Raw genomic sequence first — 56,475 nt, 5'->3', positions numbered from 1 at the left:
CTGGCCAGATGCTCAGCCTGACCGTCCTGGTTTCACAGCGCGCAATCCAAACACGCCACTACGTGATTTCGCATGGACCGTGCGAAACCGGCTTCATGCTCGGTGCAGAACCGCTCGGAGCAACGATATCGATTCCGACGGAAAAACGCGGTTACCTTCTGATTGACCGTATCCGTATTGCAACCCTGCACCCACTCGGCCTTGCACGCGCCTGGTGCACGCTGAACCTACAGGAAGATGTCATGGTTTATCCGATTCCGCAGGGTCGGGACTTGAACGCCTATTTCGCTACCGCTGATATGGGTAGCGGGCGGCAAAGCCGGCAGCAGACCGAGCAGCCGCATCACCTGCGTGAATACCGCAGCGGTGATTCCCGTAAACAGATTGCCTGGAAAGCCAGTGCGCGCGCCGGAAATCTGCAAGTCCGCGAATACGAGCACGGCAATGCCGACGAATTGCTCTTGGACTGGCATCGGCTTGGCCATCTGGACTACGAAGCCCGCATCTCACAACTCTGCCTGTGGGTGTTGCAGGCCGAACAAAGACAGCGCCGTTACGCCCTCAGCATTCCGGGAGTGCGTTTGGCATCGGGCTCCGGGGCCGAACACCAGCATCGCTGCCTGGAAGCCTTAGCCCTGCTCCCTCATGTCTAAGGTTCTCCGCAAATCAGGCGCACTCTGCACGCTCTTGGCCGTGCTGCCACTGATGCCCCAGCTGCCTGCAATCCTCATCGTGCTGCTTGTGGCGGTTTTAGCCGCCGCCTATTTCCTGCCTAAACCGCATCTGCTTCTGATCCTCGGGGTCTTGGGCGCGACACTCCTGCTTTTGCTGTTTGCATACCATGGAAGTTTCGGACGTGATACCGCTGCTGCCATGCTGGCCTTGATGATGGCCCTGAAGTGTCTTGAAACAACAAGCATGCGGGACCTGCGCGCCCTGCTCGGCTTTGCTTTGTTCCTGCCGTTCGCGGCATTATTGAGCGTACAAACTCCCATGACGCTGGCATTTTCACTGATCAGCGTGCTGTTCTGGTTATTCTTGCTTAAGATCAGCAGTACAGGAGCGTTGCTCCTGCCGGAGAAGTGGCATTGGTCCTCGTTTAAAGCACTGTTACGTGCATTGGTCATGGCCGTGCCGATGGCGGTTGCACTGTTCTGGCTGTTTCCACGCATCGGAACCCCCTTATGGGGACTGCCGGGACTGTCCGAGCAGGGCACGGGCCTGGGAGACAGCATGAAGCCCGGTCAATGGTTGGATATCCTCGCCGATGACCGCATAGCCTTCCGTGTCGACTTTACCGGACCCGTTCCGGCCCCGGAGCAGCGCTATTGGCGCGGACCGGTGCTTTGGGATTTCGATGGCATGGAGTGGCGGCGCAATCCACAGGACAGCCAGCCCGTTCCCGGTCGAGCGCCCCCGATACGGGATGGAGGTGCTGACGCGAACATCAGTTATCGGGTCAGTCTTGAACCGACGGAAAAGAAGTATCTACCGGTCCTGGATTGGCCGCGTCAGGCACCGGAACCCTACTCGCTCAGTGCCGACTCAAGTCTGTATTCCAGTACACCCATCCAGAAGATGACCCAATACTCGGCGACCGCATGGACGCAAGCGGATGCCACATGGCAATTGGGCGATGCCGAACGGCGGCGGGCTTTGGGCTTTCCGACGGCATTCAACAAACGCACACAGGCACTGGCGCTGCAGTGGCGGACGCAGACCGGAAGCGATCGCGATTACATTGCCCGAGTGCTGCAATGGATCCGCAGTGATTTCAGTTATACGCTGGCCACCGACCCGCCGCGCTTTGATGCCGTGGATCGTTTTCTATTCGAAGACCGCAAGGGTTTCTGCCAGCATTTCAGCTCATCTTTCGCGTTGCTCATGCGCGCCGCTGGCATTCCGGCACGGGTGGTCACCGGTTATGCCGGAGGTTACCGTAACCCCTACGGCGGTTACTGGGTTTTATACATCAAGGATGCACATGCCTGGACCGAAGTCTGGCTCGACGGTGAAGGCTGGGTCAGGATTGATCCAACGGCTGCCGTCGCGCCCGAAAACATTCTGGATACGCTGGCAGGAAGTGCCGGACAGGAACAATATGCCGGTGGTGGCGGCACATTCTCGCCCCTATTCGACTACGGAGATTTCATGCGTTCGCGCTGGAATGACTGGGTCATCGGCTTCAATGCCGCACGTCAGATGGCACTGTTCAAGAACATGGGCTTTGCCCGCGCCGATCGCTGGCAGATGCTACTGGTGTTGCTGGCCCTGGCCGGGCTGATTTCGTTTACGGTATTCAGTTTGTCAAAGCAGGCGCGTTTCAAGGAACACCCGGTGGAAGCAGCCTGGCACAAATTGTTAAGGAGACTGCAAAAGCATGGCCACATTAAGGCTACGCATGAAACCGCTGCAGATTTCGCGGCGCGGGTTGACGACACCGAGCTGAAAGCGATCGCAAGGCGCTACACCCAATGGCGTTACGCTAAAATATCCCTGAACCCGGATGAAACGTCACTGCTGATTGCGGATATCAAACACCACTCCGGAAAAATCATCAGACCGTTGGAATCCGGAGTCTGATACCGGTTATCATAATCATCATCACTATTCTAGAGGTCCACCATGTACCGTCTCGCCGCCCTGCTTGCCCTGCTCATGCCTGCATCCGCTTTGGCGGGCCCGTTACCCACGACGGTCCCTGTATCGATTCCAACCCATGACGCGTTTTTCAATGCCATCCGTCGCCACTGCGGAAAAGCCTTCGAAGGCAAAGTCAGTATCGACAATCCGGCCTCGCCGGGTTTTGAAGGTCGTCTGGTCATGCATGTCCGGAAGTGCACCGATACCCAGCTTCAGATTCCGTTCCATGTCGGCGAAGACCGATCGCGGACTTGGCTGCTCAGCAAAACCGGCTCTGGACTGCAACTCAAACACGACCACCGCCACGAAGATGGCAGCAGTGATCAATCAACGATGTACGGCGGGCATACGCTTGATGCCGGCTGGGCCACGGTACAGTCGTTTCCGGCAGACCAGTATTCAAAGGAGTTGTTTACTGCCGCTGGTAATCCGCAATCCAACGGCAATACGTGGCAGATGTATGTGTACCCGGAAAAATTCACCTACCGGCTGACCCGCGAAGGCCGTGAGTTCCGGGTGGATTTTGATTTAAGCAAGCCGGTAGCACCGCCGCCGACACCCTGGGGCTACTCGGACTGAATCCGCCCTGCCTTGCTCAGGCAAAGCCACCGGTCAGCGGCGCGCCGCCCAGCAGGTGCATGTGGATATGGAACACGGTTTGCCCGCCGTTGCGATTGCAGTTCATCACCACGCGGTAGCCGTCATCGGCAATTCCTATGGATTTGGCGTAGGCCTTTGCCGCCAGTATCAGCCCGCCAAGCAGTTGCGCTTCGGAGTCCGGAACATCATTGAGGGTATCGAAGCGGCGCTTGGGTACAAACAACACGTGTACCGGGGCCTGCGGCGCGATATCGCGGAAAGCAATGATGTCCTCGTTTTCAAAAACGATGTCGGCGGGAATCTGGCGATTGATGATTTTTTCGAAGATGCTGTCACTCATGATGATCCTCAGGGCATGTCGATGCGGGTGCCGAACGCGTGCGCCAGGGTGCCGCGGTCGACGTATTCCAACTCGCCGCCAATCGGCACGCCATGCGCGAGCTTGGAAGGCTTTACCTCGAACTGCCGGGCCAGCTGCGCCAGATAGTGCGCGGTCGCCTCGCCTTCCACGGTCGGATTGGTGGCAATGATCATTTCGGTAATCACGCCTTCGGCAAGGCGCTTGGCCAGTTTATCGAGACCGAGTTCGCGCGGACCGACTCCGTCCAAGGGCGACAGCCGTCCTTGCAGGATGAAATAAAGTCCGCGATACCCGGTGGCCAACTCAATCACCAACCGGTCGGCAGGGGTTTCCACCACACACAGCTGCGAGGAATCACGGGCGGCACTGGCACAGATGGTGCAGCATTCCTGTTCGGTGAAATCACGGCATTGGACACAATGGCCGATGCGCTTCAGGGACTCCTGCAATGTAGTGGCCAGACGCATGCCGCCCTCGCGATTACGCTCCAGCAAATGATAGGCCATACGCTGCGCGCTCTTCTGGCCCACGCCAGGCAAACAGCGAAGGGATTCCATCAACTGACTCAGCAGGTCACTCTGGCTCAAAACGGAAGCTTCATTCCCGGCGGCAGCGGCATACCGGCGGTGACCGCAGCCATGCGCTTGTTGCTTTCCTCATTGGCTTTGGCCACGGCATCATTGACGGCCGCGACAAGAAGGTCTTCGAGCATCTCAGCATCGCCAAGAACGCCGGGGTCGATAGCGACTTTGCGGGCTTCGAATTTGCCGGTCAAGGTGACTTTGACCGCACCGCCACCGGATTGTCCGGTCACTTCCATCTGTGCCAGCTCATCCTGCACTTTCTGCATGTTTTCCTGCATGCGCTGGGCTTTTTGCATCATCTGGGCGATATTGCCTCTCATAACATTCTCACTTCAATTCCAAAGGACGGATGGAATCCGGAACGATCTGCGAACCTTCGGCCAGAAGGGCGTTGACCACCGGATGGTTCTGAAACTCGGCTTCGGCCTGATTCTGCCGATTGAGTTTGGATTCGGTTTGCCGGCCATGCAGGGTTTCGGCCGCGGCATCGCGTAGTTTCTCGAATTTGAGTTGCACCGGACTGCCGAAGGCTTCACTCAGCGCATTCTGAAAACGTTCGCAAAGAGCCGGACTGAGACTCTCGTACAAATCGGCCGGATACGACAGCAGCAGCTGTGAGCCGTTACGGGCAACGAAGCCGCTGTGGGCGCCGAGCTGGCCGAGCGGACCTTTAAGTGCAAGACGTGCCAATAACTGCAGCCAATGTTCCGCCGTATCCGGAATATCAGCCGGTACGGCCGCGGCAACCGGTTCCGGTTTTGCAGGCGGTGGCGCCGTAGCTTCTTGACGGGGCGCCGGGGATGGCGATGGGCTGGCCGTCGTCTGTACAGGTGGGGCCGATCGCGTTACGACAGGCTGGGCATCGGCTCCAGCCGGCATGAACGCCAACATACGCAGCAATGACATTTCGAATCCGACCCGTGCTCCCGGTGCGAAATGCAAGTCACGGCGTCCCATCACCGCCATCTGATACCAGAGTTGCACCAGTTGGGGATCGAGATGCTGCGCAAACGTCTTGATGGGCACGCGCTGCAGCGAAGGCCGGTAATTCGGGACCAGCTGTACCAGTTGGATTTCATGCAGGGCCTGCGCCAGACGGTCGAGCACCTGCTCGAAATCGGGCGCAAAAGACGCCAATTGTTCGATGGCCGCCATCAGCGCCTCGCCATCACGGGCTCCGAGCGCATTCAGAAGTTGTTCGATCTGGCTGCGATCAACGGTACCGAGCATGGACTGCACCAATTCGGCCTGCAAGCTGCCGCCGGTGTAGGCAATGGCCTGGTCGAGCAAGGACAGTCCATCACGCAGACTGCCATCGGCGGCTTCGGCCAGCAAATCGATGGATTCGGCGTCAAAACCGATGCCTTCAGCCGACAGAATATGCCGCATCTGCCCGGATATCTGTTCGGGTTCCAGCCGGCGCAGATTGAACTGCAAACAGCGGGACAGCACGGTCACCGGCAGTTTTTCCGGGTCGGTGGTGGCCAGCAGGAATTTGACGTGCTCGGGCGGTTCTTCCAACGTCTTCAACAGGGCGTTGAAGGCGTTTTTCGAAAGCATGTGCACTTCGTCGATCAGGTAGACCTTGGTGCGCCCGCGTGAGGGCATGTACTGGGCATTGTCGATCAGGGCCCGGACATCATCGACGCCGGTATGGCTGGCGGCGTCGATTTCAATCAGGTCGGGGTAACGGCCGTTGTCGATGTCGGTGCAGGTGCCGCAGACGCCGCAGGGATCTTTCGATGTTCCGGATTCGCAGTTCAGGCTTTTCGCGAAAATCCGGGCAATGGTGGTTTTACCGACACCACGGGTACCGGTGAACAGGAACGCATGGTGCACACGACCGGTTTCCAGAGCATGGCTGAGGGCACGCACCACATGCTGCTGGCCGACCAGTTCGGCGAAACGTTTCGGACGCCATTTTCGTGCTAAAACCAGATAAGACATGGGCTTTCCCGTATTCAGAGCCTCATTTTGCCATATTTGGGCCGGCCCGGAACAGCGGCAGGCAACTTGTGGAAAGACCGGTGCTCGCGTATAATCCGCGGTTCACATCAGGTGATTTACATCTGCGGAGAGGTGTCCGAGCGGTCGAAGGAGCACGCCTGGAAAGTGTGTAAACGGCTAAACCCCGTTTCGAGGGTTCGAATCCCTCTCTCTCCGCCACTTCTGATACGGCCAAGCGCCGCGTTTCAATGGTGGCCCCTGTCGGCCCTCGCGACGATAGATTGAAAACCCCGCCAGGGCCGGAAGGCAGCAACGGTATTGATTGATTCGGGCGACGAGGTCAACCGGCAGGGGCTGCCACCCTCAGCCCTCGCGCCAACGTGCCTCGCCATCGGCATATCCTTCGCGCTTCCAGATTGGAACCCGCGACTTCACTTCATCGATGATCCAGCGGCAGGCGGCAAATGCCGCGTCGCGATGGGCGGCGCTGACCCCGACCCATACCGCCATGTCACCGATCGCGCAGTCGCCGACACGATGGATGCATCGGGCATCGATGATCTCGAAACGGGCCAGAGCTTCCGCCAGAATGCGTTCACCTTCATGCTCGGCCAGTTCTGGGTAGCAGTCGTAATGCAGGCCGAGCACCGGCCGTCCGGAATGATGATTGCGCACCCAGCCTTCAAAGGCCGCGTAGGCGCCGCAACGCGCATCGGTTAGCGCTTCACGCCAGGCGCGGTTATCGATTGCCGAATCGGTAATGCGGAAATGCATTCAGCCTCCGGATACCGGCGGAATGAACGCGATGACATCGCCATCCAATGGCACGTATTGCCAGTCGCAGAAGGCGCCGTTGCAGGCCACCCGAAGCTGATTTTGCGCATGCTTGAAGCCGTACTGCCCGCAAAGCACCGCATAAAGCTCAGGCAGCGATTCCGGTCGGGGCAACTGCTCTTCATTGACGCCGGCCGCATCCCGCAATGCCGCGAAATAAAGGACGGTCACGCTCATTGAGCTGACACCGTGCGTTTTCCGCCCTGTTTTTCACGCAACTTGACCGGCCCGATTTCGATGGCATGGCTGAGCGCCTTGCACATGTCATATACCGTCAGGGCAGCGGCCGAGGCGCCGGTGAGCGCCTCCATCTCGACACCGGTCTTGCCGGTGACGCGGACCGTGCAGAGGATGCGCAGGGTCTGTTTATTCTGCCAGTCAATTTGGAACACGCAGCCCTCGATAGCCAAAGCATGGCAGAACGGAATCCACTGCGCGGTGTTTTTGACCGCCATGGTGCCGGCGATGACGGCGGTATCGATAACGGCACCTTTGGCACTGCGCATGCCCTGTCCTCGCAGCTGCTCGGCCACGGCTTTTGGAAAGCGGACATCGGCACTGGCACTGGCCATGCGGACGGTCACGGCTTTGTCACCAACATCGACCATGGCCGGGCGTCCGGCGGCATCAATGTGGGTCAATTGCGGTTTGCCACTTTTCTTTCCGGCCACATCAGCCTCCGATGAAGAACATTTCGATTTTTTTACGGGCATCTGCGGCATGCCGGATTTCACTGTAACGGTCGGTGCGGTGCCGCCACAAGGCACCGATTTCGGTCGAGAGCCTTTCAGCCGAACGCAGATACGGTTTCAGATCGAAGCCGGCACTGGCGAACAGGCAGGTAAACAGCTTTCCGTCCACCGAGAGGCGCGCACGGTTGCAGTCTCCACAGAACGGCGCACTGACCGAAGCGATGAACCCGACCTCGCCGCCGCCGGATACGGCATAGCGCGCAGCGACCTCGCCCGGCGCGGCAGGCGCCATCGGCGTCAACTCATAACGGGACTGCAGGCAGGCCAGGATTTCGGAGACAGGCACGACCTCATCGCTGCGCCAGCCGTTGCAACTTCCGACATCCATGTATTCGATGAAACGCATGACATGGCCGCGGTTTTTGAAAAACTCGAACAAAGGCAGAATCTGGGATTCATTCAGTCCCCGCTGTACCACGCAGTTGATCTTGATCGGTCCGAACCCTGCACGTTCGGCGGCGGCGATACCCTCCAAAACCTGGGACAGACTGCCACGCCCTCCACTCATGTGCCGGAACAGCGTTTCGTCCAAGGCGTCCACGCTGACCGTAATCCGGTCGAGTCCAGCCTGGCGCAATGCATGGGCTTGTGCGGCTAGCAGCGATCCGTTGGTGGTCAGCGCAAGATCTTCGAGCCCATCGATCCGCTTCAACAAGCCGATCAACTCCGGAAGATTGCGGCGCAGCAGCGGCTCGCCGCCGGTCAAACGGATTTTACGCACCCCATTGGCAACGAATGCCTGTGCAATCTGCGCAATATCGGAAAACTCCAGACGCTGCTTGGCACCCAGGGCCATTTCATCCACGGTACCTTCCGGCATGCAGTACGGGCAGCGGTAGTTGCAGGTTTCCATCACCGATATGCGCAGATCCCGCAGTGGTCGACCAAGGGCATCGGTCACGGGAGCCGGAGCCACTGCCTGTAATTGCGGCATCATGCCAAGGGTCCAGGCACAGGCGTCGGCAGGGCGAAAGCCTGACCCGTCTTAGCGACACGGAAGCCTTGGGCCTGCATGACCTCACCATCAACAGTTGAGGCGTAGTGATACAGAACCAAGGATGGCCACCATGACGCAGGATAATCGCGCTGGATGTCGGCCAGACCGGTGTGCGAAGGATTGCCGTCCAGCCCGCAGTCATGCGCGATCAATTCGCCTGCCGCAACGCCATCGCCAAGCCGTTCCGGAATGGGACGGGTATCGCCGGTCCAGATGAAGCTTCCGGGCAGACGCAGACCAAAGGCGGAATCCGGCTGATGGTGGCGGACCGGAAACACGGAGAAATGCAGACCTAAATGCCAGAAACCGGTGCTGACCGGAATCAACTGGAATGCGTCCCACCAGTTGGCACCACCCTCGGCCAGTACGCCCGGATAATCAGCCAATCGGGATTGCATGGCCGGCACGATGGCTGCCGGTACGAACAGTTTGATCTTGCCGCGCAGGGCATCATCGAAAAAAGCCGTATAGAACAGGCGTTCCAGGCCACCGACGTGATCCAGATGCAAATGCGTGATGAAGATGGCCTGCGGCGCCTCCCCGTAGCGCGCCAGATAGGCGGTCAGGGCTTCCTGGCCGCAGTCAATCAGCAGCTGCGGTATTCCATCGCGCTCCAGCACGGCACTGGCCGATCCCAATACCGGAGCAGCCTGCGAATTACCGACGCCAAGAAAGCGCAATTGCCAATTCATGCCAAGCCCTCGTTATGCGCCGCGAGCAGACGCTGGAATCCTTCAGAGCGTTCAGCAGCGTCCACCATCGGACATTCTTTATCAATCGAGCGCTGCAAGCGCGCCAATACTCGTCCGGTCCAGATTCCGGCCCGGCCGCGCATACGGCCTTTATCCCAATCGATGACATGCAAGCCGTCGGCATTGCACAGGATGTTGTTGGCATTCAGATCGGCGTGCTGGGCGCCGGCACGATGGAATCGCGCAATCAATGCACCGGCCTCCGCCCATGGCGCATCGCCTTGTCGGATGTGATCGGCAAAGGATCGGGCTTCAGGGATGCAACGGGTCAGCAGGGCCGCCCGATAGGTCAACCCGAATCGCAGACAAAACGCCGCCATCGGCTCGGGGACCGGCAGGTCCTGACAGCGCAGCACTGCCAGCATCCGGTATTCCGCGAAACTGCGGGCACGCGCAAGGCCCGTATAGAGGTAGGAGGCCTCGGACAACAAGGCGGCACGGCCACCGCGCCGGTAATGCTTCAGCACAGCCTGGCCGGTCGACGTTTCAACAAACCAGGCCCCACCGCGGCCACCCTGTCCGGTTACCGGCCGTGCCGAGCTGTAAGCACTTGCGTTAAACTGACGGGCATCCGGCACCGGCAACAGCCGGGATGCATACAACACCGTGCAGACCCCATCCGCACCCGTGAAGTTGACGCATTCGGTTTGGCCATCCCGTTCAATCATTGCAAGAGTGTACCAAGTGAACCCAACCGCCGCCGTAAAATCCGTGTGCATTTTAAGATTATCGGCACTCGGCGATGCCACGCATGTCCTGCCGTTGATCCGGACCTTGCAGAAAAATCTGCCGGAATGCCGCATCACCTGGATTCTCGGTAAAGGCGAAGCCAAACTGATGGAAGGTCTTGAAGGCGTCGAGCTGATTGCCTTCGACAAGAAAACCGGCCTGCAGGGGCTGAAAGACCTGACACAGGCGCTGGATGGCCGACGCTTCGACGTGCTGCTGCAGATGCAGCTGGCGCTGCGCGCGAATCTGGTGTCGGCGGTGATTTCGGCAAAGCGCCGGATCGGCTATGACCATGAAAGGGCCAAAGAAGGCCACGGTTTGTTCGTCAACGAACGCATCCGGCATGACCGTCACCATGTGCTCGATGTGTTCGGGCTTTTCGCCGATCCGCTGGGATTCCGGCAGACGGAAGTGACTTGGGGGCTGCCGGTACCGCCGGAAGCGCATGCCTGGGCCGCCGCGCAATGGCCTGAAGGCAAACGGACGCTGTTGATCTCGCCGTGTTCCAGCCATGCGCTGCGCAACTGGTTGCCCGATCGCTATGCGGCCGTGGCCACGCATGCCATGGGTCAAGGCTGGCAGGTGGTTTTATGCGGAGGCCGGAGCGCACTCGAGCGCGATATGGGCGACGCGATCATCGCCGCCATGCCGGAGAAACCGATTGATCTGATTGGCAAGGACACGCTGAAACAATTGCTGGCCCTGTTGGCTCGGGCTGATTTGGTGATGACCCCGGACTCCGGGCCGGCACACATGGCCAACGCGATGGGCAGCAAAGTGCTCGGTCTCTATGCGTGCACCGATGGTACACGCTCCGGTCCGTATTCGGATCTGCGCTACACGGTCAATCGCTATCCGGAAGCCGCCATCCAGTTTCTGGACAAACCGGCCGCCGCGCTGCCGTGGGGCAAGCGCGTCGAATTCCCCGGGGTGATGGCCATGATCGGCGTAGACGATGTCATCGCCCGCTTCGAACGCTATCGCACCGAGAACGGCTGACGCGCAGAGACTCAGGGCGTGCGGTAGTCCTGATAGGACTTTTCTTCAACATACGCCGAACCGAGCGCAAGATTGATGTCTTTCTTGATCCGCGCACGCTCGTCATTTTCAAAATAAACCGCGCGCGCCAATTTGATGAACTCGGCATCGAAACGCTGGGCTTTCTCCAGGATACGGATATCGTCTTCGATGACCCACAGGCGCTCATTCACGGCCTTGAGCTGCCCCATCAATTCGCTGATATCGGTCGCCGAAGCCGGATGGGCCGCCCATGTTTTTTCGAGTGCGCTCAGTTCCTTGCGGACATTGGCGACTTTGACCGCATCACTCATCCGTTCGGACTTGATTTGCAGGATGGTCACTTTATCCAGCAGTTCACCAAAGGAGACGGGGGCGAGGATTTCAGACATGACGGACTCATAAGCGATTGAGGTTTCAGGATTATAGTCGATGCTGGCAGATCGGAACGGATTGCCACTGGCTCCTTTCCCGGAGCAAAATGTGAATCGGTTCACAAAAACCCAGACTTGCCCTACTATGAAGTCAGGGAACACACTGGGGATGGGGCAATGTCATTGAAATCGTTCACTGAATTTCTGTGTATCGGCATGCTTGCGGCAGTTGCCGCCGGATGCAGCAGCAGCACGCCGGAGGCACAGGCCAGCCGGCCACCGCCAGTCGACGATCCCAACATCGAAGTCAAACGCACCATCGTGATGACCGGTGCCGACCAATGCCTGCTGAAAATCCAACGTGGCCGTGACGAGCCGGAGTTGCTGACTCCCAAGGCCTGCGATCAGGTGACTGCCGCCGACGGCCATGTTACCAAAGTCAGCATCCGTTTCGATGCCCCCTGCAAGACCTATCCGTTCAGGAATATCATCGGTGAGCTTTATTTCGTCGATGAAAAAAGCATCGCCAGCCGGAACAGCGCCTGCCCGGTCGAATCGTTCAATACCAGTTATGGCTGGACTCTGGCAAAACAGTAAAGTCCCTCACGGCCCCGCCACCAAGAGTTTTCAGTTCGGACACACATCGCCTTCCTTGACCCTCGGCAATAATGGGTAACGGATCCGGCCGATTGACGGCAATGACCAGGCGATCATTCCGCCGCTTTGTCGACCCTTTCGATTCGATAACCCCAGCCATAGACCGGGAATATCTGCCAGCCGTGCTTAGGGCCGATATCGAGCTTGCGCCGGATTCGGCTGACATGGGTGTCAACGGTGCGGGTATCGACATCCGCGTTCAGCCCCCAAAGCTTTTCAAGCAGGGCAACCCGCGACAGCAAAACGCCGGGGCTCTGGAACATATGACACACTAACTCGAATTCCTTCTGGGTAAGCTCGACTGCCTTGCCATCGACTTCGATGCAGCGCCTTTCGCGGTCGACCCGGTAATCGCCGAAATTAAGAACCTGTGGCGGCTTGGATCTCCGGGCAAGCGATTCAATGCGGGCCATCAACTCATGGTGTTTCGGCGGCTTGACGACATAATCATCGGCGCCGGCCTTGAGAGCGGACACGATATCCAGCTCGGCATCCTTTGCCGTGATGAAAATCACGGGAATATCCCATCCGATGTTTTTGCGCACCCAGGCCAGCACATCGATACCACTGCCATCCGGAACCATCCAGTCGATGATCAGGATGTCGTATTTAGCGGACTGCAGGGCATCGGTGAATTTCTGGGCGGTATCGAAACAGTCACAGTTGAATCCATCCGCACTGAACCACAGGCGATACATCTCCTGTTGCGTGATTTCGTCTTCAAGTATCCCGATATGCATGTCTGGTCTGAAACGCCCTTGTCACTCCCTCGCCCATTGTAAAGCAAAATCCAAAGCCCAGAAGCCTCGGAGTGCCGAGGCGGCCGTGCTAGAATCGTATGAAATCCCTGCCATGACCGCCATCGAACCTTCCATGCTATCCGTACCGGTTCCCCAGGAATTCCGTGGCCGCCGTATTCTGGTCGCGGAGGACAATGCTTTCAACCGAACCATCATCAGCCAATGGCTGGCGATGGCGGGCATCGAAGTGGTTCTGGCCGGCTCCGGCGGAGAAGCCTGTTCCGCACTCGTTGCCGCCGATCCCGACTTGGTATTCATGGATGTCCGGATGCCTGACATGGATGGCATCGAAGCGACCCGCCACATTCGCAAGTCCGGTTTCAGCAAGCCAATAGTCGGGCTTTCGGCCGCGACCAGCAATGCCGACCAAACTGCCTGTCTGGATGCGGGAATGAACGACTTTCTCGCCAAGCCGATAGATGCCGATGAACTCTGGGGCTGCCTGACCCGCTGGCTGCAGCCGTGCGGAAGACCAGAAGCCGATGCCAGAACCGCCGACGCGTCCTCCGGAACGGAAGTCGAAACCCGCTTCCTGGGCAATGCCGGCTCGCTGGCACGTGCCCGCGAGGCTTTCATCGTCTGCCATCGCGATGACTGCATTCAGTTGCGGAACATGCTTGCCGAAGGAGATTGCACGGGTATGGCCAATCTTGCGCACGCCTTGAAAGGTTCGGCGGCGACCATCGGTCTGGAGGCACTCTCCAAGCTGGCATTGGCACTGGAAAAGAAAATCCAGATGCAGGCCGATACGGATGAAGTGCTGCAGCTGATCAACTGGATCGATAACCAGCTGGCGCATCTGGTGGAATCCCGGTGACCGGTCCGATTGCCATCTGAATGAAAAAGCCCCTGCTGGCAGGGGCTTTAGAACTACTGGCGGAGAGGGAGTCCGCCTGATTGAAGTCCGACATTGTCCAGAAGTTTCCATTATTAACATATATATCATTATGTTATGGAATATAATCGTCCAAGATGATCCTTTACAATCCCATTGAATCTGATTATAATTTGATAGTCATTTTGATAGTCTTAGGATAGCATGGCACGCCAACACCAACGACTTTCAGCTCTCAAAGTCACCAAACTCACCAAGCCAGGATTATATGGCGACGGGGGCGGTTTGACGCTTCAGATTACCTCCACTGGTTCAAAGTCATGGCTGTTTCGGTACATGGTGGCCGGAAAGCCGTTCGGGATGGGATTGGGGCCAACACATACCGTGAGCCTGACCGAGGCACGGCAGAAAGCTCAGGCTGCGCGGAAACTGCTGCTCGAGGGCATCAATCCTTTGGTAGCCAAGAAACAAAGCAAGCTCGCAGCTACTCTGATCGAGGCCAAGAAGATGAGCTTCGACCAATGTGCCGCAGCGTATATCCTTGCGCACAAGGCTGGATGGAAGAACGCCAAACACTGCGACCAGTGGACAAACACGCTTAGCACCTACGCCAGTCCTGTGTTCGGTCATTTGCCCGTGGCCGATATTGATACCTCCCTGGTCATGAAGTGTCTAACCCCGATTTGGGAGAGCAAGACCGAAACCGCCAGCCGTGTACGTGGGCGTATCGAGTCCGTTTTGGGCTGGGCTACCACCAGCGGTTATCGTACCGGCGAGAATCCTGCTCGTTGGAAGGGTCACCTCAAAAACCTGCTGGCCAACATCAGCAAATCCAGCCGGATGAAGAATCATCCATCACTAGCATGGCAGCACATCGGATCATTTATGTCGGCTCTGCGAACGCGTGAGTGCGTATCTGCTAAAGCGGTTGAGTTCGCCATTCTGACCGCCTGCAGGTCGGGAGAGGTGCGCGGTGCTCGCTGGCCCGAGTTCGATATAGCGGGCAAAATCTGGACAATTCCTGCTGTACGCATGAAAGCCAAACGCGAACATCAAGTGCCATTGAGTCACGCTGCGTTGGCTTTGCTGGAATCAATGCCCAAAGTCGACGACGCTGAACTAGTGTTTGCCGGTTCGAAAGGTCAGCCTCTGTCGGATATGTCTCTAACCGCCGTTATTCGGCGTATGAACGGCGATGAGAAGCCCGTCTGGGTGGATGCCAACGGCAATGGCATCACAGTTCATGGATTCCGCAGCACCTTTCGCATGTGGGCAGCAGAGAGCACGAATTATCCGCGTGAAGTTGCCGAACACGCCCTATCGCATCAACTACCAGATGCTGTCGAACGGGCTTATCAGCGTGGTTCACAGTTCGTCAAACGCGCGGCTTTGATGGCAGACTGGTCAGTTTATTGTGCGACTGTACCGACTGATGCTGTGGTCAAGCCAATACGAGGCACAGCCTAATGCAATTAAATCCGAGGCTGACAAGACGGTAATAGTGCGGTGACGGATCAGTAAGACAACCCCCAGTCCTTTTGTTACTTAAGCTGAAGCATATCCTGAGGATGCTTTAATAATTGACTTAAGATTTAAATTTCCAGAGCGATGTGCTTGTCGTGCTTTTGCTATTAACTCTTCAAATGACAGGACATTGTTTTTATGTCGCTTATGTGAGACACGAAATGCTGGAAAATCCTCTAATATAACATTCAACTCTTCATCTGTTACCCCATAGATATCCAGGACTACAGCGTCAATTGCTGCTCGAATCTTCGCACGATTCTCGTACCAGACATCAGAATTTTCAACTAGCTCGTCATGCGCTATGAGATATTTGGCAGCACCAATAAGAAACCTATTATTCTTGCTCATTGATCGAGGTGGCAGCGGAATATTTCGCCAGTAAAACTGATTTATTGTCGTAGAAACCCATCGTCTCATCAGCCAATCAACAACCAAAGAGTTTGCTAAAGCAAGCCAAAGCAAGTGCGAATCATAAGATTCATCATATAAATTCAGGACCGGAACTTTATTCCCGCAAACGGCAAAGGGCGGAATCATGGCTGCAAGCACTGTTCGCTCATTAGCGTGACCGCTTATTTCACAATACGCCGCTCTTGGACGAGCCTGCCAACCGCGTGAAATCGCATATGGTTCGGGCACAAAATAGTGCGGAAATATTTGCCGCTCTTCAGGTCGTGGCACCCTCCACTTGGCTGATCGGCCTTGACCATGCACATACAATTTAGCAACACAATCATACTGATGAACCATTCGTCCTTCATAAAGGGGGAGAAGAGCGATAGCAGAATTTTTTGATAGCCAACGCCCATCGGCTTGGCGTTCGTAACCATCTTTAATTGCCCGATTAGATTCAATAAACGCTGACGAATCATTCGTCATGTCCAATTCACGATTGAATTTAAAAGCCCAATGGCCTGATACTGTAGCGGCGGTTGGATAAGTTTTATATAGGCGCAAAAGCAGGTCTCTTTCTTGCGGAGTCCGTACTTCGGGTATCAAAGAATCGACCCCGCCTACCGCAGATAAATATTTAATGCTAAGTCTATTTTTGGCATTATTATCGCTTGCTTTGATATCCTCAACCCCAAATTTTGCGTTTAGAATCCCTCCTCGACGACCCTTTTTAAATTGTATCGAACAAAACCTATACATCGAATGTATATCGAAAATCTTTCGTCGGTTAATATATTCAACAAGATTTAGCACTTCGCCTTGCTCAAATATCAAGCGACGCAATGCTGCAGACCCCTGGGCTCTTAGCACTCCAGACGGTAAAAGCAACGAAGCAATTCCATCATCTGCCAATAGCGCAACTGATCTCTCCACAAAATATTTGTATAAATCAGGGTCTCCTGATGAGTCGGAGTTCAGCCTATATTCCGTAGAGTTTTTTAGGTTATTAGAAAGTAAAATCGTCTTATTAACATGATCATTCCAGCCAGCCTTAACCAAGTCGCTCAAATGTGTATCTAGATAACGCCCTAGATCACTACCCTGATATAACCTAACCCTTTCATCAATATGTTCAAAAAATTCGTGCCGAAGTGGGCGTAGTTTACTCCAAGGCGGATTTGTTACTATGACACTAAATCCACGCTTTTTGCGACTTGGAAACCATGAGCGCCAATCTGCTAAAGAGCTACAAATGGCATCACCTACTTTCAAGTGACGATCCATTGCAAGTGGCTTCCACTTTTTGTCGCCTATCTCTGCGATGATTAGGGATCTGACTGTCGCAATAGCAATTGGATCGATATCAACGCCATATAAGCAGAATCTGGCAATTTCGGATTTTAGCAATTGATTGGAATACTTTGAAAATCCTTGTTTCTCTCCTAATATTTTTGCGCCTATGCGAATGGCTGCCAGAAGGAATGATCCACATCCAACTGCTGGATCAAGTATTGAAACTTGCCGCAATTCTTGAATAGATGAGATAGATGAAAAAGCATTCCGCAGTGCAGGCTCAAGCATGGCTTCGGCTAATTCAGGAGGCGTGAAATAAACGCCTCCACTCCTTTGTTCAGAAGAAGTGGAAATTTCTAATTTTTCTTGTGCATTTTTGACAATGCATTTTCCGCTTAACTGTTCAAACGAAGCCCCTACCTTTGCTGCGGCTCCGCCGTCAGTTTTATCTTTAGCAACTAACTCACGCATTGCAACTTCGAGCCTGTTTACAGCAGTTAGACGCCTCGTTTTAACTAAACCATCAAAATTCAGCCCTTTCGCATCGTATAGAGCCGACAACGAAGCTTCAATAGTCCTAGCAAACGCGTATTCATGTATGGCCGCAAGACTCCTACTTTTATTGTGTGCGGCTTGTTCTGCGAAAGCCAAGTAGGCTTCATCAACAATTTCTGAAAATTCAAGTGTATTCTTTTTCACGATTGTGAAACCTCAGCCTGACTCAATATGTCCTGCAATACTGAAGCAAGCTTCTGATCAACTTTTTGCAAGTCATTTAGCGAATGCAGTCCAACTAAATCAATTGCCACTGCACCCACATGCAGCGTTGTTCCAAACGCATCAACTGTCCAAACTTGCAAATCACCGTCCGACAGTTCTGCGTCTCCGTGCACTTTTGGGTACACTAGTAATCCTACACGACAGCGTTGTGCTGTCATTGCAGCAACTAGCTCATATACGTCTTGATTCACGGGCTTCTTATTTTTAGCCCCACTTTGGTCAGAAAGGCGTTTATATTTTGCGTCAACTATTGCCACTGCCTTGTCTACATTCTTAACAACATTGTCTGGTTTTGAATAAAAGACCACTTTCCCATCGCTCGTCGGCATAGCGTAGGCCGTTTGAACCTGGGCATTTACTGTAAGCTTTAGCTTTTCCACCCGTGACACAGCCCGTTGCAAACTACATTGAACGAAATGTTCAAAAAGCTTCTCCATATTGAACACGAATGAATAACCATTCTGCGAGCCGCGACTTGCGGTGTGACTGAGGCCTGCAGAAAGCATTGAGGCGATTTCAAGCGCTCCTGTCCATGTTCGAAATTGTGGGGGCGGGTTAACTTGCATGCCCCTCATTGCGATCGACCGGTCAGGCCTACCTGGAAAGAGTTGTGAAATATCGCTTACTCTTCGTCGTATACTGGAGGATCTAACAGAAGCAGTCAACGCCTGGGCCGCCCATTTAAGCAACCCATTGAAAGGATTCACGGCGTCCAATTGATTAACGTCACATTCCAACAAGTGAGGACGGACAAAGACGGATTTTATTTGTCGCTGAAGATTTAGGCGACCTCGCATTATAGGCAATCGCTCTTCACGCGTTTGATAGGTGTGAATCATTTGATCCGATAATCCTGCTTCCACCGAATCAAGGAAAGCTATTGCCATCAAGTCAACGAAATTATGGCGGGATGCGGATAAATATTTGGAGCGATTATAAGCAATATGACGCTTTTTTGCATACTGCATCAGTAATAAAAGGCTTGCATCCCAATCGGCAGATATCATGCCTTGAGGTACAAACTTGGGTGCGATTTCTAGAACTGTGTCACCGGTGCTAATTGTTCCTGCAATACCTGACACAGATACTTCAATACCGCTTACACCGGTACGAAAATCAAAAGGATCAAAACGAAGTCCGAGAGAATTACGAAGCTTCTTACCTATTTTTAAGAGATCATTTTTTAATCTTAGTGTGTCTACTTTGCTTGAAGGAACAATGTCAGTAAGTAGGCACCAACTTCCATTTTCAATAAGGAATGCAGTACTTGTAGACACCATGCTCAAATTAATTATCCCTCACCCGTTGGCGAACTCGACACCCCAGGATTGGCTTCGTTGAGCAATGGAGTGGCTGGACTTGCTGGCACTGCTGCCGGGGCCTCAACCACACCTGCAAACTTCTGGAGATATTTCATCAATTGCTCTTGCGTCGGCAAAGGATCAGACATAATGACGAATTGGGTTGCACCATTTTCGATCTCGTCTGGCGACGGCATAACCAGCACCAAGCCGCTGCCATTTTTTCGCGACCCGTCAACTTCCAATATAGAAGCCAGCGTATCGCCACGACCATGAAATAGCTCAATTAGCTGCGGCAACACCCGATAAAGCCAAACATCGAATAATTGATTTCTTGCATTTGCTGCGTCTAATTGAGAAAAGTTTTTCAAATACCATTGGCCGAGCATGAAATCGACGCCAAGATGTAACCCAATCGCTTTGTTGACCTTTGATAGTGCAACTACAGCAATTCTGGCCACATCTAAAGCGCTCGCGTCTGCACCTAATGCCACAAGGTTTCCGCTGTCGCCTCTTTCGAGGCCAACAGCATACTCCAAATCATCGAGCGCTGGAGCAAGGTTGATCACATGAAACCGGCGGCGCAGTGCTGTGTCAATTGGTGCAATGGATTTGTCGACAGAATTCATGCTTGCCAACGTATACAATTCAGAAGGCATCGCGAAAGCACGCTCAATTACCTCTTCTCCTTGTGACGTTGACACGATGAGACGTTCGCCGGGCGCGAGATATGGCAATGTAATGGTAATGGTGGTCGCAATTGGCGCACCATCCTCGCCAAGACGCTTTTCTGGCTCCATAAGCGTAATAAATTCACCAAATATTCTAGATGTATTTCCTCGATTTATCTCGTCTATTAGCAGCAGTCCCTTGCCATTCCTTGCTTCTGCTGCGAGCTCAAGCAAAACCCCTGGCCTTGGAATAAGCGAGAATAGACCGCCAGCGGAAGACTCTGGGCGCATCCCCAAAACAAAGTCTTCATAAGAATATCCTTGATGAAATGTCACCCAACGGGTAGCTACAGTTGGAACAGTCGCAACACTAAAGGGAGCTCTTTCCTCACTTGTATCGATCACAATGTTTGTTGCGGCTGAACCAGAGGCGTTTTGCTCAAACCGCTTGGCTACCTCAGACATCAAGTGTGACTTCCCAGTGCCTGGCGGGCCGTAAAGTAATACATTTTTGTGTTTCAGCAAAGCTGCAACTACAATTTCAACTGAAACAGTCATAGTACCTCGCTCCATCCAGCATCAGATGCCAACATTAAAGTTCTCAATTTCTCTGGAATTGCAATGAAATCAGCACTCCTTACCCAACGCGCATGAAAACTGCCGTCGGTGTCACGTGCTATAACAATATAGTCATGAGTGCCAACTGTTTTTCTTGATGAATATCCTCGACCTTTTCTCCACAGAGGATAAGCTGTGTCAGGGCGCTGAGCTGGTATGTTCCAATCCTTACGTGCAGATGTTTGTCCCATATACTTGAATGTAAGTGTTAATGCATCGACTGGGTTTTGACCGGAGAAAGGCTCTATTGGAACGTCAAGCTCATACCCTCCTAAACCGGTATTATTCTTTTTCTCTACTCCAATGAAAAACCTTGAATAATCATGCGTTTGAAGAGCTATGTGATACTGACCGTTTGAAACACCTTCTAATGTATCAATAGTAGCCTGATTACATTTTCTCCAAAGGATCGCATTAACTGGTTTTAACATGGGAAGTTCCTACGCCATTTCTAGATGATACAAACGCTCGGCCACTGTTGGCCCCTTATGCGGCAAGCTACTGCTTCTATAGCGCTTTAACTGCATTTCTGTGTATGACGATCGACCATATCCACTTAAAATTTCGAGTATTTGCCCATGCTTGATTTGTCCATCATCATTATAGCTCAAGAAAAAATGCTCGCAACGTGCGTTGCGAACCAGATTTTCGAGCGCTGATTCAGCCTTTCTTTTATGGCAAAAATCTGACGCATGCGTTTCCCAGTTCCTGAGCCCTGTTGAACCAGTCAGTACAGGCATATCCCATCGAACAATAGTTTCTAATATATGATAATAAGCTGCATATTGTCGTTTTGTGTAGGGTGGGTCGCAGTAGATAATTCTTGATTTGGATTTGGAGATTGCATACTCAGCATCCAGAGAGGAAATTTTATGCCCATTCGAACGGCCATCTACAAATGTGCTTGGTCCCAATTGTAACGTTTTGAGTGCACGTGGTTTCCAGTTTTTCAAGTAACAGCCATAGGTGCCTGCAATATTGCTAACTCCACTTACAGCCCTGATCAAATCGGAAAGCAAAAGTGCCCTTTCGGCCTTGGTTAAAAGTGAGTCCCAGCTCTCGATTTCGGAACGAATAGTGTCAATTCGCATCGCATTCGTTTCAGTGAAATAACGACGCTCATATCCCAGCATTTCAAAAGAGGCCGGGGAATAATTCTTATGAATAAACCCACCATTTCTTTGCGGCAATTTATTCAGATAATCGAGCACTGAATAATAAGCATTCTTCTGACTGCCACGAATACTTTTTGGCAGTTTTGAGAAATTTGGCGCTACAGTGTTGAGCAATGTAGATGAGGTGAGATTGAAACACATAGCCAAATGATCGTTGGCAGTGACCGCATAACCACGCATCTTAAATGCTGCGGAAACCACACCGGTCCCGGAAAATAAATCCGTTACCTCACGGCCACCTGCCCCCACTTTTTTATCTATAGAACCAGCTACAAACGTCAATAGTGAACGTTTGCTCCCAATATATTCTGTTGCCATTGCTGGCATTACGACGTTTCCCATAGGACGTAAACTCATTGATTTCATATATTATCCTAGCATGTCAGCACCAAAAGCCTACCATGTCCCAGAATCAAATCCTGAGACACCCCTATACATGGCCCCGGCCTACGTCCGTTTCTGGTAGCCCTTTAGCTAGTAAATCATTGGTCCAGTTTACAAGTTTCCAGCCAGGTGTAGTATTGCATCAATGATATCTAGCGACGGTCCGGATCACCCTGTTCAAATGGTATTTAAAACAAAGATTTTTCACCAGCCTGAATTAGATCTTATATCGATCAACCAGAGAAAAGATAAATGTCGCAAACTAAGAACATAACAGCAATGGACTTGGCCGAGTTAGCATGCCAAGAGTATTGGACCGTCGAACAATTTTCATATCTTTTGGCTGGCCGCGGAATTGATACTTCACAACCACATGAAACACTATCAAATGATGCGAGAGCAGAAATTGAATCCGCCATTAGCGTAGGTAATTTGGCTGTAATTCTGGGCCCAAATTCCGATGACTTATTTTATGGTGCTCGTAGGATAAGACCGATCGATGCCATCCAATGGGCCAAGAGTAAACCTAGTGTTTTTCGCTTTCATAAAACATTTCCTGACTTTGCGCCATATATCAAAGAATTGACCAACCCAAAATTAAAATCTAGCCAAGTATCGGAACTTGAACAAAACCAATACTGGAACCATTTGAAGGCATTAGCCGAGAGGGCAATTCAAGACTATCCTGCGTTCGCCAAAAACAAGGGAAGAAAGGTTCAATTGTCCGATTTAAACGATTGGTTAAAAGCACTTGGTGCAAACACTCGCGAAACTGAAATACTGAAAAAAATTGTGTCAGAATCACATAATATTACTTGACATTTCAATGTCTTAATTTTGTCACGCCGTTTGTCATCTGACAGAAGTTGTGACAGTTTTTCATATGGGTCAACTTAATTACGTCCACCACGTAATCAGGAGACACTCAGATGGTCACCAACTTACTCAGACTTCCAGCCGTCAAAGCCCGCACGGGCCTATCCCGAAGCTCAATTTATCTTCGAATCTCTGAAGGTCGATTCCCCGCAAATATTTCACTTGAAGGCAGATCTGTTGGCTGGATCGAGGCAGAGATTAATGACTGGGTGAATAGCCGCATAGAGGCGAGCCGGAAGTCGGTAAGCAAGTGAGTGCTCGCATCATGACCGCCCCTGACAACCTGACAGTTTTTTCAACCGGCCCTGATGATTGCGGTAAAGGCGGTGAAGGCGGTGAAATCCAGATATCCAATGCCGATTTTGTGGCGGCGGTGTTTCCGCAATTACCTCAGGGCGCATACGTAGCTGTGTGTTCGAAGAGCGGCGACCCAGGCTTGGGTGGCTGGCTGGCCAAGCGCGCCGATCAATTGAGCGCCGACCTTTGCGCCTCAAATAACAATTACATCGGATGTGCTAGCTTCTACCCATGTAATGATGGCTCGTTCAAGGCACGCAAAGGGCAATTTGCAGCATGTCATTTCTTAATGCTCGATGATCTGGGCACCAAAGTACCTCTGGATCGCCTGGAAGGCTTTGAGTTGTCCTGGCTGATCGAGACCAGCGCCGGCAATCATCAGGGTGGCATCATTCTTGCCGAACCTATCGCCGATTCCTCAGTGGCCGTGCGATTGCTCAACACGTTGATTGAGTCAGGGCTATGTGATGCAGGTGCAACCGGTCCGTTGAGCCGCTGGGCGCGCCTGCCCGTGGCTATTAATGGCAAGCCAAAGCACAAGACCAAAAATGGAGTACCGTTTCAGTGTCGACTGGTCGAATGGCGGCCTGACACTCGATATACACCGGATGAGATTGTGGATCTCTTGCAACTGGAATCCGCCCAGGAGGGCCGTCCGAAGAAAACAGCAACGCCCACAGGTGGAGTCAATGGTTCGCGCAGTCTCGGCACCGACATAGATGAGGTTCTGACACCCAAGGCCGCCGAGAACCCGGTTATAGCGGCAATCAAAGCACGCGGCTTGTACAAGACTCCGTTGGGTTCCGGTAAGCACGATATGACCTGCCCGTGGGTGCAGGAGCACACAGATCAACTGGATACTGGTACTGCTTATTTTGAGCCAGACGAATTCTATTCGGTGGGCGGATTTTGTTGCCAGCACTCGCACCGCGATAAGTACCGCATCCCAGCCCTGCTCGAATTTTTGGGCGTTCGCAACGCTGAAGCAAGACACAAGCCTGTAATCCGCGTAGTACCCGGAGATTTGCATCAGGTGGTGGATGCGGCGGAGAAAGAACTGGCCAACCGTGGTCGGCATTATCAGTCAGGCAACTTGATTGTCTCCATCTCGACCGACCCTTCCAGCGGCGACCCATCTATCGTACCGACCAGTGCGCCGGCCTTGACACGGGAACTGTCGGTTGCGGCGACATGGGAGAAGTTCGATGGGCGCGCGCAGGAGTGGGTACGCTGTGATCCACCAACCCGGCACACCGGTATTCTTTATGATGCCCAATGTTTTCGTTATCTGCCCCCGCTAGAAGGTGTGGTACGACAACCCTATTTTCGCGAATCTGATGGCGAGCTTATTACGCAGGCCGGTTACGACAGAACGACACAGCGTTTCGGCGTATTTGACGCTCGGGAGTTTAACATTCCTGACCCAACACTCAATGCCGCACGAAAGGCACTAGCTTTGCTGGAAGACCTACTTACAGAGTTTCACTTCGTAGCACCCACCGATAAAGCTGCGGCGTTGTCAGCTATCTTCACTGCCGTGGTGCGCCCATCGCTACCTTATGCGCCAGGATTTCACATCCGAGCACCTGTGTTCGGTAGCGGCAAGACTTATCTTTGCGAACTGATTGGCGCCTTCGCCGGGCCTGCCGGCAATGCCAAGGTGAGCTACCCAACAACCTCAGAGGAAGCCACTAAGGTGATTCTGTCATTGCTGCTGACTAGCCCTGCTGTAATAGAGTTCGATGATATGGATACAGATTGGATACCTCACGGCACTATCAAACGAATGTTAACAGCGGAGCAAATTACCGACCGGATTCTGGGTGTGAGCAAGACGGCGACAGTAAGCACGCGCACCTTATTTTTGGGGTCTGGCAACAATGTGGGACCAATAAGAGATCTGCTGCGACGTGTACTAACAGTCCATATTGATCCGCGCTGCGCGACACCTGCGACTATTACCTACAGGGGTTTCCCGGTCGACAAGGTGCGCCAGAACCGAGGAAAGTATGTGGCAGCGGTTCTGACTATCATCCAGGCATGGCGCATGGCGGGGATGCCGCGTGTAATGGCAGACAGCATAGTAACCTTTAGTGGTGCGTGGTCAGACTATTGCCGCTATCCGTTGATGTGGCTGGGGCATCCTGATCCAGCCACGGCACTTCTGGACCAGGTACGCCATGATCCTGACAGTGATGCACTCAGCAGTTTGATGACAGAATGGTACTTAGCATTCGGTTCGGTCGCGACGACAGTACGCAAGGCCGTCGAAGCAGCGCAGTACATCACCAGCCTGCTCGATGCCATGCGCGAATTCCCCGTGGAAGAACGCGGTGATATAAATCGCTCGAAATTGGGCTGGATGCTGAAAAAGAACGCGAACCGGATTGTGGATGGGTTTGAGTTCCAACAAGCACAGGCCGATGGGCGAATCGCTTGGCGTGTGGTGAAAGTGAAATCACCTCCTTTAACACCTTCACCGCCTTTCATCATGCCAGTTGAAAAATCTGTCACGGCGGCCGCAACATTAGCCGAAAAGGGATTTTGAGCCTAGCAGGATTCAGCGACTTACTGACAACACTGCTGGCTGCCAATCAACCTGCAGGAATTAACCAATACTCATTTTCAATGCACTTGCCACGATCATATGGCGTAATTCCGAAAGAAATACTCGAAAGCTGAATTGGGGGGGGTCAGTCTGGCTAGATGGTAACACCGATTATGCGGATCTAAACTGCAAAGTTGCTTGATGATTTCGGCAAATCATGGGGTAAATGAAATGGGCGGATGGGGAAGTGGAAGCCGGCAGATCGGCAAAAAAACTACCAGTGATTACCTATCACTCGATTTACGGCAGTTAAACCGTAATGGTCTCTTGAATCCAGGCCGGTCATTCGACTGGATATGGAAATGTGGCGGTGAAACTGTGGCTTCGATAAGGTTACAGGTAGAGACCGACAAGATCATTTTGAATTACAAACATAAAAGTTCGCACAATAACTTGCAACCAATGGAATATCCGGTACGACTGGACTGGACGGCATGCACACTTGGAGGCCAGCGTGCCTGGCTGCTCTGTCCGGCAATTGGATGTGGGCGGCGGGTGGCCCTGCTGTATATCGGAGACTCTGGCCTTTTCTCGTGTCGCCATTGTTTACAGCTGGCCTATATCAGTCAGCGTGAATCCACGGGCTATCGCGCAATGAGGCGTGCTAACAGGATCAGGGAGAGCCTTGGATGGGAGGATGGAATCCTGAATAGCGCGGGCAACAAGCCTAAAGGAATGCATTGGCGCACCTTCAATCGGCTAAACGCCGAGCACGATGATTTCGTCAAAGCATCGCTGTTAGGAATGATGCGCAAGGTCGAGAGGTTGGTGCTGGGGTCGATTAATTGATAGCTGTTTTGATAGTTACAAACATTAAATAAAAATAAAAGCCCTATATTTCAAGGGCATAAGTACACAAGTTGGCGGAGAGGGAGGGATTCGAACCCTCGGTAGGCTCACACCTACGCCTGATTTCGAGTCAGGTACATTCGACCACTCTGCCACCTCTCCGGCGTAATGGTAGAAGGGAATTATAGCGTTCCCAACGCCTTTTTGGCTAGCCGTATATCCCCGAAACGGTCCAAACCGTTCATAATATCGGCATGCCCCGACGCTATTCCCGCCATGTTTGAAATCGGACACATCAGCCACCCCGGCAGAAAACGTCTGCTGAATGAAGACACCTATGATCTGGATGCCGCATCGGGTCTGGCCGTGGTTGTCGACGGCATGGGTGGTCCGGATGCGGGCGATATCGCCAGTGCATTCGTCCGCGACCAGGTGCGCAAAGGTCTGCAACAGGGTGACAGTCCGTCCGAAGCCTTGCGAAATGCCGGACAGGCCCTACGCATCCAACGTCCGCAACAGGGCTCACAGCCAAGCGGCGCCAGCGCCATAGCAGCGCTACTTTCTGAAGGCAGCCTGCAACTGGCCTGGGTCGGCACCTGCAGAGCGATTTTTTCAGATGGCAGGCAGTACCGCAACATCGTATCTGATGCCGAGACCCGAGGGCTTTTGAAATCCGGAACGGCAAATGCCATCCAGGCACTCGGCGTCACTGCAACCGATAAACTCTGCATATCAGAGGCGCGTATCGCCTTGAAACGCGGGGAATCCGTGCTTTTCTGCACCGACGGCATGCTAGAGGCATTCTCCGGACCCGAACTGGAGGCCGGCCTGTGCGATTCCCGCCTCAGCGCCCAGGAGTCGGTGGAATTACTGCTGATGCAAGCCTTGCGCGGGGAAGCAAACAACAACATGACCGCGTTGTTGCTTCGCCTCTCCTAGTCCGCCCAAAGCGATTTTCCGGACTTATCTGCGATTTTTTGAATGCGGGACTGATGGGCCTCAAGCTCAGCCGGCGTGGCATGGAGCATGAAAGCCGACGCAGTAACCGCGACGACGACTTCCGTACTCGCCATATCAGCCGCCGGCAAGGCCTCATCGAACCCGAAGCCGGTTTGACCGGAGGTCATGGCCAGATAGACATCGGTCAGCAGTTCCGCATCCAAAAGCGCGCCATGCAATTGCCGGTGCTTATTATCGACTCCGAGCCGCTTGCAAAGGGCATCCAGGGAATTCCGCTGTCCGGGATACAAATCACGCGCCATCTTGAGTGTGTCGAGCACGCCGGCATGGCGATCAATGCGACCGAATGCAGGACCTAGCAGGCCGAGCTCATAATTCAGAAACCCGACGTCGAATTCGGCATTGTGGATGACCAGCTCGGAGCCGGCGATGAATTCCAGGAAATCTTGCACGACATCCTCGAAGCGCGGCTTGTTGGCCAAAAAGTCAAGAGTCAGGCCCGTGACTTCGGCCGCACCCGGCTCCATGTCACGGCCTGGATTGAGGTACTGTTGATACGTTCTGCCTGTGGGCCGCCGATTGATCAGCTCAATACAACCGATTTCGACAACCCGGTTGCCCTTCTCCCAGGAAAGTCCGGTGGTTTCGGTATCGAGAACAATCTGTCGCATAAATTTTCCTATTTGAAGGTTTCAGCGGCAAGACGCGCCAAGCCGTCCACACGCTCGTTTTCAGCATGGCCGGCATGACCCTTTACCCAATGCCAATGCACTTTGTGTCGCGAATTGGCCTCGTGCAGACGCTGCCACAGATCCTGATTCTTGACCGGCTCGCCCTTGGCATTCTTCCAGCCGCGCTTGATCCAGCCCGGCAACCACTCGGTAATGCCCTTCTGCACGTATTGCGAATCCGTATACAGATCGACACGGCAATGACGGTTGAGCGATTCCAGTGCGCAGATGGCACCGAGAAGCTCCATGCGGTTATTGGTGGTATGGGTTTCTCCTCCGGAAAGCTCCTTCTCGGTCTGTCCGTAACGCAACAAGGCACCCCATCCGCCAGGACCGGGATTGCCGGAACAGGCACCGTCCGTGTGAATTTCGATATGCGGCACGTTGGCAATGGCATCTTTCATGTCGGTGTTCGTTCCCGGGCCAAGGCGACGGCCGCAGCATTTTTCCGCAAGGGGGTCAGTGCGGCTTTGCGTTTCCGCAACAGCAGAAAGTTTACCGAACACAGTGCCGGCGGTCGAGCATTGCCGAGCCGTTCATGGCGGATGAGATCAAGTCCGGCCTCACTCAGTTTTGCCGACCATGTCGCGGCTGTTGCGAGGTGCATGTCCGACCAGACGCCGGTCAGTCGCACAGGTGCAAACGGATTCAGGGTCAACAGCGCGAAATGCCCCTCTGGGACCAGCACGCGTTCACACTCGGCGATGAGTGCCTCCGGATTGCCGGCGGTTTCCATGACGAAAGCCGCCAACACCAATGCCATGCATTCATTGGCCAGCGGCAATCGGGCGTCTTCGGCGATGACATCCCCGTAAAAACGCTGCTGTGCACGTTGAAGCTGATAAACGGGAGCGCATTGCAGATCGGGCAAGGGCAACCCCTGTGCGCAGGGCTGCAGCACCAGGGCATTGTGGCCGCACAGCGGCCAGAGCCAAGAGGCGCAAGCTGAAACGCCTTGGGCGGCCAGCGCCTGGCCTTTGTCGGTCTCGAACCAGTTGTTTTCGCCCGTCATGCGCCGACACCGTTTAAACTAAGTCTATTGTGCGTCAAATGACGGCCACGGTCACCTTCCATGACAGTCCTGCAAGCGTTGCCTGCTTTCGAAGACAACTACATCTGGTGCTACCGAGGCAGCGAAGGGGCCAGCATCGTGGTCGATCCGGGGGACGCCGGCCCTGTGCTTGGCGCCGTTGCCGACGGACTACGGATCGAGGCGGTCTTCATCACCCACCATCATAACGACCATATCTGCGGTCTGAGCGCTCTGCGGGGCGCCTTCACCGGCACCGTCTTCGGGCCGGAGGATGAGCGCATCCCCGGCATCGACTGCATAGCCCGCAATGGTGATGTCCTGCAGATTCCGGGATTCCCGCCATTCCATGTCTTGGCGGTGCCCGGCCATACCCGTAGCCACATCGCCTATACCGATACGGACGTCCTATTCTGCGGCGACACCCTGTTCAGCCTCGGCTGCGGCCGGCTTTTCGAAGGAAGCCCCGAGCAGATGCTGGCCTCGTTGGACCGGCTGGCGGAACTTCCGGACGAGACCCTGCTCTGTTGCACGCATGAGTACACATTATCGAACGCCCGATTCGCTGCAGCCGCCGAACCGAATAACCCCGATCGTGACCGATTGCTTGAGGACATCCAGGCAAGACGCCTGCACGGGCGGCCAAGCCTGCCCTCCCGAATCGGCATCGAGAAAGCCTGCAATCCGTTCCTGCGAACAGACTTCCCCGAAAGCCTCAGCGGCCTGAAGCAGCATCTGGGTTTCATGCCGGTAACGCGCCTGGCCCGCTTTACTGCCTTGCGTGCATGGAAGGACCAGTTCCGATGAAGCCATGGCCGTCCTGGGTGCTGATCGCGGCGATGGGCTGTGCCGAATTGGCAAGCGCCCAGGACGCACTGAAACCGGCAGCGTTCGAACGCAGCGGCGCGGTTGTCTTCAACCGCATCAGCGGTGCGCTGGATCCGGCATCCTGCACCGAGAGCGCCGCCAAGAGCACATGGATGAAAGATTACATCCATGATCCAACGCGTTTTGAACGGCAATTGGTTGCGATGTTGCCGATACTCGATCACGTCAGCTACCAGGCGCGTAAACGCGGCCTACCGATGGAATATGCCCTGATTCCTTTCGTGGAGAGCCGCTTCCAACCCAAAGCCGTTGCCAAAGGCGGACCGACTGGACTTTGGCAGATTATGCCGGAAACCGGCCGCTATTACGGTCTCCAGATTGGTGGAAAGAAAGACGGACGGTTCTCGGTCATCCAGTCAACCGATGCGGCACTGTCCTATCTGCAGAAACTGCAAACCATGTTCAACGATTGGCAAACCGGCATCATGGCCTACAATGCCGGCGACAGCCGGCTTCGCGTCAGCCTGAGACGCCAGGGATTGACCAAGGCGGATGCCGATAAACGTCTACCCACCGGTCTTGCTCCCCACACTTACGCCTACGTGAAGAAAATTAGGGCGCTGAGCTGTTTCATGTTCGATCCGGCCAGTTTCGGGGTCAATCTGCCGAATGACGCCGTATTCACGCCACTGGAAGCCGATACTGACCCGATTGCACCAGTCCCGGATAACGGCAATTGAACGCGTGAAAACGCCCGGCATGCCGGGCGTCAGGAAATCACTTCTTTGGTATCTGATATCAGAGACGGTCTTCGGCAATAACCACGTTGAAGCTGCGGCGCAAGGCCTTGATGTATTCAGCGACCTGCTGGGCACCACGGACCTGGCCGAGATAGCCGGTCATTTCTTTACGTTCCTGAGGCGAAATCGCCGACAGGTCCGGCTCGTTCACGGACTTCAATTGCATCAGCAGATACGCGCCGTCCGGCAGTTTCGCGATACCGGAACCACCGGGCTTGCCATTCTTCGGCCGCGCAAGGCGGAAAGCTTCCTGGACCACCGGCTGAAGCTCCGGTACGGGCGCCTGACGGCCGACACCAGTCGCGGGGATGACCGGACGTGCTAACGATGCGGCAACCTGCTCCAAGGTTTCACCCTTATTCAAACGGTCCAGTAGCGCTTTGGCTTCTTTTTCGGCCTGCTTGGCGGCACGGTCCTGGACGAAGGCGAGACGCACCACATCCTTGACCTGCGCGAACGGCAGCACGGATACGGGCTTGTGGTCGACCACACGCAGAAGAACGACATGATTGGGTTCCAATTCAATGAGCTCACTGACGCGGCGCTCGACCAGAACATCATCCGAAAATGCTGCTTTGCGGATCGGATCAAGGGCGGCTATGCCCTCGCCACCGCGGCGGGTGAAAGCGGCGGTTCGCAGCAGGGGCTTGCCAACGGTCTTGGCTGCAGGCTCGAGCGAAGTGGCATTTTCGCCGACGGCATTGATCATCTTTCCGGCGAGGTCGTTGAACTGCCGCTCGATTTCCGAGCTGAGATAAGCGGCTTCGATTTCGGCGCGGACCTCTTCAAAGGGCTTGGCGGTACCGGCAATCAGCTCACGGTAAAACAAGATGTGCCAGCCGTCCTCGAGACGGACCGGCTCGGACACCTGGCCGGGCTTCAAGGCGAAGAACGCCTTGTCGAAGGCATCGCCGAAGATACCCTTTTCAATCGGCCCGAGATCGCCGCCGGCATCTTTGCTGGCAAGATCATCGGAGGCCTTTGCCAGTTCGGCAAAAATGCCTGGATTGGCCTGGGCCTGCTTGGCGAGGCCTTGCGCCTTGGCTTTGGCCGTAGCCTCGGCGGCGGCAGAAGCGCCTGCCGGAACTTCAACCAGAATGTGCGACGCCACACGCTGTTCAGGCGTTCCGTATTGGGCTTTCTGGTCCTCGTAACGTGAACGCAGAACCGATTCATCGACGGTGATGTCGGTCTGGACGGCATTCTGCTCCAGTTCCACATACTCTACCGTGACGGTTTCCTCGGTCCGGTAATCGGATTTATGGCTGTTGTACCAGGCGGTGAGTTCGGCATCGGTGGCATTCGGATCGAGTGCCGGCAACGGGACCTCGATATAGCCCAGATCACGTTTCTGCTCGGAAAGCTTGCGCATAGCGATGGCATCGCTGTCCGAGGCGATTCCCGAACTGACGTATTCATCAGCGATGAAGCGGGTCATCAAATCCTGTCGAATACGCTCCTCGAATTGGACAGGCGTGTAGCCCAATTGCTGGATGGCCAGCTGATAACGGGACTGATCAAATTTGCCATCCACAGTAAAGGCATCGATCTTGAGAATCTCTTCGCGAATCATCGTATCCGAAATCCGGATACCGGCCTGCTGAGCGCCAAGCTGCAGCACGGCCTCATCGATCATCTGTTCAAGGATGCGGCGCTTGTTCTCGGGCTTCTCGAATGCTGCGGCATCGAAAGCCTCTCCCTGCTGCTGCCGCTGCTGCTGGCGGACCTGATCAACCCTGCGGCTATAATCGGCGACCGAAACCTCGATTGAATCTTCACCATAGCCCAGCAGTTTTCCGGGTTTGGTTACTTTGGCCACGTAGTTGCCGGCTCCGGGAGGATTCAGACCCTCGTAACCGAAAAATGCCATGACGGCAATGATCATGACCAGGATTAGCTTGGCGATTGGGCCTGTGGAGTTTTCACGAATATTCTGAAGCATGGCGGGGCGCGGAACCGGATTGGGCAAGGCCACTATTATGAAGCTTTTGGCACCGGAACGCACGAAAAAGAAAAGGCACCCGAAGGTGCCTTTTCAACAGTGGCGGAGTGGACGGGACTCGAACCCGCGACCCTCGGCGTGACAGGCCGATATTCTAACCGACTGAACTACCACTCCAGTTCATTTGCTTGAAGCGCTGGTGGGTGCTGAGGGTTTCGAACCCCCGACCCTCTCCGTGTAAGGGAGACGCTCTACCGCTGAGCTAAGCACCCTCAAGCAGGATGCGTAGCATACACCATTTAACCGCCGGAAGACAACAGAAATCGGCGGAAATAACGCCAGATTACTTGTTGACGGCGTCTTTCAGTGCTTTACCGGCTTTGAAGCCCGGGTTTTTCGAGGCCTTGATCTTGATGGTGGCACCGGTCTGCGGGTTACGGCCTTGACGGGCAGCGCGTTTGCGCACCGAGAACGTACCGAAACCAACGAGGGTCACGGTGTCGCCTTTTTTCAGGGCTTTGGTGATCACTTCGATGACGGCATCAACGGCGCCGGCGGCGGCGGCTTTGGACAGGTCGGCCTTTTCGGCTACGGCACCAACGAATTCAGCTTTATTCATTTTGATAAATCTCCCAATGCGATTATTTCGCGAAAATGTAGAAATTAAGTTTAGGTCGTCCCGCAACTTAACCATATCGCCGAAGCCTGAAATAAAGGTTCAGAGCCCGGTTGCAATAATTTATACCAGTGAATCTTGCGATGCGCAATACCCTGCAAGCCTTTATTTGCAGGCTTCGCAGGGTTTTATGCGACTTAGTGAGGGCGCACGCCGGAATGTGTTTGTTTTGAACGCGTTTTGGCGACTTTTTTCTTGACAGACGGGGATTTCTTCGGTTCCAAAATCGGCTTGACCAATGCGATATCCAGCACCTGATCGATCCATTTCACCGGGATGATTTCCAGGTCACGGGTGACGTTATCGGGAATATCGGCAAGATCCTTGCGGTTCTCTTCAGGAATCAAAACCGTACGGATCCCGCCACGCAATGCGGCAAGAAGCTTTTCCTTCAATCCGCCGATCGGCAGTACACGGCCACGCAGGGTGATCTCGCCGGTCATGGCGACATCGGCGCGGACAGGTACTTTCGAGAGGGCCGAAACCAATGCTGTAACCATAGCAACACCGGCGCTCGGACCGTCCTTGGGCGTTGCGCCTTCAGGCACATGCACATGGGTATCGAATTTATTGTGGAAATCGATATCCAGACCAAGCTGGAGGCTGCGAGAACGCACCACGGTATAAGCGGCTTTTACCGACTCCTGCATGACGTCGCCGAGTTGTCCAGTCAAAATCAGCTGTCCCTTTCCGGGCATGAGGGTCGCCTCGATCTGCAGCAGTTCGCCGCCGACTTCGGTCCATGCCAGACCGGTGACCAGACCGATTTCGCTTTGCTCTTCGGCACGGCCGAAATCGAAGCGGCGGACACCGAGATAGCGGTCGAGATTGGCTGAGCCGACTTTTTTCAGCGCCTGTGACTTCGAGGATTTCACCTTGCCTGCGGCTTTCGCTTTCTTCGACGGGCCTGCCAACGCGATTTCCTTGACCACCTTTCGGCAGATTTTCGCCAGTTCGCGTTCAAGCGAACGCACACCGGATTCACGGGTGTAATACCGAACGATGTCCCGAACCGCTTCGGAATCGACGCGCAGCTCACCGTCTTTGAGGCCACTGGCCTTCAATTGCTTCGGAAGCAGATATCGCACCGCGATGTTCAGCTTCTCCTCTTCGGTATAGCCCGGGATTCGGATGACTTCCATCCGGTCAAGCAACGGCCCGGGGATATTCATCGAATTCGAAGTGCAGATGAACATGACCTCGGACAGATCCAGATCAACTTCCAGATAATGGTCATTGAAATTATGGTTCTGTTCCGGATCGAGCACCTCCAACAATGCTGCCGCCGGATCGCCGCGGAAATCATTGCTCATTTTGTCGATTTCATCGAGAACGAACAGCGGATTTCTGCTTTCAACCTTATTGAGGTTCTGCACGATGCGGCCGGGCATCGAGCCGATATAGGTCCGGCGGTGCCCCCGGATTTCCGCTTCGTCACGCACGCCGCCAAGCGCCATGCGCACGAATTTCCGGTTTGTGGCTTTGGCGATGCTCTGGCCGAGCGATGTCTTTCCGACGCCCGGCGGCCCGACCAGGCACAGAATCGGACCTTTCATCTTCTGCACGCGCGCCTGTACGGCGAGGTATTCCAATATCCGGTCTTTCACCTTTTCCAGCCCGTAGTGATCTTCATCGAGCACCTGCTGGGCGAGCTTGAGGTCTTTGCGGACCTTGGTACGCTTTTCCCAAGGCACGCCGACCAACCACTCCAGATAATTTCGGACCACGGAAGCCTCCGCGGACATCGGCGACATCTGTTTCAGTTTGTTGAGCTCGTTTTTGGCTTTGGTCTCTACCGCTTTAGGCATTTTCGCTTCGGCGATTTTACGAGCGAGTTCTTCGAGTTCATTGGGCGCATCTTCAGAATCACCGAGTTCCTTCTGGATGGCTTTCATCTGCTCATTGAGGTAATACTCGCGCTGGCTTTTTTCCATCTGCGTTTTCACTCGCGAGCGGATGCGCTTTTCGATGTGCTGGACATCGATTTCACCTTCAACGAGACCAATCAGTAATTCAAGGCGCATCTCGGGGGATACGGTTTCGAGCAGACGTTGCTTGTCAGCCAGGCGCACGCTCAGATGCGCGGCAACCGTATCGGCAAAGCGGCCGGGATCATCGATTCCGGCCAATGTCGCGAGCAACTCCGGCGGCAGCTTGCGGTTGGTCTTCACGTACTGCTCGAAAAGATTCAGAAGAGTACGCTGCGCGACATCGGCCTCGCGCGCATCCTTCACCGGCGTACTGTCCAGCATGGCGGCTTTGGCCATCAGGGTGTCGTCATGCAGGGCGACTTCGGTTGCTTGGACACGCTGCAGGCCTTCGACCAACACTTTGATGGTGCCGTCAGGCAGTTTCAACAGCTGGATGACCGTCGCCACGGTGCCGATGTCATATAAATCTTCGGAGTGTGGATCATCGATATCTGGACTGCGTTGAGCCAACAATACAATCTGCTTATCGGCCCCTTCCATCGCCAGATCGAGCGCTTTCATCGAACGTTCCCGTCCGACGAACAGCGGAATCACCATGTTGGGATACACCACTACGTCGCGCAAAGGCAGCACGGGCAAAAAGAAATCGTTTGACGGTTTTTTATCCATAAAAGCTCCAACGCGGGAATGCCCGCCATGCTTCCTTTATGGGGCTTTTCCGGGCGTCTTGCAAGTGCCTTTATGTAAAAAAAACGGAGCCGCTCGGCTCCGTTAGGTCACACCCCGATCAAGCGATTATTCGCCGGATGCGGCTTTGGGGGCGCTGCTGTTGGAGTAGATCAGGTATGGCTCTGCCTGATGATTGATTACCGATTCATCAACCACGACTTTGCTGACATTTTCCAGCGACGGGAGCTCGTACATGGTATCGAGCAGGACAGATTCAAGAATCGTGCGCAGACCACGGGCGCCGGTTTTGCGTTTCATCGCCTTTTGGGCCACCGCGGCATAGGCATCTGGACGGATTTCGAGCTCGACACCCTCCATTTCGAACAGCTTCTTGAACTGTTTACTGATGGCATTTTTGGGCTCGGTCAGGATTTTGACCAATGCGGCCTCATCCAGCTCTTCGAGCGTGGCCACCACCGGGAGACGACCGACGAACTCGGGAATCAGTCCGAACTTGATGAGATCTTCCGGTTCGACATCGTGCAGGAGCTTGGACAGATCCATCTTGCGCTCGGACGACTTGACCTTGGCCCCGAAGCCTATACCGCCGGATTCGGTGCTGCGTTGCTGGATGATCTTATCGAGACCGGCGAATGCACCGCCGCAGATGAACAGCATGTTCTTGGTGTCGACCTGCAGAAATTCCTGCTGTGGATGTTTGCGGCCGCCTTGAGGCGGCACCGAGGCTACAGTGCCCTCGATCAACTTCAACAAGGCCTGTTGAACACCTTCGCCGGAAACGTCACGGGTGATCGAGGTATTCTCCGACTTGCGGGAAATCTTATCGATTTCATCGATATAAACGATGCCGGACTGTGCTTTTTCGACATCATAGTCGCATTTCTGCAGCAACTTCTGGATGATGTTCTCGACATCCTCACCGACATAACCGGCTTCAGTCAGTGTGGTGGCATCGGCGATGGTGAACGGCACATTGAGCAGCCGAGCCAGCGTTTCAGCCAACAGGGTCTTGCCGGATCCGGTCGGCCCGATCAGCAGGATATTGGATTTGGATAGCTCGATGTCATCGTTCTTGGCACGGGATTCAATGCGTTTGTAATGGTTGTAAACCGCTACCGAGAGGGTTTTTTTGGCGCGCGGCTGGCCGATCACGTACTGATCGAGCACCTCGAGGATTTCCTTGGGTTTCGGCAGATGGCTGCGGGCCGAACCGGCTTTTTCCTGGAGTTCTTCGCGGATGATGTCATTGCAGAGCGCCACGCATTCATCGCAGATGAACACGCTGGGGCCGGCAATCAGCTTGGTGACTTCATGCTGGCTCTTGCCGCAGAACGAGCAGTACAGGATCTTAGTCGTGTCACCGGAGCGGGTTTTACGGTCGTCTGTCATAGTCTGGATTTCGGCAAAGGACACTCACTCTGAGCATAGCACAAGCGGCTCAGGGTGAAAGCACCTGGGAATGGGGATTAAGACGGCTGGATGCTGTCTGCAGGACGCCGATCGATAACGGAATCGACCACACCGTAGGCCTTGGCTTCTGCGGCGGCCATGAAGTAATCGCGCTCGACATCAAGCTCAATTTTTTCAATGGGTTGTCCGGTGTTTTCGGCCAATTCAGCATTCAGACGGGCGCGCAGATACAGGATTTCCTTGGCTTGAATGGCGATGTCGCTGGCCTGTCCCTGGGTACCACCCGAGGGCTGATGAATCATCACGCGGGAGTTCGGCAGGATGTAGCGTTTGCCTTTGGTTCCGGCAGCAAGCAGGAATGACCCCATGGAGCAGGCCTGACCGACGCAGATGGTAGAGACGTCCGGCTTGATGAAGCGCATGGTGTCGTAAATCGCCAGGCCCGCGGTAACCACGCCGCCGGGCGAGTTGATGTACAGGCTGATGTCCTTTTCCGGGTTGTCAGCTTCCAAAAACAGCAGCTGCGCGACAACGACATTGGCCACGTAATCGTCAATCGGGCCGACCAGGAAAATGACACGCTCCTTCAACAGGCGCGAATAGATATCGAATGAGCGTTCACCGCGCGGGGTCTGTTCGACCACCATGGGGATCAGGTTGAGTCCTTCGGTTACGGCCATGGCAGTCTCCTTCGAATGCGCAGTGGTCAGGGTAGATTAAACCGGACGCATCGCTTCAGTAAAGGAAAGTTCCTGGTCGGTCGACTGTGCGCGCTCGGCGACCCAATCGATGACCTGCTCTTCCATCACGCGGTTCTGCAGCCCTGACATTAAGTTGGGGTCGTTTCTGTACAATTCAATGACCTGTTTCGGTTCTTCGTAGGTCGAGGCAATGAGCGACAGGGTTTCCTTGACGCGGTTGAAGTCGAGTTGCAGTCCGTTCTGGCGGGCGATTTCACCGACCAGAAGACCGGCGGCAGTACGGTTACGTGCCGGCACCATGAACTGATCGAACGGATAAACCGCGTCGGCCTGCCCTTGCTGGCGGGCCTGCTCCTGGGCATTGGCGGCCAGTTTACGGGCCTCCTGCTCAATCATCTTGGCCGGCAGTTCGACATGGCTGTAGGCAGCGACCAGCTTCTGGGCGACTTCCGCACGCAGACGGCTCATCAGCATGCCTTTGAGTTCACGCTCAAGGTTGGCGCGCACTTCGTTGCGGAACACCTCAAGCTTGCCATTCTTGACGCCGAAGCTCTTGACGAAGGCTTCATCGGCTTCCGGAATACGCGGCTCGGAAACTTGGGTGGCCTTGATGGTCACTTTGGCGGCTTGACCGGCAAGCGCCGGGACACGCCAATCGGCCGGGAAAGTGATTTCCACGGAACGCTCATCACCCGCATTCATGCCTGACAGCTGCGCTTCCAGCTCCGGGAACATGACGCCCGAACCCAATACTGTAGCGCCCTTCTCGGTACCCTCTTCAGGCACGCGTGCCGAAGCGGTGCTGGCAAAGGTTTCGACGGCAACCAAGTCGCCTACCTGTGCGACACGGCTGACCGGCTCCCAGGTCCGACGCTGCTGGCGCAGGGTGTCGATCATATGATCGATATCGGCATCAGCGACTTTTGCCTGCACGCGATTGATCTGCAGCTGTGTGACGTCGATGGTGCCGAAATCCGGGACAATTTCAAAAGTTGCGGTGTAGCGGATTTCATTTTCAGCTTCGGTCGGCTCGGCCTCGATGCTCGGCTGACCGGCGATGCGGACGTTTTCCTGACGCACAGCCTGATCAAAACTGGCACGGATCAGCTCACCGAAAGCTTCCGAGCGGACCTGCGGACCGAAACGCTGCTCGATGACCTTGGTCGGCACTTTGCCCTTGCGGAATCCCTTCAGGTTGGCCTTGCTCGCCATATCGCGCAGACGACCGTCAATCACCGAGGACAGGCGGTCGGCAGGAATGGAAACCGTCATGCGGCGTTCGAGCGTGCTGGTGTTTTCGACTGAAATTTGCATTACAACTCCTACATGCGCTTTGCGCAGCTAAAAAATGAAAAAACCCGCGGAAAGCGGGCTTGACGACTGAAGCACCCTTCCATGCAGATGGTGCGAAAGGAGAGACTCGAACTCTCACGGGTTGCCCCACTGGAACCTAAATCCAGGGCGTCTACCAATTCCGCCACTTTCGCATGGACCGAGCAGATGATTCGGACGCCGGACGTGGCGAAGCCCTTGGTAAACGGGACTCGCAAAGCGCAGACCAGCGCCGTTTCGTTACAACAACGGACTGTCGCTATTATGCCGTAATTTGAACTGGGGTGGAAGACGGGATTTGAACCCGCGACCCTCGGAATCACAATCCGATGCTCTAACCAACTGAGCTACATCCACCACTGGAGAAACTGGCGCGCCCGGAGGGACTCGAACCCCCAACCAACGGAGTAGAAGTCCGTTGCTCTATCCAGTTGAGCTACAGGCGCTCAAAGGGGATTCTGCACCACGATACGGTTTCAGGGAAGCCTTTTCGTGCATCAGATTGGTCGGGGTTGAGGGATTCGAACCCCCGACCCTCTGGTCCCAAACCAGATGCGCTACCAGACTGCGCTAAACCCCGACGGGCTGTTGAAAAAATGGCGCGCCCGGAGAGATTCGAACTCCCGACCTACAAGTTCGTAGCCTGTTGCTCTATCCAGCTGAGCTACGGGCGCGCTGAGGGATGAAATTATGAATGAAATCAGCTTTGCCGTCAACCGAAAATTCCGTCAAGTCATCGGAGGTTAAGTCCGCGAAACCCTCATTCCGCCCTTAAAACCAGGCCCTGAGGCCCAGAACGAGCTGGTTTTCATGCCCCGGCCCGCCCTCCAAACGTTGCCAATCAGCGCTTTCTCCGAAATAACGGACATGGCTCCATCCGATGTAAGGCGCGAACTTCCGGTTGAATTCATAACGCAGACGCAGGCCGGCTTCGAGCGTATTCAGACCCTCTCCCAATCCGCGCTGCGGATCGGATTTTCCGTACAGCTCGGCTTCAAGCACCGGCTGCAGTATCCAGCGTCCGCTCAGGAGTGTCTCGTACTCCGCACCGAGTCGCAGACCGTACTGTCCGTTCTGGCCAAGATAGGCGCTCGCCTCGATTTCAAATTTATAGGGAGCCAGCCCGATCAATCCGAAGGCCAAAAAGTCCTGGGAGCTCCCGGGATTTTCATCGTGACGCAGTCCTACGACCGCATCCCACCAGGGCGAAACCGCGCGTCCGTAGAGCAACTCTAAATCAGCAGACTCGGTCTCGCCGGCCACCCGCTCTCCGGAACTGCGCAGCCAGAGCCGGTTGATGTCGGATCCGATCCATGCCTTGCCTTCCCACGCCATACCGGTGCCATGCTCGGCATCCCAGAGTTCAAGCTTTTCCATCAGCACTTTGCTTTGCCATTCCGGGGTATGCGCATGATCATGAGCCAACTTCAGAAATGCGGCGGCACGGTCGGCGTCGGTCACGGGCGGAATCGGTGTTTTCGGCGTATCCATGTTCCAGAAATCATCCGGTTCGGATTCCGTGGCCTCCTGCGCCATAGCCGGCAATGCGAGGATAAGGGAGAAAATCAGCGCGAAGCGCATCATTCGACCACCCGCACTTCGCGCATCATGCCCGACTCCATGTGATACAGCAGGTGGCAGTGATAGGCCCAGCGGCCCAGGGCATCGGCACGCACCCGATAGCTGCGCTTGCTGCCGGGCGGCATGTCGATGGTGTGCTTGCGCACCATGAAGCCGCCCTTGTCGTCCTCCAGATCGCTCCAGAGTCCATGCAGGTGAATCGGGTGGGTCATCATGGTGTCATTGACAAGCACGATACGGACGCGCTCGCCGTAATTCAGCTTCAGCGGCTCGGCCCCGGCAAAGGGTATGCCATCGAACGACCAGGCGAATTTTTCCATATGCCCGGTCAGGTGCAGTTCAATTTCGCGCTTCGGCCATCGCCCGTCAGGATCTTCGAAACTGCTCTTCAGGTCGGCGTAGGCAAGCACCCGCCGGCCGTTGTCGCGCAGGCCGATGCCCGGATCATCCAGTTTCGGCACCGGCGCCATAGTCTGCATGTCGACCAGCGGGTTGCCGGCCTCGCTGTCCGGATGGCGCTGCATGGTCTGACCGCCATGATCCATTTCGGCCATGGACGCCATGTCATGACCGCTGTGATCCATACCTTCATGGGAAGCGGCCTTGGGTGCTGCGCCGTGAGCGCCATGGTCCATTCCCCCATGCCCCATATCCTCCATAGTGAGAATCACCCGGGGGTCCGTTGCCGGAACCGGCGCACGCAGCCCCTCCCTCACCGCCAAAGTGCCGCTGACGAAGCCGGTCCGCCCCATGTCCTGCGCGAAAACCGTAAATGCGTCCTGCCCGGATGGTTCGACGATGACATCGAAGGTTTCAGCCACCGCGATACGGAACTCATCGACCGTGACCGGATGTACATTCTGCCCATCGGCGGCGACCACGGTCATTTTCAGGCCCGGAATGCGGACGTCGAAATAGGTCATCGCCGAGCCGTTGATGAAACGCAGGCGCACTTTCTCCCCCGGCTTGAACAAACCGGTCCAGTTGCCCAAGCCGGTGGTTCCGTTCATCAGATAGGTATAGGTGTTGGCATTGACGTCGGAGAGGTCGGTCGGGGTCATCCGCATGCGGCCCCAAGCGCCGCGATCATCCAAAGTTCCGGCAAGCCCTTGCTTCTCGGTATCGCGCAGGAAGTCCGAAACGGTGCGCTTGCCGTAATTGTCGTAACTTGACATCTGCTTGAGACGCTTGAAAAGGTCCGCAGGCGACAGGTCGGTCCAGTCGCTGAGCAGCACGGTATAGTCGCGGTCATAGCGGAACGGTTCGGGTTCAAGCGGTTCGACAATCAATGCGCCATAGAGACCGGCCTGCTCCTGGAACCCGGAGTGGCTGTGATACCAGTAGGTACCGGATTGTTTGAGCTGGAAACGGTAAAGCCACGACTCACCACGATGAATGCCATCGAAACTCATTCCCGGCACGCCGTCCATATTGGCCGGCAGCAAAATGCCATGCCAGTGAATCGACGTGGTGTGGCCGAACAGGGACCCGCGCGGCAACAGATTGTCGACGCGCACGGTTACCGTATCGCCTTCACGCCAGCGTATTTCGGGGGCCGGCAGGCTGTCGTTGACGACCACTGCCGTTCGGGATTTTCCGGTGAAATTGACCGGCATCTCGCCGATGCGCAGATGCAGATCTCTGCTGCGCAGTATTGGAGCGCCTTGCCCTGCGCGCGCCGACACTGGCCAGGCGCCGAAACCGGCCATCATTCCGCCGGCGGCAATACCCTGTACAAAACGACGACGGCTTGGATCGAGGGAGGACATACTGTTGACGGTAAGCGATGATGGAGAACCATCATAACGCCGCCAGCAAGGGCAATGAGTCCAATTGATGTGAATAGCGCAAGAAAAAACCACCCGCAAGGGTGGTTTCGGAATTTGGCGGAGAGAGAGGGATTCGAACCCTCGATAAGGCTTTTGACCCTATACTCCCTTAGCAGGGGAGCCCCTTCAGCCTCTCGGGCATCTCTCCGGGGTCTGAAACGGCGTAGCCGCTACAGGCTGTCCATGATACGGCTTTTGGCCGTTCCGGTAAACCTCATTCTGACTTGGGTTCGGTGTTTTCCTTGGAATCCCGGCCGATTTTCTGATAAATCTCTTCCCGATGCACGCCCACATCCTTGGGCGCAGTGATTCCCAGACGGACCTGGTTGCCTTTCACGCCGAGCACGGTCACGGTGATTTCATCACCAATCATCAGCGTTTCTCCGACACGTCGGGTCAGGATTAACATGGAACCACTCCTTTTACGTCACAACCATTTTCCATTATCGCAAGCAAATCCTAGACCACATTCGGGCCAAGGGCAAATAACTCAGGTCAGACGGCCAGCCAGCCATTCATCTAACTCGGCCATGGCCTTGAGCAACGCCGGGCCGTCCTCACCCCCGCCTTGAGCAAAATCCGCCCTGCCGCCACCCTTGCCGCCAATCTGGGCGGCGATATGCGCCAATACATCACCTGCCTTGATTTTAGTCTGCGCCCTACCCTGCACGCCGGCAACCAGAGAGGCTTTGCCATCCTGCGCCGCAGCCAGAACGATGACCGAATCCGGAAGTTGGACCTTGAGATTGTCGACCAGTTCCCGGAGTCCTTTAGGATCGCCGCTCTCGATACGGAGTTTGACGAGCTTAATGCCGGCAATCTCGATCGCTTGGGCCGCCAATTCAGCGCTCTGCCCGGAGGCTGCCTTGGCCTTGTAAGCCTCCAAGGCCAACTCGAGCTTCTTCTGACGTTCAAGCAACTGGTTGAGCTTATCGACAACATCATGGCTGCGGGCTCCGATAAGCTCAGCAGCTTTCTGCAATACCGATTCGTTATACTTGAATGCGGCCACCGCGTTGGCGCCCGTGGTCGCCTCGATCCTTCTGACACCGGCGGCAACGCCGACTTCGGACAGGATTTTGAAAACACCGATGTCGCCGGTACGGTGCACATGGGTGCCCCCGCAGAGTTCTGTGGAGAAATCACCCATCCGCAGAACACGAACACGCTCGCCGTATTTTTCACCGAAAAGCGCCATGGCTCCGAAATCGAGCGCTTCCTGCATGCCCATATGATGGACTTCGGCCTCGGCATTTCGGCGGATTTCGGCATTCACCAAATCTTCAATACGCTGCAGCTGCTCGGCCGTGACCGACTGGAAGTGGGAGAAATCGAAACGGGTGCGCTCAGGAGTCACCAGCGATCCCTTCTGGCTGACATGTTCGCCGAGCACGCTACGCAGTGCCGCATGCAACAGGTGGGTCGCCGAATGGTTGATGACCGTCGCCTGGCGGCGGCCGTCATCGACGCGGGCGGAGAGTTTGTCACCGATGGAAATTCGGCCGCTATCCATCACACCGACATGGCCATGGAATATAGCGGACAGTTTCTGGGTATCTTCGACCTGAAAACGCACGCCCGTGGATGCACACAACACGCCGGCATCACCGACCTGTCCGCCGGATTCGGCATAAAACGGGGTCCTGTCGAGCAGAACGATGCCGCGCTCTCCGGCTTCAAGAGCGGATACCGGCTGCCCATCGCGGAGCAATGCCACAACGCGGCAGCCGTCACATTCCAGCTTTTCGTAGCCCTTGAATTCGGTGGCATGCAGGCTGGCAACCAGTTCCGCGGGCAGACCGATCGTGCCGGCGAATTTGCTGGCGCCACGGGCACGTTCCCGTTGCTTATCCATTAAAGTTTCGTAGTGTTCCATCGCATCTGGTGCCGGAGCCAAACCGCGCTCACGCAGGATATCCAAGACCAGGTCGGGCGGGCAACCAAAGGTATCGTGAAGCAGGAACAACTGCTCGCCGCTGATGACACTGGCACCTTCGGTCAACATGCCGTCAAGACGGATCATGCCGGCATCGAGCGTCGTCGCGAAGGCCGCTTCTTCGGCTTTCAGAGCCTGCTCAATCAAAGACCTTTTGCTTTCCAATTCGGGATAGGCGCCGGCCATTTTCTCGGCCAAGGGCTGCAGCATGCGCCAGAACAGGCCTTCTGGACGCAGCGCGCCGAGCTTCCAGATATGACGGACGGCACGACGGATGATACGTCGTAGCACGTAACCACGACCTTCATTGGATGGCAATACACCATCGGCAATCAGGAAACTACAGGCGCGGATATGATCGGCAATGACCCGAAGTGATTTGTTGCCCAGATCATCCGTGCTTGTCAAAGCCGCAGCGGTGCGAATCAGATGATCGAACAAATCGATTTCATAATTGCTGTGGACATGCTGCAGAACCGCGGCAATGCGCTCCAGGCCCATCCCGGTATCGACGCAGGGTGCCGGCAACGGCAACAGGGTGCCGTCGGGCTGGCGGTCGAACTGCATGAATACGTTGTTCCAGATTTCGATGAAACGGTCGCCGTCTTCATCCGGAGAGCCGGGCGGCCCACCGGCGATATGATCGCCGTGGTCATAAAAAATCTCGGTGCAGGGCCCGCAAGGCCCGGTATCGGCCATCTGCCAGAAGTTGTCCGACGCGAACGGCGCGCCCTTGTTGTCACCGATGCGGATGATCCGGGATTCCGGCAGACCAATCTGCGTATTCCAGATATCGAATGCTTCGTCATCGGTATGGTAAATCGTGACCAAAAGGCGATCCTTGGGCAGCTTCCAGACTTCGGTCAGCAGTTCCCAGGCGTAATGGATGGCGTCTTTCTTGAAATAGTCCCCGAAGCTGAAATTTCCCAGCATTTCGAAAAACGTATGATGACGGGCGGTGTAGCCGACCTGATCAAGGTCATTGTGCTTGCCGCCTGCCCGTACGCAACGCTGGGAGCTGACGGCACGGGTATAGCTGCGCTTCTCGGCGCCAAGGAACACATCCTTGAACTGCACCATGCCGGCATTGGTGAACAACAAAGTTGGATCATTACCGGGGACCAGCGGACTGCTAGCCACAACGGCATGGCCTTTGCTGGCAAAGAAATCAAGGAAATCCTGGCGAATCTGCGCACTCGAGCGCGACGTCATCTGTGTCATGGTTAACCTGAAGCGTGGGACGCGGCACCGAATGCACCGCTACGCCTTGATTTTAAACCATTTACGGCTGATTTTAAGGACTTTCGTCGATTAAATCCGGTGCAACCGGCCATTCACGTATTTTAACGGCCGTAAAAGCGGTTTTTTGGTCAAAACCCCGACGCAACAGAAAATCCACTGCTTTACGGCTTTGCGCCGGATCGGCCTGGATTTTACGGAGATAGCGTCTCGCCACCAGACCCTGTGCCGTATCCAGCCAGTCTTCGGGCAAGGACGCCATCGTTTCAGCAATCACCTCGGCATCGAGATTGTGCTGGGCCAATTCGGCCCGAATCCGGACAGGTCCATAGCCGGCAGCCTGGCGGGACCGGGCCAAAGCCATTGAAAACCGACCATCGTTCTGAAAGTCCTGCCGGGACAGCGATTCCAGCGCCGTGTCGATCTCATCCGCCTCTTTTCCCCGCTGCCGGAGCTTCTGTTTCAACTCCCGACGCGAATGCTCACGCCGAACCAGCAGGCCCATAGCCTGCTGGTATGCGGGAAGGTCCGAGGTCTTTCTCCGCATCAAGCTTCGATATCTTCAATCGGCTTCTTCGGGACGATGACCGGCTTGAGCTTTTCCTTGATTTTTGCTTCGAGCTCAAGGGCCATTTTCGGATTATCCTTCAGATACTGGCGGGCATTTTCCTTGCCCTGACCGATGCGCTCACCGAGCGCGCTGTACCAAGCGCCCGACTTTTCAACGAACTTGGCATCGACGCCCAGATCAAGGATTTCACCTTCACGCGAGATGCCTTCTCCGTAAAGAATTTCGGTAATGACCTGTTTGAACGGTGGCGCCATTTTATTCTTGACCACCTTGATGCGGGTTTCGTTGCCGATGATTTCATCGCCTTTCTTGACCGCACCGATGCGGCGGATGTCCAGACGCACCGAAGCGTAGAATTTCAGGGCATTGCCGCCGGTGGTGGTTTCAGGGTTCTGGCCAGGCATCATCATGCCGATTTTCATACGCAGCTGGTTGATGAAGATGACCATGCAGTTGCTGCGCTTGATGTTGCCTGTCAATTTGCGAAGTGCCTGGCTCATCAGACGGGCCTGCAGACCAACCTGCATTTCACCCATTTCGCCCTCGATTTCAGCACGTGGCGTCAATGCCGCAACGGAATCAATCACGACCATATCGACGGCATTCGAACGTACTAGCATATCGACGATTTCCAGAGCCTGTTCGCCGGTATCCGGCTGTGAAATCAGCAGGTCATCGACATTGACCCCGAGCTTCTGGGCGTAGCCCGGATCCAAGGCATGCTCGGCATCAACGAAGGCCGCCGTACCACCGGCTTTCTGGCATTGTGCGATGGTCTGCAGGGTCAATGTGGTTTTGCCGGAGGATTCAGGACCATAAATTTCGACAACACGGCCTTTTGGCAGACCACCGATTCCCAACGCGAGATCAAGCATGATCGAACCGGTGCCGATGACTTCGGCCGCTTCGATGCTCTTATCGCCCATCAGCATCACGGTACCTTTGCCGAATTGTTTATCGATCTGGGCCAGGGCTGCAGCCAGCGCGCGTTTTTTGTTCTCATCCATCGTCGGTTCCTCAGGGTTGTTTCGTTGGGGTAGTTGAATCATAAAAGGCGGCAGTCGCAAAAGCTGAGACCGCCGCGAAACCAGTGTGGCCCGGGTCCATATCCGGGGCAGTCAGGTAACAGCGTTGGTAGGTATCGGAATTTATGGACATGTTCATTTGCCGGAAGGCCGGATCAGGCCACAATAGAGGCCTTCGATGGCGAAATCCTGATCGGGGCGGACATCAATCGGCTGGAAATCCGGATTGCGCGGCAATAACCGGATGCCATGCTTACCGATTTTCAGACGCTTGATGGTGATTTCATCATCGATGCGGGCCACAACGATTTGATCGGAAAGCGCTTGTTGGGTTCGGTGAATGCCCACAAGGTCACCATCGAAAATGCCGTCATCGCGCATGGAATCGCCCTTCACTTTCAACAGATAATCCGGCGACGGTGAGAAAAACGCCCGATCCAGTAGTACGAAGTCGTCGGATGGGATATCGGCACCAATCGGCAGGCCGGCCGCCACCCGCCCTAGAACGGGCAGACGCAAGGCATCGCCGGCCGATTCCACCCGGGTTCGAGGCAGGGGAATCTCCACATCCTCATCGGATTGCGGGTGGCACAGGCGGATGCCACGGGCCTGTCCGGGCAGGCGGCGGATGTATCCGGCTTGTTCGAGTATGTCCAGGTGGTATTGCGCGGCACGAACGCCGCGGAAGCCGAGCGCGTTGGCAATCTCGGTCTGGGAAGGCGGCACACCCTGCTCATCGATGCACTGGGCGATGAAGGTGAGAATGGCTTGCTGGTTGTCGGAAATGTTCATTAGTAGTAATACTACTAACAAAAAACGGTCTGTCAAGCCCTTTTCAAGAATAATTCCTGATACAGCCCCAAGCATTTGATTCAAGGGTAGTATTAGCCAAGGCACGGGGGCCTAGGGGAACGATAAAAGGCATGGCGGTTCAACGGCATTACAGGGCATTCATCAGTTACAGCCACAGCGACGAGGCTTGGGCGCGCTGGCTTCAGCGTGCACTGGAAGGCTACCGCTTGCCGAAATCACTGCGTCAAAGCCAGCAGAATCTCCCCGCCCGACTTTTCCCGATTTTCCGCGACCGTGACGAACTCGCCTCCGGCGGCGATCTGTCCGAGTCGATTCGCAAGGCCATGGACGACTCGGATGCGCTGATTGTCATCTGTACTCCGGCGGCACGTGCCTCGCACTGGGTCAACGAGGAAATTCGCCGCTTCCGGGCCTCCGGCTGTGGCGACCGCATTTTTTGTCTTCTGGCGGCCGGCAGTCCGGATCCGCGATCCCCGCACTGTGCCTTTCCGGCCGCAATCCTACAGGATGAAAACGGCAACATCATCCATGAGCCCTTGGCCGCCGATGCCACTCCAAGCGGTGACGGCAAACGCAATGCGATGCTCAAAATCGCGGCAGGCCTGCTGAATGTCGGCGTTGATGATCTCAAGCGCCGCGACGCGCAGCGACAGGCGCGGTTCTGGTCGATTCTGGCGGCCGGCGCGGTCTTAATCGCGATGCTGACTATCGGCCTGGCGGTCTATGCCTTGAATGCCAAGCGTGAGTCAGAGATCCGCCGCAGCCAGGCCGAGAACCTGATCGGTTTCATGCTCGGCGACCTGCGCGAACGGCTTGAACCCATCGGAAAACTCGAAATCCTGGACTCCATCGGCGATCAGGCCATGAATTACTTCGCTACGCTCGGTGACCGCGGCACCCCCAAGGAACTGCGCGAGCGCGGCAAGGCCCTGCATCAGATCGGCGAAGTGCGCAAATCGAAAGGCGACCTGAAGGCCGCACTGATCGCCTTCGAAGAGTCGCTCAAGCAGATGCAGGCCCTTTACAAAGCCGACCCTAAAAACAATGACAATCTGTTTGAGCTCGGACAAGCTGAATTCTGGGTCGGATATGTCGCATGGGAGCGTGGCGATCTGAAGCTCGCAGAAAACGCTTTCAAGAATTACATGCAGTACAGCCGTGAGCTCCTCGAACGAGACCCAGGAAACTCGATCTACAACATGGAGCTTTCCTATGCGTATTCCAATCTCGGCAGTATGGCGCGCGCGCGCGGAAACACCCGCGTCGCTCTCGACAACTTCATCCTCAGCCGCGACATCAATGCCGAGGAACTGGCCAAGACCCCGGATGACATCGAGCTTGCCTACAGCCTTGCGGAAGCCTGGTCCTGGATTGGCTCGAGCAAAATGGATCTTGGTGATCTTTCCGGCAGCGATGAGGCCTTCACCGAGATTGCCAAGCTGCTTCGTCCGATTTACTTGAAAGATGAGAATGCGCGGGCAACCTTTACTTTTGCGTCCAACATGACCTTCCAGACCGACGCAAAACTCTATATCGGCGATGTCGACTCCGCCGCACGCCTCAATGCGGAGTCGCTGCGAATTCTTTCAATGTTGACTGAAAAGGATCCGAATAATGCCGATTGGCTTCAGGTGCTGTACAAGGCCGAATTACTTCGACTGTCGATGACTCCCCGTGGCGGCTGGTCGAACAGCCATGATGCTGATTTAGATGGTTTGATTGGCCGAGTAGACACACTTATTTCGAAGGACCCTTCAAATACCAAAAATAAAATCATACTTTCCGGAATGCATCGTGAAAAAGCATTGCGTATACTCCAGAACGGTAGAACCAAAGAAGCCATCATCTCTGCGGAAACGAGCCGCAACCTGGTTACCGCTCTGCTTAAAGAATCCGACCAATCCCCCCTGCTTGTCGCGGAATTGGCGAAATCGGTCTTGATTCTTGGTTCTGCGCAGATGGCCGATGGCCAGGCTAGCCAGGCGGAAAATACCTGGCGCGAGACAGCCAAGCTTCTGGACAGCCAGACCATCCGGATTTTTGATTTCAATCCCATCCGACGATTGATCGCAATCAGCCTCAGCCAAGCCGCAAAAGCGGAAGAAATCGAATCCGAATTGTCTAAGGCCGGCTACAAAGACCCCCGTTTCGTTCCGGATCCTACCGAGTCCGGTTTTTTGGTTTCATCGGCTTCACCCACCACCCCCTCTAAGGAGAACTAAGATGCCTAACTCAGATCAGCAGGTTTCATTATCCGTACAGAACGGCGGCTACCAGTATTCCGGCGGCAACAAAGGCAACGGCAATGTCGAAAATTCGGTCGGCCAGGGGCCGTCGAAAATCCACGTCTCGCTGAATGCGGCATCGAACTACTTCATCAAGGATGTCCAATTCCAAGGCAGTGGCCTGGAAAATTTCAGCTTCGACATCAAGGGCAATGAGCGCCGGGTCGATATCGACGACAATTGCCGAACACCGGCCGATGTCAAATATACGGTCATCGTCGGCGACTCGAACGGAGGCCCCGATGTACTCTGCGATCCGCGGGTCGTGAATAAATAAATCGGATGACTGCGGACTGCTTTTTGGCAATCCGCTCATTCCCTGCCGTCCCAGACCTGAGAACCTGCTCAAAACCTCAAGGACAACACATGCGAATCAGTCAAACACAAATCCTTGTCCTCGCTTTGGCGATGGCTGCCGTGTCGAGCAGCACCTCAGCACAGAATGGCAATGCGCCGGACTTCAAAGTCGAGCTCAACATCAATGGCTGCCAGTTCAGCGGCGGCACGGATGGCTACGGCAACGTCGAGGTCATGCAGAAAACAGGTGGCAAGAAAATCCAGATCGAGCTTTTATATGGTGATGACATGGTTTTCGAACCGACCACATTCACGGGTCCGGGCTCGGATCAGATCAGAGAAACGGCCGGCGGAAACGGCAACGTGCTCAATATTTTCAATGCCAACACCGGCCCGGCGGATGTCTATTACCAAATAAACCTTCGGAACAAACAAACCGGGGAGACTCTGAAATGCGATCCCCGGATTGTGAACCAATAATATCCGATCATGGCTGACACACATCAACCCATGGAGACTGCGGGCCTTGTCATTGGCGTGACCGGGCATAGGAATCTGCGCGAGACCGAATTACCGCGCCTGAAAAGGCAGGTCCATGGACTATTCGACCAGCTGCGGCAGGATTATCCGGAGTTGCCGCTGACGGTCTTGTGCCCGTTGGCGGCAGGAGCCGATCAACTGGTAGCCGGCATCGCGCTCGAAATGGGCATCAGGGTGATTGCCGCGCTGCCGGTTCCGGCAACGCTCTACCGCAGCGATTTCGACGACCCAGCCGAACTGATCGAATTCGACAGACAGCTTTCGCTGAGCGCCTGCCTCGAACTCGCGTTTCAGGACCTCCGGAGTCCTGACGACATACGCCATGGCGGCTACGCGCGCAACAGACAATATGCGCTTGCCGGCATGTTCACCTCAAGCCACTGTCATATCCTGCTGGCATTGTGGGATGGATCGGAAAACGGACACTTCGGAGGCACCGCCCAAGTCGTCGAATACCACCTCCACGGAACACTGCCTGGCACCATCGACCGCCGGCAGACCGCCATTGGCAATCTCGGACTGGACGAAGAGTCACTGGTGTATCACATTCCGGCCGGACGCCAGAGCAGTGAGACCGACATCAACGAGAAATGCCGCTGGCTGATCTCGGGCGATGATGCACAGCCCTCCAAAAGTATGCCGGACTCCTTCAACACCATGTTCCGTCGGCAAATCGAATACCAGCACGATTGCAAACAGTACCGCGAAGAAATCGTAAAAGCCGGAAGCCTGGGGGATACCGATTGTCCGATCGGATGTTATTTCGGCGGTGCCGATTGGCTCGCAACGACATACCGGCGACGCGTTAGCCGCATCCTTCTCGCCACTTACGTCCTCGCTGCACTGATGGGTTACGCCTTCATCATGTACTCGGACATCATGGCCAAAGATGTGATGATTTACCTTTTCCTGCTGTTCTTCCTGGCCGGCATCGGCATCAACAGTGTGGCCAAACGCCGTGAATGGCACCGGCAATACATCGACTACCGCGCACTGGCCGAAGGTCTGCGGGTGCAGTCTTATTGGCGGCGTGCCGGAATCGTCGATACCGGAAGACTGGCCTTCGCCCACGACAACTTCCTGCAGAAGCAGGACGTAGAACTGGGCTGGATCCGCAACGTGATGCGCGCTGCCAGCCTCGAAGGCATGCTGAAGCCGCTGGATCCAAAATGCGATGGAATCGATACCGTGATCCGGGAATGGATCGGCAATACGGAACCCCCCGGTCAACTGGCCTACTACTCGGCAACCTCCGAAAAAAGGGTGCGCCACCACCGCCGTAACGAATGGCTGGCGGCTTCCTGCCTTTGGATCGGCATCGGCATCAGCGTCGTGCTGGCGGTATTCGCCCGCGCCATTGACGGACTGGCGCAGAATGTGATGGTCGCCACCATGGGCCTGCTCTCGGTAACCGCGGCCGTGCATGAAGCCTATGCCTACAAGAAAGCCGACAAGGAACTGATCAAACAGTACCGTTTCATGGCACGTATTTTCAACGCCGCCAAACGCCGCCTCGACAGCAGCCGGTCTGATGAAGAACGGCGTCGCATCCTTCGCACGCTGGGTGAGGCCGCATTGGCCGAGCATGCCGAATGGACGCTGATGCACCGCGAGCGGCCGCTCGACAAATCGAAGATTTGAGCGGCGCCATCCGGGGCTGTCGGAATACGCCGCTCGTTTATTTTTTCACCGGCCCGGCATTCAACGGAATCCGATTGGCGCGCAAGACCGCTGCCTGCTTGGCAGGCACGGTGAACTCCACCTCTGGGCGCTGGCCCACATAGGTCCGGTCATTCAGCAGGTCCTCGAATTCGTCGAAGTTCCCGCGTGGCAGGCGTACCCTGCGTTGACTGGCTGAATTATTAAGAATCACCCACAGCGTTTCACCGCCGGCATGCCGTTCATAGGCGAACACCTCATCGCCGTTATCGGCCAGTAATGTCCGGTACGAGCCGATTTGCAGGGCCGGATGGGCGTTTCGGATGCCGATCAGCTTTCTGTAAAAAGCGTGCAATTCCAGATTCTGCACCACCGTATCGGCCTCGGATTCCGGACGCAGGTTCTGCCGAGGCAGCGCACGTTCCTTTTCATAGGCGATATCCGGCCAGATCATCGGCTTGCGGTCGTCCGGATCATTGCCGCCCCACATGCCCACTTCATCGCCGTAATACACCATCGGAGCGCCGACGTAGGTCATCTGCAGAACCACGAACAGTTTCTGCAGCTGCAATTCCGATGCATTCGGTTTACGTACGCTGAATTCGGGATTGTTGATCGGCTGCGACATCTGGAACCATTTCCCCCAGTCGCGGAAATTGCCCAGGGTTCGGTTGACGATATAGGACCCGATGCGGTTGGTATCGTGACTGCCGAACAGATTCTGGTTCACGTAAGCCACCCCGGGCGGATAAAGCGTACGCAACTCGGCCAGCTTGCGGTCGAATTCTCGGGCCGTGATGCCGTACTTTCCCTCGTTGAACAGGAATTCGGCCGCAGTGAACGCGAAGTTGTACTGCATTTCAGCGTCGAACTCGTCACCCTGAAGATAGGGCTTCACCACGTCCGGCGTATTGACGATCTCGGCGGTGAGGTAAGCCTCGGGATTGATGGCTTTGACATGACGGCGCCAGTCCTTCCAGAACGGATGCGCAACCATGTAGGCGACATCCAGACGCCAGCCATCGATGCCATGCTGCGTCCCCTTCCCTTTCGGGTTCATCCAGCGTTCGGTAGCTGCGAAGATGTAGGCCTTGGGCCCAGACACGATGCCCTTGGCGTCTTCGCGAAGCTCAGGCAGTGATTTGTTGCCCCACCAACCCTCGTAGTCGAACTGAACACCGGAGACCGGGTCGTCGAAGTTCTTGATGGTGAACCAGCTCAGATATGGCGATTTCATCTTGTTGCGGCGGACGTCCTGCAACGCGAAGCTGTTGAAGCCCATGTGATTGAACACGCCGTCGAAGATGACCCGGATGCCGCGTTTGTGCGCCTCGGCAATCAGCGTCAATGCCAGTTCATCGGCTTTGGTCCACACCCAGGTTTTCGGATCGCCGGGGTTTTCTTTGGCCATCAAGGCACGGTCGCCTTTCGGGTCAGGTCCGAAATTCGGGTCGATATGGTGGTAACTGGCGCCATCGTATTTATGGTGGGATGGCGAATCAAAAACCGGGTTTAAATAAATCGCATTAATGCCAAGGTCTTTCAGATAGTCGAGCTTGTCGATGATACCCTGCAGATCACCGCCGTAGCGCCGACGCTGCATATGCTTCCAAAGCTCCGGTTCGCCGTTGGCTTTTTCATAATCCTGCAACTGATACCAATCGCTGCCCCAGGGGTGCACGCGCCATTGTTTGGGCGGCTCCATCGGATCGGCACCGGCGATATCGGCCACGGTCGGATCATTCGACGGATCACCATTGCGGAAACGATCGGGGAAAACCTGGTACCACACGGCTGATTTCGCCCATTGCGGGACGAATTCGGCGGCGGGCTTTGCGGAGGCATGGCATGCCGTGGTTGCGAGAAGAATAAGCAAAAGCGGTTTGATTGCACGCATTTCTTTAAGTCCTTGCTTGAATATTCCGGCCAAACTGATGAAGGCCAATATTGAATGACTACTTTATCAGCGGCATCAGCCCTTGCAAGGCCACAGCAACCGTCTGCCGGCGTACGGCCTCGCGATCCCCCGCGAAATGGAACACTTCGGCACTCGGGTACTGACCTCTTCGCTTCCAGGCAATCCAGACCGTGCCGATCGGCTTGCCCGGCAAGCCACCACCCGGACCAGCGATACCGGTAACGGCAACCGCCAGATTGGCGCCGGATGTGATCAACGCGCCGGACACCATTTCAAGCGCCGTTTCCTTACTGACCGCGCCATGTTCCATGAGGGTTTCCGGTCGCACGCGCAACAGGGCCTGTTTGGCCTCGTAACTGTATGCGGCCATGCCACAGTCGAACCACGCAGAACTGCCGGGGATATCGGTCAGGATTTTGGCAATCCAGCCGCCGGTGCAGCTTTCTGCCGTGCACAAAGTCAGGTGTTCCGCCACAAGGCGCTCGCCAAGTTGCCGGGCCAGCTGTTGCAGGGCATTATCAGATCCATCAACGAAAGCGTTCAAGCAGGGTCTGCCTCGGGTTAGACTATGGCCATAGCATAAGCGAAAACCCCATGGCTTCGAACGATTTCTCCCAGCACACGCCGTTGATGCGGCAGTTCTTCAGCGCCAAAGCCGAATACCCCGATGTGCTGCTGTTTTTCCGCATGGGCGATTTCTACGAACTGTTCTATGACGATGCCCGCAAGGCCGCCCGCCTTCTCGACATCACCCTGACACAGCGCGGCCAGAGCGGAGGCAACGCCATTCCGATGGCGGGCGTTCCCTACCATGCCGCCGATGGCTATCTGGCACGTCTGGTAGCACTCGGCGAATCGGTGGCCATCTGCGAGCAGATCGGCGACCCGGCTCTGGCCAAAGGCCTGGTCGAGCGCAAGGTCGTGCGGGTCATCACGCCCGGTACCCTGACCGATGAAGCCCTGCTCGATGACCGCCGCGAACAACTGTTGCTGTCGGTGTCGCAGGCCCGGCAGGGCTACGGACTGGCCTGGGCGGATGTCGCGGCTGGACGGTTCCTGCTCAGTTTCGCCACCGATGCCGATCAACTGGCGGCCGAACTGGCTCGGCTGGATCCCGCGGAAATCCTGATTCCGGACTCCGATGAACTGGCGAACCT

At 55.3% G+C, this 56,475-nt stretch carries 53 protein-coding genes, 10 tRNA genes, 1 other RNA gene and 1 pseudogene (1 of these 65 only partly in view); 21 read left to right on the top strand and 44 right to left on the bottom strand.

Going from position 1 to position 56,475, the window contains the following annotated elements; all coding sequences use genetic code 11:
- The 3 genes in view from ACIQ1A_RS06625 to ACIQ1A_RS06615 are tightly spaced (at most 42 nt apart) and all read left to right on the top strand, a layout consistent with a single transcriptional unit that may run on beyond the window.
- On the top strand, window positions 1-653 hold the 3' portion of the coding sequence (locus ACIQ1A_RS06625; protein WP_395770273.1) for a DUF58 domain-containing protein. Its footprint begins 313 nt before the window's first position; 653 of the gene's 966 nt are visible here — the last part of the coding sequence; the start codon falls outside the window, past its left edge; the stop codon is at window positions 651-653.
- Window positions 646-2,583, top strand: a complete 1,938-nt coding sequence (locus ACIQ1A_RS06620; protein ID WP_395770272.1) for a DUF3488 and DUF4129 domain-containing transglutaminase family protein — start codon at window positions 646-648, stop codon at window positions 2,581-2,583. Before ACIQ1A_RS06625 ends, ACIQ1A_RS06620 begins: the two co-directional genes overlap by 8 nt.
- A 42-nt stretch (window positions 2,584-2,625) precedes the next feature.
- On the top strand, window positions 2,626-3,222 hold the full coding sequence (locus ACIQ1A_RS06615; protein ID WP_395770271.1) for a hypothetical protein: 597 nt from the start codon (window positions 2,626-2,628) through the stop codon (window positions 3,220-3,222).
- A gap of 16 nt (window positions 3,223-3,238) precedes the next feature.
- Here the strand turns inward: ACIQ1A_RS06615 and ACIQ1A_RS06610 are convergent, their stop codons facing one another.
- Genes ACIQ1A_RS06610 through dnaX form a run of 4 tightly spaced genes read right to left on the bottom strand, consistent with a single transcriptional unit; the run spans window position 3,239 to window position 6,135 of the window.
- Entirely contained in the window at window positions 3,239-3,583 is a 345-nt protein-coding gene (locus tag ACIQ1A_RS06610; RefSeq protein WP_395770270.1) for a histidine triad nucleotide-binding protein, read from the bottom strand.
- An 8-nt stretch (window positions 3,584-3,591) separates the two neighbouring features.
- Window positions 3,592-4,191 (bottom strand): recombination mediator RecR, encoded by a 600-nt coding sequence (recR, locus tag ACIQ1A_RS06605; RefSeq protein ID WP_395770269.1) that lies wholly within the window; start codon window positions 4,189-4,191, stop codon window positions 3,592-3,594.
- Window positions 4,188-4,508, bottom strand: a complete 321-nt coding sequence (locus tag ACIQ1A_RS06600) for a YbaB/EbfC family nucleoid-associated protein (RefSeq protein WP_395770268.1) — start codon at window positions 4,506-4,508, stop codon at window positions 4,188-4,190. The genes recR and ACIQ1A_RS06600 overlap by 4 nt, the downstream gene beginning before the upstream one ends.
- Window positions 4,509-4,515: 7 nt before the next feature.
- On the bottom strand, window positions 4,516-6,135 hold the full coding sequence (dnaX, locus tag ACIQ1A_RS06595; protein ID WP_395770267.1) for a DNA polymerase III subunit gamma/tau: 1,620 nt from the start codon (window positions 6,133-6,135) through the stop codon (window positions 4,516-4,518).
- Window positions 6,136-6,261: 126 nt separating this feature from the next.
- On the opposite strand from dnaX, the gene ACIQ1A_RS06590 reads away from it, so the two are divergent.
- Window positions 6,262-6,354: transfer RNA gene (locus ACIQ1A_RS06590), tRNA-Ser, on the top strand.
- A 38-nt stretch (window positions 6,355-6,392) separates the two neighbouring features.
- An RNA gene (ffs, locus tag ACIQ1A_RS06585) (signal recognition particle sRNA small type) lies at window positions 6,393-6,484 on the top strand.
- 14 nt (window positions 6,485-6,498) lie between these two features.
- On the opposite strand, the gene ACIQ1A_RS06580 is transcribed toward ffs, so the two are convergent.
- From ACIQ1A_RS06580 to ACIQ1A_RS06555, 6 genes are read right to left on the bottom strand one after another with little or no spacing between them, the layout of a single operon-like run.
- A complete protein-coding gene (locus tag ACIQ1A_RS06580; RefSeq protein WP_395770266.1) occupies window positions 6,499-6,909 on the bottom strand; it encodes a molybdenum cofactor biosynthesis protein MoaE in 411 nt (136 codons plus the stop codon).
- Entirely contained in the window at window positions 6,910-7,146 is a 237-nt protein-coding gene (locus ACIQ1A_RS06575; RefSeq protein WP_395770265.1) for a MoaD/ThiS family protein, read from the bottom strand.
- Entirely contained in the window at window positions 7,143-7,682 is a 540-nt protein-coding gene (gene moaC, locus ACIQ1A_RS06570; protein WP_395770264.1) for a cyclic pyranopterin monophosphate synthase MoaC, read from the bottom strand. Before moaC ends, ACIQ1A_RS06575 begins: the two co-directional genes overlap by 4 nt.
- Window positions 7,642-8,658 carry a GTP 3',8-cyclase MoaA gene (gene moaA / locus ACIQ1A_RS06565; RefSeq protein ID WP_395770263.1) on the bottom strand — a complete coding sequence of 339 codons (1,017 nt, stop codon included), beginning with the start codon at window positions 8,656-8,658 and terminating at the stop codon, window positions 7,642-7,644. The genes moaC and moaA overlap by 41 nt, the downstream gene beginning before the upstream one ends.
- Window positions 8,655-9,410, bottom strand: coding sequence for an MBL fold metallo-hydrolase (locus tag ACIQ1A_RS06560; RefSeq protein WP_395770262.1), 756 nt, complete (start codon window positions 9,408-9,410; stop codon window positions 8,655-8,657). Before ACIQ1A_RS06560 ends, moaA begins: the two co-directional genes overlap by 4 nt.
- Window positions 9,407-10,138, bottom strand: coding sequence for a 3-deoxy-D-manno-octulosonic acid kinase (locus ACIQ1A_RS06555; protein ID WP_395770261.1), 732 nt, complete (start codon window positions 10,136-10,138; stop codon window positions 9,407-9,409). Before ACIQ1A_RS06555 ends, ACIQ1A_RS06560 begins: the two co-directional genes overlap by 4 nt.
- A gap of 16 nt (window positions 10,139-10,154) precedes the next feature.
- Here ACIQ1A_RS06555 and ACIQ1A_RS06550 point away from each other — a divergent pair, with 16 nt between their 5' ends.
- Window positions 10,155-11,198 (top strand): glycosyltransferase family 9 protein, encoded by a 1,044-nt coding sequence (locus ACIQ1A_RS06550; RefSeq protein ID WP_395770260.1) that lies wholly within the window; start codon window positions 10,155-10,157, stop codon window positions 11,196-11,198.
- Between the two features lie 11 nt (window positions 11,199-11,209).
- Here ACIQ1A_RS06550 and ACIQ1A_RS06545 read toward each other — a convergent pair whose 3' ends face one another.
- Window positions 11,210-11,608 (bottom strand): DUF6165 family protein, encoded by a 399-nt coding sequence (locus tag ACIQ1A_RS06545; protein WP_395770259.1) that lies wholly within the window; start codon window positions 11,606-11,608, stop codon window positions 11,210-11,212.
- A 159-nt stretch (window positions 11,609-11,767) separates the two neighbouring features.
- Between ACIQ1A_RS06545 and ACIQ1A_RS06540 the strand changes: the two genes are divergently transcribed.
- Window positions 11,768-12,187 carry a hypothetical protein gene (locus ACIQ1A_RS06540; protein WP_395770258.1) on the top strand — a complete coding sequence of 140 codons (420 nt, stop codon included), beginning with the start codon at window positions 11,768-11,770 and terminating at the stop codon, window positions 12,185-12,187.
- Window positions 12,188-12,300: 113 nt separating this feature from the next.
- Here ACIQ1A_RS06540 and ACIQ1A_RS06535 read toward each other — a convergent pair whose 3' ends face one another.
- Entirely contained in the window at window positions 12,301-12,987 is a 687-nt protein-coding gene (locus ACIQ1A_RS06535; RefSeq protein WP_395770257.1) for a response regulator transcription factor, read from the bottom strand.
- 112 nt (window positions 12,988-13,099) lie between these two features.
- Between ACIQ1A_RS06535 and ACIQ1A_RS06530 the strand changes: the two genes are divergently transcribed.
- Entirely contained in the window at window positions 13,100-13,864 is a 765-nt protein-coding gene (locus ACIQ1A_RS06530; RefSeq protein ID WP_395770256.1) for a response regulator, read from the top strand.
- 222 nt (window positions 13,865-14,086) lie between these two features.
- Window positions 14,087-15,349, top strand: coding sequence for a tyrosine-type recombinase/integrase (locus ACIQ1A_RS06525; protein WP_395770255.1), 1,263 nt, complete (start codon window positions 14,087-14,089; stop codon window positions 15,347-15,349).
- Window positions 15,350-15,427: 78 nt separating this feature from the next.
- On the opposite strand, the gene ACIQ1A_RS06520 is transcribed toward ACIQ1A_RS06525, so the two are convergent.
- From ACIQ1A_RS06520 to ACIQ1A_RS06500, 5 genes are read right to left on the bottom strand one after another with little or no spacing between them, the layout of a single operon-like run.
- On the bottom strand, window positions 15,428-17,794 hold the full coding sequence (locus ACIQ1A_RS06520; RefSeq protein WP_395770254.1) for an Eco57I restriction-modification methylase domain-containing protein: 2,367 nt from the start codon (window positions 17,792-17,794) through the stop codon (window positions 15,428-15,430).
- A complete protein-coding gene (locus ACIQ1A_RS06515) occupies window positions 17,791-19,155 on the bottom strand; it encodes an McrC family protein (RefSeq protein ID WP_395770300.1) in 1,365 nt (454 codons plus the stop codon). Before ACIQ1A_RS06515 ends, ACIQ1A_RS06520 begins: the two co-directional genes overlap by 4 nt.
- A gap of 11 nt (window positions 19,156-19,166) precedes the next feature.
- Window positions 19,167-20,405: an McrB family protein gene (locus ACIQ1A_RS06510; protein ID WP_395770253.1), complete on the bottom strand. Its 1,239-nt coding sequence runs from the start codon at window positions 20,403-20,405 to the stop codon at window positions 19,167-19,169.
- Window positions 20,402-20,896 carry a hypothetical protein gene (locus tag ACIQ1A_RS06505; RefSeq protein ID WP_395770252.1) on the bottom strand — a complete coding sequence of 165 codons (495 nt, stop codon included), beginning with the start codon at window positions 20,894-20,896 and terminating at the stop codon, window positions 20,402-20,404. The genes ACIQ1A_RS06510 and ACIQ1A_RS06505 overlap by 4 nt, the downstream gene beginning before the upstream one ends.
- 9 nt (window positions 20,897-20,905) lie before the next feature.
- Window positions 20,906-22,006, bottom strand: coding sequence for a DNA adenine methylase (locus tag ACIQ1A_RS06500; RefSeq protein WP_395770251.1), 1,101 nt, complete (start codon window positions 22,004-22,006; stop codon window positions 20,906-20,908).
- Between the two features lie 270 nt (window positions 22,007-22,276).
- Here ACIQ1A_RS06500 and ACIQ1A_RS06495 point away from each other — a divergent pair, with 270 nt between their 5' ends.
- The 4 genes from ACIQ1A_RS06495 (at window position 22,277) to ACIQ1A_RS06480 (ending at window position 26,594) form a co-directional block, all read left to right on the top strand.
- A complete protein-coding gene (locus ACIQ1A_RS06495; RefSeq protein WP_395770250.1) occupies window positions 22,277-22,843 on the top strand; it encodes a hypothetical protein in 567 nt (188 codons plus the stop codon).
- 110 nt (window positions 22,844-22,953) lie between these two features.
- On the top strand, window positions 22,954-23,154 hold the full coding sequence (locus tag ACIQ1A_RS06490) for a helix-turn-helix transcriptional regulator (protein WP_395770249.1): 201 nt from the start codon (window positions 22,954-22,956) through the stop codon (window positions 23,152-23,154).
- 11 nt (window positions 23,155-23,165) lie between these two features.
- Complete coding sequence (locus ACIQ1A_RS06485) at window positions 23,166-25,745, top strand: hypothetical protein (RefSeq protein WP_395770248.1); 2,580 nt, start codon at window positions 23,166-23,168, stop codon at window positions 25,743-25,745.
- 201 nt (window positions 25,746-25,946) lie between these two features.
- Window positions 25,947-26,594 (top strand): hypothetical protein, encoded by a 648-nt coding sequence (locus ACIQ1A_RS06480; RefSeq protein WP_395770247.1) that lies wholly within the window; start codon window positions 25,947-25,949, stop codon window positions 26,592-26,594.
- 72 nt (window positions 26,595-26,666) lie between these two features.
- Here the strand turns inward: ACIQ1A_RS06480 and ACIQ1A_RS06475 are convergent.
- A tRNA-Ser gene (locus ACIQ1A_RS06475) sits at window positions 26,667-26,756 on the bottom strand.
- A 114-nt stretch (window positions 26,757-26,870) separates the two neighbouring features.
- Here ACIQ1A_RS06475 and ACIQ1A_RS06470 point away from each other — a divergent pair.
- A complete protein-coding gene (locus ACIQ1A_RS06470; protein ID WP_395770246.1) occupies window positions 26,871-27,533 on the top strand; it encodes a PP2C family protein-serine/threonine phosphatase in 663 nt (220 codons plus the stop codon).
- Here the strand turns inward: ACIQ1A_RS06470 and dnaQ are convergent.
- The 3 genes from dnaQ to ACIQ1A_RS06455 are packed head-to-tail and all read right to left on the bottom strand — an operon-like array spanning window position 27,530 to window position 29,297.
- On the bottom strand, window positions 27,530-28,225 hold the full coding sequence (gene dnaQ, locus ACIQ1A_RS06465) for a DNA polymerase III subunit epsilon (RefSeq protein WP_395770245.1): 696 nt from the start codon (window positions 28,223-28,225) through the stop codon (window positions 27,530-27,532). The two genes, ACIQ1A_RS06470 and dnaQ, sit on opposite strands and share 4 nt — an antisense overlap.
- Window positions 28,226-28,233: 8 nt before the next feature.
- Window positions 28,234-28,668 (bottom strand): ribonuclease HI, encoded by a 435-nt coding sequence (gene rnhA, locus ACIQ1A_RS06460; RefSeq protein ID WP_395770299.1) that lies wholly within the window; start codon window positions 28,666-28,668, stop codon window positions 28,234-28,236.
- 17 nt (window positions 28,669-28,685) lie between these two features.
- Complete coding sequence (locus ACIQ1A_RS06455; protein ID WP_395770244.1) at window positions 28,686-29,297, bottom strand: class I SAM-dependent methyltransferase; 612 nt, start codon at window positions 29,295-29,297, stop codon at window positions 28,686-28,688.
- A 60-nt stretch (window positions 29,298-29,357) separates the two neighbouring features.
- Between ACIQ1A_RS06455 and gloB the strand changes: the two genes are divergently transcribed.
- Together gloB and ACIQ1A_RS06445 are read left to right on the top strand one after the other, a co-directional pair.
- Entirely contained in the window at window positions 29,358-30,122 is a 765-nt protein-coding gene (gene gloB / locus ACIQ1A_RS06450; protein WP_395770243.1) for a hydroxyacylglutathione hydrolase, read from the top strand.
- Window positions 30,119-30,883, top strand: a complete 765-nt coding sequence (locus ACIQ1A_RS06445; protein ID WP_395770242.1) for a lytic transglycosylase domain-containing protein — start codon at window positions 30,119-30,121, stop codon at window positions 30,881-30,883. The genes gloB and ACIQ1A_RS06445 overlap by 4 nt, the downstream gene beginning before the upstream one ends.
- A 58-nt stretch (window positions 30,884-30,941) precedes the next feature.
- On the opposite strand, the gene ACIQ1A_RS06440 is transcribed toward ACIQ1A_RS06445, so the two are convergent.
- The 21 genes from ACIQ1A_RS06440 to lexA form a co-directional block, all read right to left on the bottom strand.
- Window positions 30,942-32,885, bottom strand: a complete 1,944-nt coding sequence (locus tag ACIQ1A_RS06440) for a SurA N-terminal domain-containing protein (protein WP_395770241.1) — start codon at window positions 32,883-32,885, stop codon at window positions 30,942-30,944.
- Window positions 32,886-32,985: 100 nt separating this feature from the next.
- Window positions 32,986-33,062: transfer RNA gene (locus ACIQ1A_RS06435), tRNA-Asp, on the bottom strand.
- 20 nt (window positions 33,063-33,082) lie between these two features.
- Window positions 33,083-33,157: transfer RNA gene (locus ACIQ1A_RS06430), tRNA-Val, on the bottom strand.
- Between the two features lie 71 nt (window positions 33,158-33,228).
- The gene (locus ACIQ1A_RS06425) at window positions 33,229-33,504 is read right to left on the bottom strand and encodes an HU family DNA-binding protein (protein ID WP_395770240.1); all 276 of its coding nucleotides are present in this window, start codon (window positions 33,502-33,504) and stop codon (window positions 33,229-33,231) included.
- Between the two features lie 194 nt (window positions 33,505-33,698).
- Window positions 33,699-36,161, bottom strand: a complete 2,463-nt coding sequence (gene lon, locus ACIQ1A_RS06420) for an endopeptidase La (RefSeq protein ID WP_395770239.1) — start codon at window positions 36,159-36,161, stop codon at window positions 33,699-33,701.
- Between the two features lie 126 nt (window positions 36,162-36,287).
- Window positions 36,288-37,571 carry an ATP-dependent Clp protease ATP-binding subunit ClpX gene (gene clpX, locus ACIQ1A_RS06415; protein ID WP_297798907.1) on the bottom strand — a complete coding sequence of 428 codons (1,284 nt, stop codon included), beginning with the start codon at window positions 37,569-37,571 and terminating at the stop codon, window positions 36,288-36,290.
- Window positions 37,572-37,648: 77 nt separating this feature from the next.
- Window positions 37,649-38,272, bottom strand: coding sequence for an ATP-dependent Clp endopeptidase proteolytic subunit ClpP (gene clpP, locus ACIQ1A_RS06410; protein ID WP_395770238.1), 624 nt, complete (start codon window positions 38,270-38,272; stop codon window positions 37,649-37,651).
- Window positions 38,273-38,308: 36 nt separating this feature from the next.
- Window positions 38,309-39,607 carry a trigger factor gene (gene tig / locus ACIQ1A_RS06405; protein WP_395770237.1) on the bottom strand — a complete coding sequence of 433 codons (1,299 nt, stop codon included), beginning with the start codon at window positions 39,605-39,607 and terminating at the stop codon, window positions 38,309-38,311.
- 88 nt (window positions 39,608-39,695) lie between these two features.
- Window positions 39,696-39,780, bottom strand: a tRNA-Leu gene (locus tag ACIQ1A_RS06400).
- 125 nt (window positions 39,781-39,905) lie between these two features.
- Window positions 39,906-39,982, bottom strand: a tRNA-His gene (locus ACIQ1A_RS06395).
- Window positions 39,983-39,994: 12 nt separating this feature from the next.
- Window positions 39,995-40,071 (bottom strand) — tRNA-Arg (locus ACIQ1A_RS06390).
- 57 nt (window positions 40,072-40,128) lie between these two features.
- Window positions 40,129-40,205 (bottom strand) — tRNA-Pro (locus ACIQ1A_RS06385).
- A 17-nt stretch (window positions 40,206-40,222) separates the two neighbouring features.
- Window positions 40,223-40,299: transfer RNA gene (locus ACIQ1A_RS06380), tRNA-Arg, on the bottom strand.
- Between the two features lie 97 nt (window positions 40,300-40,396).
- Complete coding sequence (locus ACIQ1A_RS06375; protein ID WP_395770236.1) at window positions 40,397-41,209, bottom strand: copper resistance protein B; 813 nt, start codon at window positions 41,207-41,209, stop codon at window positions 40,397-40,399.
- Window positions 41,206-42,975: a copper resistance system multicopper oxidase gene (locus tag ACIQ1A_RS06370; RefSeq protein WP_395770235.1), complete on the bottom strand. Its 1,770-nt coding sequence runs from the start codon at window positions 42,973-42,975 to the stop codon at window positions 41,206-41,208. The genes ACIQ1A_RS06375 and ACIQ1A_RS06370 overlap by 4 nt, the downstream gene beginning before the upstream one ends.
- Window positions 42,976-43,090: 115 nt before the next feature.
- A tRNA-Ser gene (locus ACIQ1A_RS06365) sits at window positions 43,091-43,183 on the bottom strand.
- Between the two features lie 66 nt (window positions 43,184-43,249).
- Entirely contained in the window at window positions 43,250-43,444 is a 195-nt protein-coding gene (csrA, locus tag ACIQ1A_RS06360; protein WP_395770234.1) for a carbon storage regulator CsrA, read from the bottom strand.
- 81 nt (window positions 43,445-43,525) lie between these two features.
- Window positions 43,526-46,192: an alanine--tRNA ligase gene (alaS, locus tag ACIQ1A_RS06355; RefSeq protein WP_395770233.1), complete on the bottom strand. Its 2,667-nt coding sequence runs from the start codon at window positions 46,190-46,192 to the stop codon at window positions 43,526-43,528.
- Window positions 46,193-46,265: 73 nt separating this feature from the next.
- Window positions 46,266-46,757: a regulatory protein RecX gene (locus ACIQ1A_RS06350; protein WP_395770232.1), complete on the bottom strand. Its 492-nt coding sequence runs from the start codon at window positions 46,755-46,757 to the stop codon at window positions 46,266-46,268.
- Window positions 46,757-47,788 (bottom strand): recombinase RecA, encoded by a 1,032-nt coding sequence (gene recA / locus ACIQ1A_RS06345; protein WP_395770231.1) that lies wholly within the window; start codon window positions 47,786-47,788, stop codon window positions 46,757-46,759. The genes ACIQ1A_RS06350 and recA overlap by 1 nt, the downstream gene beginning before the upstream one ends.
- Before the next feature lie 153 nt (window positions 47,789-47,941).
- Window positions 47,942-48,598: a transcriptional repressor LexA gene (gene lexA, locus ACIQ1A_RS06340; RefSeq protein ID WP_395770230.1), complete on the bottom strand. Its 657-nt coding sequence runs from the start codon at window positions 48,596-48,598 to the stop codon at window positions 47,942-47,944.
- 131 nt (window positions 48,599-48,729) lie between these two features.
- Here lexA and ACIQ1A_RS06335 point away from each other — a divergent pair, with 131 nt between their 5' ends.
- The 4 genes from ACIQ1A_RS06335 (at window position 48,730) to ACIQ1A_RS06320 (ending at window position 53,382) form a co-directional block, all read left to right on the top strand.
- A complete protein-coding gene (locus tag ACIQ1A_RS06335) occupies window positions 48,730-50,841 on the top strand; it encodes a TIR domain-containing protein (RefSeq protein ID WP_395770229.1) in 2,112 nt (703 codons plus the stop codon).
- 1 nt (window position 50,842) lies between these two features.
- Window positions 50,843-51,181 (top strand): hypothetical protein, encoded by a 339-nt coding sequence (locus ACIQ1A_RS06330; protein ID WP_395770228.1) that lies wholly within the window; start codon window positions 50,843-50,845, stop codon window positions 51,179-51,181.
- A gap of 89 nt (window positions 51,182-51,270) precedes the next feature.
- Window positions 51,271-51,681 (top strand): hypothetical protein, encoded by a 411-nt coding sequence (locus ACIQ1A_RS06325; RefSeq protein WP_395770227.1) that lies wholly within the window; start codon window positions 51,271-51,273, stop codon window positions 51,679-51,681.
- Between the two features lie 9 nt (window positions 51,682-51,690).
- Entirely contained in the window at window positions 51,691-53,382 is a 1,692-nt protein-coding gene (locus ACIQ1A_RS06320; RefSeq protein ID WP_395770226.1) for a hypothetical protein, read from the top strand.
- Between the two features lie 37 nt (window positions 53,383-53,419).
- Here the strand turns inward: ACIQ1A_RS06320 and ACIQ1A_RS06315 are convergent, their stop codons facing one another.
- Together ACIQ1A_RS06315 and ACIQ1A_RS06310 are read right to left on the bottom strand one after the other, a co-directional pair.
- Window positions 53,420-55,297 (bottom strand): glycoside hydrolase family 13 protein, encoded by a 1,878-nt coding sequence (locus tag ACIQ1A_RS06315; RefSeq protein WP_395770225.1) that lies wholly within the window; start codon window positions 55,295-55,297, stop codon window positions 53,420-53,422.
- Between the two features lie 58 nt (window positions 55,298-55,355).
- Window positions 55,356-55,862, bottom strand: a complete 507-nt coding sequence (locus tag ACIQ1A_RS06310) for a CinA family protein (protein ID WP_395770224.1) — start codon at window positions 55,860-55,862, stop codon at window positions 55,356-55,358.
- A 50-nt stretch (window positions 55,863-55,912) separates the two neighbouring features.
- Between ACIQ1A_RS06310 and ACIQ1A_RS06305 the strand changes: the two are divergent.
- Window positions 55,913-56,475 (top strand): annotated as a pseudogene (locus ACIQ1A_RS06305) (DNA mismatch repair protein MutS); the annotation flags it as partial.

This window comes from Arenimonas sp., from assembly GCF_044353605.1.
Classification (GTDB): domain Bacteria; phylum Pseudomonadota; class Gammaproteobacteria; order Xanthomonadales; family Xanthomonadaceae; genus Arenimonas.
The sequence above is the reverse complement of the archived record's forward strand: the minus strand, read 5'-3'. Positions and strand labels throughout refer to the sequence as shown.

Excerpts from the sequence above, each read along its gene's own strand:
- ACIQ1A_RS06440 (WP_395770241.1), bottom strand. The coding sequence starts at position 32,885 with ATGCTTCAGAATATTCGTGAAAACTCCACAGGCCCAATCGCCAAGCTA.
- ACIQ1A_RS06580 (WP_395770266.1), bottom strand. The coding sequence starts at position 6,909 with ATGCATTTCCGCATTACCGATTCGGCAATCGATAACCGCGCCTGGCGT.
- ACIQ1A_RS06370 (WP_395770235.1), bottom strand. The coding sequence starts at position 42,975 with ATGTCCTCCCTCGATCCAAGCCGTCGTCGTTTTGTACAGGGTATTGCC.
- clpX (WP_297798907.1), bottom strand. The coding sequence starts at position 37,571 with ATGACAGACGACCGTAAAACCCGCTCCGGTGACACGACTAAGATCCTG.
- ACIQ1A_RS06575 (WP_395770265.1), bottom strand. The coding sequence starts at position 7,146 with ATGAGCGTGACCGTCCTTTATTTCGCGGCATTGCGGGATGCGGCCGGC.
- ACIQ1A_RS06335 (WP_395770229.1), top strand. The coding sequence starts at position 48,730 with ATGGCGGTTCAACGGCATTACAGGGCATTCATCAGTTACAGCCACAGC.
- ACIQ1A_RS06525 (WP_395770255.1), top strand. The coding sequence starts at position 14,087 with ATGGCACGCCAACACCAACGACTTTCAGCTCTCAAAGTCACCAAACTC.
- gloB (WP_395770243.1), top strand. The coding sequence starts at position 29,358 with ATGACAGTCCTGCAAGCGTTGCCTGCTTTCGAAGACAACTACATCTGG.
- ACIQ1A_RS06320 (WP_395770226.1), top strand. The coding sequence starts at position 51,691 with ATGGCTGACACACATCAACCCATGGAGACTGCGGGCCTTGTCATTGGC.
- lexA (WP_395770230.1), bottom strand. The coding sequence starts at position 48,598 with ATGAACATTTCCGACAACCAGCAAGCCATTCTCACCTTCATCGCCCAG.
- ACIQ1A_RS06480 (WP_395770247.1), top strand. The coding sequence starts at position 25,947 with ATGATTTCGGCAAATCATGGGGTAAATGAAATGGGCGGATGGGGAAGT.
- dnaQ (WP_395770245.1), bottom strand. The coding sequence starts at position 28,225 with ATGCGACAGATTGTTCTCGATACCGAAACCACCGGACTTTCCTGGGAG.
- ACIQ1A_RS06330 (WP_395770228.1), top strand. The coding sequence starts at position 50,843 with ATGCCTAACTCAGATCAGCAGGTTTCATTATCCGTACAGAACGGCGGC.
- ACIQ1A_RS06545 (WP_395770259.1), bottom strand. The coding sequence starts at position 11,608 with ATGTCTGAAATCCTCGCCCCCGTCTCCTTTGGTGAACTGCTGGATAAA.
- ACIQ1A_RS06620 (WP_395770272.1), top strand. The coding sequence starts at position 646 with ATGTCTAAGGTTCTCCGCAAATCAGGCGCACTCTGCACGCTCTTGGCC.
- ACIQ1A_RS06505 (WP_395770252.1), bottom strand. The coding sequence starts at position 20,896 with ATGTTAAAACCAGTTAATGCGATCCTTTGGAGAAAATGTAATCAGGCT.
- recA (WP_395770231.1), bottom strand. The coding sequence starts at position 47,788 with ATGGATGAGAACAAAAAACGCGCGCTGGCTGCAGCCCTGGCCCAGATC.
- moaC (WP_395770264.1), bottom strand. The coding sequence starts at position 7,682 with ATGCCCGTAAAAAAATCGAAATGTTCTTCATCGGAGGCTGATGTGGCC.
- ACIQ1A_RS06315 (WP_395770225.1), bottom strand. The coding sequence starts at position 55,297 with ATGCGTGCAATCAAACCGCTTTTGCTTATTCTTCTCGCAACCACGGCA.
- ACIQ1A_RS06510 (WP_395770253.1), bottom strand. The coding sequence starts at position 20,405 with ATGACTGTTTCAGTTGAAATTGTAGTTGCAGCTTTGCTGAAACACAAA.
- ACIQ1A_RS06325 (WP_395770227.1), top strand. The coding sequence starts at position 51,271 with ATGCGAATCAGTCAAACACAAATCCTTGTCCTCGCTTTGGCGATGGCT.
- ACIQ1A_RS06490 (WP_395770249.1), top strand. The coding sequence starts at position 22,954 with ATGGTCACCAACTTACTCAGACTTCCAGCCGTCAAAGCCCGCACGGGC.
- ACIQ1A_RS06615 (WP_395770271.1), top strand. The coding sequence starts at position 2,626 with ATGTACCGTCTCGCCGCCCTGCTTGCCCTGCTCATGCCTGCATCCGCT.
- moaA (WP_395770263.1), bottom strand. The coding sequence starts at position 8,658 with ATGATGCCGCAATTACAGGCAGTGGCTCCGGCTCCCGTGACCGATGCC.
- csrA (WP_395770234.1), bottom strand. The coding sequence starts at position 43,444 with ATGTTAATCCTGACCCGACGTGTCGGAGAAACGCTGATGATTGGTGAT.
- ACIQ1A_RS06535 (WP_395770257.1), bottom strand. The coding sequence starts at position 12,987 with ATGCATATCGGGATACTTGAAGACGAAATCACGCAACAGGAGATGTAT.
- lon (WP_395770239.1), bottom strand. The coding sequence starts at position 36,161 with ATGGATAAAAAACCGTCAAACGATTTCTTTTTGCCCGTGCTGCCTTTG.
- ACIQ1A_RS06560 (WP_395770262.1), bottom strand. The coding sequence starts at position 9,410 with ATGAATTGGCAATTGCGCTTTCTTGGCGTCGGTAATTCGCAGGCTGCT.
- ACIQ1A_RS06540 (WP_395770258.1), top strand. The coding sequence starts at position 11,768 with ATGTCATTGAAATCGTTCACTGAATTTCTGTGTATCGGCATGCTTGCG.
- dnaX (WP_395770267.1), bottom strand. The coding sequence starts at position 6,135 with ATGTCTTATCTGGTTTTAGCACGAAAATGGCGTCCGAAACGTTTCGCC.
- ACIQ1A_RS06495 (WP_395770250.1), top strand. The coding sequence starts at position 22,277 with ATGTCGCAAACTAAGAACATAACAGCAATGGACTTGGCCGAGTTAGCA.
- ACIQ1A_RS06515 (WP_395770300.1), bottom strand. The coding sequence starts at position 19,155 with ATGGTGTCTACAAGTACTGCATTCCTTATTGAAAATGGAAGTTGGTGC.
- ACIQ1A_RS06500 (WP_395770251.1), bottom strand. The coding sequence starts at position 22,006 with ATGAAATCAATGAGTTTACGTCCTATGGGAAACGTCGTAATGCCAGCA.
- tig (WP_395770237.1), bottom strand. The coding sequence starts at position 39,607 with ATGCAAATTTCAGTCGAAAACACCAGCACGCTCGAACGCCGCATGACG.
- ACIQ1A_RS06425 (WP_395770240.1), bottom strand. The coding sequence starts at position 33,504 with ATGAATAAAGCTGAATTCGTTGGTGCCGTAGCCGAAAAGGCCGACCTG.
- ACIQ1A_RS06470 (WP_395770246.1), top strand. The coding sequence starts at position 26,871 with ATGTTTGAAATCGGACACATCAGCCACCCCGGCAGAAAACGTCTGCTG.
- ACIQ1A_RS06600 (WP_395770268.1), bottom strand. The coding sequence starts at position 4,508 with ATGAGAGGCAATATCGCCCAGATGATGCAAAAAGCCCAGCGCATGCAG.
- alaS (WP_395770233.1), bottom strand. The coding sequence starts at position 46,192 with ATGACACAGATGACGTCGCGCTCGAGTGCGCAGATTCGCCAGGATTTC.
- ACIQ1A_RS06485 (WP_395770248.1), top strand. The coding sequence starts at position 23,166 with ATGACCGCCCCTGACAACCTGACAGTTTTTTCAACCGGCCCTGATGAT.
- ACIQ1A_RS06555 (WP_395770261.1), bottom strand. The coding sequence starts at position 10,138 with ATGATTGAACGGGATGGCCAAACCGAATGCGTCAACTTCACGGGTGCG.
- ACIQ1A_RS06455 (WP_395770244.1), bottom strand. The coding sequence starts at position 29,297 with ATGACGGGCGAAAACAACTGGTTCGAGACCGACAAAGGCCAGGCGCTG.
- ACIQ1A_RS06530 (WP_395770256.1), top strand. The coding sequence starts at position 13,100 with ATGACCGCCATCGAACCTTCCATGCTATCCGTACCGGTTCCCCAGGAA.
- ACIQ1A_RS06350 (WP_395770232.1), bottom strand. The coding sequence starts at position 46,757 with ATGCGGAGAAAGACCTCGGACCTTCCCGCATACCAGCAGGCTATGGGC.
- ACIQ1A_RS06610 (WP_395770270.1), bottom strand. The coding sequence starts at position 3,583 with ATGAGTGACAGCATCTTCGAAAAAATCATCAATCGCCAGATTCCCGCC.
- clpP (WP_395770238.1), bottom strand. The coding sequence starts at position 38,272 with ATGGCCGTAACCGAAGGACTCAACCTGATCCCCATGGTGGTCGAACAG.
- ACIQ1A_RS06375 (WP_395770236.1), bottom strand. The coding sequence starts at position 41,209 with ATGATGCGCTTCGCGCTGATTTTCTCCCTTATCCTCGCATTGCCGGCT.
- ACIQ1A_RS06445 (WP_395770242.1), top strand. The coding sequence starts at position 30,119 with ATGAAGCCATGGCCGTCCTGGGTGCTGATCGCGGCGATGGGCTGTGCC.